This is a genomic window from Micromonospora sp. NPDC047557 (assembly GCF_043205095.1).
Lineage (GTDB): Bacteria > Actinomycetota > Actinomycetes > Mycobacteriales > Micromonosporaceae > Micromonospora.
The window spans coordinates 762-54,830 of the sequence record NZ_JBIDDK010000023.1; the positions used below are offsets into that span (position 1 = coordinate 762).

Sequence of the window (54,069 nt, forward strand, 5' to 3'; positions counted from 1 at the left end):
GGGCTGGCGTGGCCGACCAGGAGGGCGGGCTGGCGTGGCCGACCAGGAGGGCGGGCTGGCGTGGCCGACCAGGAGGGCGGGCTGGCGTGGCCGACCAGGAGGGCGGGCTGGCGTGGCCGACCAGGAGGGCGGGTTGGCGTGGTCGACCATGAGGGCGGGTTGGCGTGGTCGACCATGGGACGGGCTGGCGTCGTTGACCATGAGGGCGGGTTGGCGTCAGTTCTCCAGGCGAGAGCGGACCTTTTCGGCACAGGCCCCCAGAACGGTCTGCGCGTCGAGTCCGAGACTCTCGATGGCCACGAGCGCGGTGAACACCACGTCGGCCAGCTCGGCTGCCACGTCCTCGCGGGTGTGGGTGACACCCTTGCGCGGATTCTGCCCGAGCAGACCGATCCAGGCGGCTGATGCCTCCCCGGCCTCCTCGGTCAGCTTCAGGATGCGGCAGGTCAGTTCCGTCTGCCCGGTGCCGTTCGCCGCGTCCAGCCAGCTCCGCGCAGCCCGGGCCGCCGCCCAGATCGAGTCGTCCACGGCGACCAGTCAACCCGACCGCCCCGGCCGGCCACGCACCCGGCCCGCACGGTCGAGGCGCGCACCGCACGGGCGGTCCGGGCAGGCCGCACCGACCGTCTGACTGGTCGGTCAGCTCGGCCATTGACTCCGGTCGACGGCAGTCCTAGGTTCAGGGCGCTACCGGCCGGTAGGCAACCGTCCCGCCTGGTCGCCCCCGCGGGCGACATCCGTCCGATGGGGAGCATCGATGCTGTCCGTACCCGTTCGTAGGTTGCGCCGCCTGGTCGCCGCCACCGCGACACTGACCCTGGCCGTCGGGCTGCTCGGCGCCGCACCCACCGCCGCCGCACCCAGCACCGCAGGCGCTTCCACCACCAGCCACGACCCCTCCGGCGACCAGCCGCTGCCCGGCTACACCTTCCAGAATCCGCCGCTGGCGCCGCTGGTGGTGGCCGGCAAGCCGACGACGGTGCGCCAGGGCGTGCACCGGCACGCCGCGTACATCATCGAGGTTCCCGCCGGGTGGAACGGCGACCTGGTGGTGTGGGCGCACGGCTACCGCGGCCAGGGCACGGTCCTCTCGCCGGAGCCGCCGGCCTTCGAGTTGCGCCAGCGGCTGCTGGCCCAGGGGTACGCGTGGGCGTCGTCGTCGTACGACCGCAACGGCTTCGACATCCGCTCCGGCGTGCTGAGCACGAGGGACCTGGCCGACCACTTCGGACGGACCGTGCGCAGGCCCCACCGCACGTACCTGGCGGGGGTGTCGATGGGCGGGTATGTCATCGGGCGCTCGCTGGAGCAGTACCCCGGCTACTACGACGGCGCGCTGCCCATGTGCGGAGTGCTCGGTGACCAGACGCTGCTGGACTTCTATCTCGACTACAACCTGGTCGCGCAGGCCCTCGCCGGCGTGCGGGCCTACCCGACGCCGGCCGACTACCTGAGCAACGCGGTGCCCCGCATCCAGGTGGCGCTCGGGCTGGCGGGGCTCACGCCGACCGGGCCGGACACCACCACCGACCGGGGCAAGCAGTTGCGGGCCATCACCGTGAACCGTACGGGCGGGCCACGGCCCGGCGCGGAGGCGGCCTTCGCGGTCTGGAAGGACTTCCTCTTCTCCATCGCGGTGACCAACGGCGGGGACTCCCCCGCCCAGCGGCCCAGCCAGATCTCCACCAACCTGCTGACCCGCTACAGCCCGAACAGCCCCGTCGACGTCAACTCGTCGGTGCAGCGGGTGGCGCCGGAGAACATCGTGCAGCGACTCCTGCCGACGCTTACCGAGGTGCCGAAGATCGCCGGGCGGCCGAGCGCGCCCGTGGTCAGCCTGCACGACCTGGGCGACATGTTCGTGCCGTTCAGCATGGAGCAGGCGTACGCCACCGACGTGGCGCGGCACGGTCGCGGCCGGCTGGTGGTGCAGCGGGCCATCCGGGCCGCGCAGCACTGCGAGTTCAGCCCGGCCGAGGCCGGCGCCGCCTGGGACGACCTGGTGTCCTGGGTACGCACCGGCAAGCGCCCGGCCGGCGACACGGTGACCGACCCGGCGGTGGTGGCCCGACCCGACTACGGCTGCCGGTTCAGCGACCGGGCCGCGTACGCCGCCGGGGTCGGCACCCGTCGCCTGTACGCGGCCTGCTGAGGTAGCGCCCGCAGAAGACACGACGACGCCGGCCGGCTCCCGAGAGGGGGAGCCGGCCGGCGTGTGCGTGCGTGTCGTGTCACCAGAGCTGCTGGACGACGTCCGCCGCCTGCTCCTCCCACTGCGCGTACGCGTACGGGAAGGCGGAGACCTGCACGGTCTGCGCGGCGGCGGTCAGCGGCAGGTCCTGCCAGCCGCCCACGTTCTTCAGGGCGCTGAAGAACGCCGTGGCGGCGTACTCCGGGTCGGTGATCTGCTCGGGCGTGCCCCAACCGGACGACGGGCGCTGCTGGAACAGGCCCTGCGAGTCGTGGTCGTTGTACGCGCCGAGGTGGCCGAGGTTGTAGAGCTTCGACTCCTGCAACGAGGTGGCGACGCCGATCACCGCGCCACGGTCGCCGACGCCGGTCTTCTTGGCGGCGTCCACGATCGCCCGGGCGTTGTCGAGCTGCGCGTCGTCGAGCGGGATGCGCGACTGGGCGCCCTCGATGCCGTGCGGGATCAACTCGTCGCGGCTCGGCTTGCCGGCCGGCGGCTTGCCGGTGGCGGAGCCGGTGGTCAGCCCGGACTCGACTGGCTGATCCTGGTGGGCCGCGGTGGCGGCCTTGCCGGACGTGGCGGCCTTGCCGGTGGCGAGGTCGATGGCGGCGACAGCGCCCTGGTGCGGCCCGGAGGTGACCGGGGCGGCGGCCGCGGTCGGCGCGAGCGCCAGACCACCGAGGGCAGCCACACCCACCACGCTCAGCGCGGTCTTGCGGTACGAGTCCTTAGCGATGGCGGGGAGCCATCGAGTGAAGTCGACCTTCACGATGGTTCCTTTCGATCGTGCGGAGCGCTCCGGGGTGAACGCTCCTCGGGAGGAAATGACCGCGGAAAGGGTTTGGGCTCCGGCGGTACGGGGGACACAACCGGGTTGACGTGTCGGTCATTCCGGAAATGCCCGAGCCGCAGCAGCCTGCGGTCCCGGTCACGCCGAGAATCGGATGACGGGCACGCCGGGCGGCGAAACGGGACGATTCACGCGCCCCGGGTCAGCCGGGGTGGGCCGTGCCGAACCGGACGAGAACGTGCCAGAGCTGCTTGAGGTGCTGCAGGGTGTCGGCGATCGGGCCCCGGTCCGCCCACTGCTCAGGTTCGGTGACCACCGACACGGCGCCTCGGCCGATCAGCTCCGCGTCCACAGGTGCGCCCGGTCGGGCGAACTCCCGGTGCAGGCGTGCCGCCAGCACCGGGATCGCGGGGCCCCGGAACTCGGCGTCGACCTGGTCGACGGCCAGCGCGAAGCCGGGGTGCCACCGCAGCGGGAAACCGTACCGCCGGGCGATGGATTCCAGCGTCGCCCCGGTCGGGGTGCCGGCGAAGGACGGGTCCACCACCAGTTCCTCGACGTCGTGCGCGAGGTCGAGAGGACCGTGGATCTGGGCCTCCACGTAGTCGTCGAGCGCGCGCCCGACCGTGGCCGGCGTGCTCGGCGCCTCCAGCAGCGTCCGGGCCAGGGTGGCGACGTCCATCCCGGCCCGTCCGAGGCACTCGCCGGTGCCGGCGACGCCGGCCAGCAGCCCGGCGAGCACCGCCTCGAAGGCGTCGGCCGTGCCCACCACGCCCGGACCGAGGTGGCTGTCGCCGAGGCAGAAGGTCGCCCGGCCCAGCACCGCCGGACGCAGCCGCAGGTGACAGGAGCCGAAGCGGGGACAGGCGCCGTCCGCGTGGTCGAGCAGGTTCATCCCGCCGTACGTGGGTCGGTCCGCCGGCGCCACCCCGGGCGCCTGGTACGCACCGCCGAACATCCGGTGCTCCCACCGGTCGCGGTCGCCACCGGGGTACGCGGTGAGCCCGCCGTTGGAGATGCCGGTGACGAACTGACTGCGGTACACCCCGTCCTCGGCCAGCGCGGACGCGACGGAACGCCCGTCGGCGCACCGGCGATCGGGGTGAAAGTTGACGGTGAGCCGGCCACGCTGGGCTGCCGCGGCGAGCAGCCGTTGCGGCCCCTGGCCGACGTCGGCGGCGGCGAGGTGCCGCTCGATCGCGGCGAGCGCCGCGGGACGCTCGACCATCGCCGACGATCGCACGTACGCGAGGGCAGCCGCCTGCGCCGGGGTGAGGGCGGCGCGGAGCCGTCGCTCAGACGTCGCCGTCATGTCCGGGGTCCACGGCGTGCTCCTGCGGTGCGCCCAGCTCCTCGAAGACGGTGATCTGCAGGTCCGCCGGGGCGTCCAGGCGGGAGTTCAGCGACTGCCAGGGCGTACGCGTCGGTGGCGCGATCTCGCTCGCGCCGGCGGCGACCAGCCGGGCCGTGGTCGCCCGCGTGTCGTCCACCTCGAAGGCCACCCGGATGCGCGGCGCGACCTGCCGGCCCACCTCGACCTCGTCGATCATGCGCTTCTGCGCCGGATTGGCGATCTCCAGGGTGGCCCGACCGGCGTCCAGGATCACCACCCGGGCGTCGCCGTCACCGGTGAACGCCGCCTCCTCGGGGAGGCCGAGAGCGTCCCGGTAGAACGCCACCGCGGCCTCGTGGTCGGCCGCCTCCACCACGAGGCGCAGCTGACGGACGACGGGTACGGGGTGCTGCTCGGCGGCCATGCGCCGGATCTTAACAACGCCCTAGGCTGACACCGTCCGGAAGGGAGCGACGATGGTCGAGATGCAGGGCGACGACGACACCTACCTGTTGCGTCCGGTCGGTCGGGTGGCCTCGCCGCTGACCGACGCGGCGAGCGCGCCCCGGCAGGGTGATGAGGGCGCGCCAACGGCGTGGCTGATCTTCGACCCGCAGGTCGAGCGGGCGCTGACCGACCTGTCGGCCGGCGCGGAGCTGCTGGTGCTGACCTGGTTGGACCGCGCCCGGCGCGACGTGCTGGCCGTGCACCCGCGCGGTGACGAGTCCCGCCCGCGCACCGGCGTGTTCAGCACCCGCTCCCCGCACCGACCCAACCCGATCGGCCTGCACCGGGTGCGGGTGCTGGCGGTGGACGGGCTGCGCGTCGAGGTGGCCGACCTGGAGGCCCTCGACGGCACCCCCGTCCTGGACGTCAAGCCGGTGCTCGGCGCCGCCAACGAACGCTGAGCCGCCGCGCCGGGCGCCAGCCGGGCCGCGAGCCCGCAACCCCGCCGCAGCGGCCGGCCGCCGTCAGTGCCCGCGCGCCAGCCACTCCGGCAGGTGCGGGGCCTCCGCGCCGATGGTGGTGTCGTCGCCGTGCCCGGTGTGCACGACCGTCTCCGCGGGCAGGGTCAGCAGCCGGGTGCGGATCGACTCGACGATGGTGTCGAAGTCGCTGAACGAGCGCCCGGTCGCGCCCGGCCCGCCGTGGAACAGGGTGTCGCCGGTGAACACCGCCCCCAGCTCCGGGGCGTAGAAGCTGCACGCGCCGGGACTGTGCCCGGGGGTGTGCAGCACCCACAGCGCGGTGCCGGCCACCTCGATGCTCTGCCCGTCCCGCAGCTCACCGTGCGGCGGCAGGTGGGGGTGGACCATGTCCCAGAGCACCCGGTCGTCGGCGTGCAGCAGTACCGGAGCGCCGGTGGCCTCGGCCAGTTCGGGCGCCACCCGTACGTGGTCGTCGTGCCCGTGGGTGGCCAGGATCGCCCGGACCCGACGGTCGCCCACCAGCGCGAGGATCGCGGCCACGTCGTGCGGCGCGTCGAGGATGACGCACTCGTCGTCGTCGCCGATCACCCAGACGTTGTTGTCCACCTCGAACGTCTGCCCGTCGAGCGAGAACGTGCCGGAGGTGACCGCGTGGTCGACCCGCACGGCCATCAGAACACCACCACCGAGCGGAGCACGTCGCCGTGGTGCATCCGGTCGAACGCGCTCTCGACCTGGTCCAGAGCGATCTCCTCGGTGACGAAGGCGTCCAGGTCGAGACGGCCCTGCAGGTACAGCTCCGTGAGCATGGGGAAGTCCCGGCTGGGCAGGCAGTCGCCGTACCAGCTGGACTTGAGGGCGCCGCCGCGCCCGAAGACGTCCAGCAGCGGCAGCTCGATCTGCATCTGCGGAGTCGGAACGCCGACCAGCACGACCGTGCCGGCCAGGTCCCGGGCGTAGAAGGCCTGCTTCCAGGTCTCCGGTCGCCCCACCGCGTCGATCACCACGTCGGCTCCGAAGCCGCCGGTGGCGGCACGGATGGCCTCGATCGGGTCGGTCTCGGAGGCGTTCACGGTGTGCGTCGCGCCGAACTGTCGGGCCCAGTCGAGCTTGCGGGTGTCGGTGTCCACCGCGACGATCGTGGTGGCGCCGGCGAGGGCCGCGCCGGCGACGGCCGCGTCCCCGACGCCTCCGCAGCCGATCACCGCTACCGAGTCGCCGCGAGTCACGTTGCCGGTGTTCATCGCCGCGCCGAGCCCGGCCATCACGCCGCATCCGAGCAGGCCCACCGCGGCCGGCCGCGCGGCCGGGTCCACCTTCGTGCACTGACCGGCGTGCACCAGCGTCTTCTCGGCGAACGCGCCGATGCCCAGCGCCGGGGTGAGTTCGGTGCCGTCGGTGAGCGTCATCCGCTGCGCGGCGTTGTGGGTGTTGAAGCAGTACCAGGGCCGACCCCGGCGGCAAGCCCGGCAGACGCCACAGACCGCCCGCCAGTTGAGCACCACGAAATCGCCCGGGGCGACGTCGGTGACGCCGTCGCCCACCTGCTCGACGACGCCCGCCGCCTCGTGCCCGAGCAGGAACGGGTAGTCGTCGTTGATACCACCCTCGCGGTAGTGCAGATCGGTGTGGCAGACCCCGCAGGACTGGATCCGGACGATCGCCTCACCGGGGCCGGGGTCGGGCACCACGATGGTGGTGACCTCGACCGGTGCGCCCTTGCTGCGGGAGATGACTCCCCGGACTTCCTGGCTCACTTCGCCTCCTGCTGGTGGTCTGCGGCGGGGCCGGACGCCGGGCAGGCGGGTGAACCGGGCTCGCCGGTGGGCCCCCTGGCGAACCTACCGCGATCACCACGGTCGGCCCAGTCGGACGGGCGGCGGGTTATCAGGGGTCACGCGGGGTACGCGGGCCACAATTCGGACCACGACCACCGGGAGCGATCATGAAATTCGCGCACCTGCCGCTGCGGGTCACCATCGGCGCGTACTTTCTCAACTCGGGTCTGGGCAAGCGGAACCTGGAGGGCGAGGCGGCGCAGGCCATGCATGGAATGGCGGTGGCGGCCATGCCGCAGCTCGGTCAGTTGGAGCCGCCGCGGTTCGCCAAGCTGCTGTCGTACTCCGAGATCGCTTTGGGGGCCGCGTTGCTCGCGCCGTTCGTCCCGGCGCCCCTGGTGGGTCTCGGCCTGACCGCGTTCGGCGCGGGCCTCGTGCAGCTGTACCTGAAGACGCCCGGGATGCGCGAGCCGGGCAGCGTACGGCCGACACAGCAGGGCGCGGGGCTGGCCAAGGACGTCTGGTTGGTCGGCGCCGGCCTGACCCTGGTGCTGGAGGGGTTGACCCACGGCCGTCGGCGCGGCTGACCTGGGCGGATCGTGTCGCCGTGACCCGTTATCGTGTGGGCGACCCGGCGGTCGGTCTGAGGAGCTGCGGTGACCCACAGTCGTTCGGTGCGGCCGTTCTACCGGCCGATGAGGCCCCGCCGCCGCGACGAGCCGCACCGCGCTGCCACCCCGCTGGAGCTCTTCTTCGACCTGTGTTTCGTGGTGGCCGTGGCGCAGGCGGCGACCAGCCTGCACCACGACGTCGCCGAGGACCACCTCGTCCACGCGTTGACCAGCTACCTGATGGTGTTCTTCGCGATCTGGTGGTCGTGGATGAACTTCACCTGGTTCGCCTCGGCGTACGACACCGACGACGACGTCTACCGGATCACCACGCTGGTGCAGATCACCGGGGCGTTGATCCTGGCGGCCGGGGTGCCGCGGGCCTTCGCCGACGGCGACTTCAGCATTATCACCTACGGGTACGTGGTGATGCGGCTGGCCGCCGTCACGCAGTGGATCCGGGCGGCAGCCGGCGATCCGGCGCACCGCGCGGCGGCACGCCGCTACGCGATCGGCGTGACCGTGGTGCAGCTCGGCTGGCTGCTGCGGCTGGCGCTGCCCGACGGCTGGGGCATCGCGACGTTCGTGCTGCTGGCGCTCGCCGATCTGCTGGTGCCGGCGGTGGCCGAGCGTCCCGGGATGACGCCGTGGCACCCCGGGCACATCGGCGAGCGGTACGGACTGTTCACGCTGATCGTGCTCGGCGAGGCGGTGCTGGCGATCTCGGTGGCGATCCAGACCGGGCTCGACGCGGGCGACCACGGTCTCTGGGCGCTCGCGGCGGCCGGCGCGCTCATCGTGTTCGCGCTCTGGTGGCTCTACTTCGATCGTCCGGTGGAGGCGCCGGACCGGTTGCCGTACTCGCTCGTCTGGGGTTACGGCCACTATCTGATCTTCGGGGCGATCGCCGCGGTCGGGGCCGGTCTGCCCGTGGCGGTGGACCACGAGCGGCATCTCGCGCACATCTCCGCCACGACCGCCGCGTACGCGGTGGCCGTGCCGGTAGCCGTCTACCTGCTGACCGTCTGGGTGTTGCTCGTTCGCCGCCAGCAGCACGGCGCGGTGGTCGTCGCCTATCCGGTCGTCGCACTGGTGGCGCTGCTCGTGCCCCTGGGTCCGGCCCCGGTGCAGGTGCTCGCGGTGTTGCTGGTCGCCCTCGTGACGCTGACGGTGCTGCTGCGCGGACGCGACGCCGGGGTGGCCGCGACGCGCACGGCCTGATCCCGATCTGGATCAGGCATCGACCACCCGGCCTGCCGGCGCGCGGGACGGCCCGGAAGTGGGCAGAATTGCGGCATGCTTCGCCGCCGATGGTTGCTGGCCGACCAACTCGGGCCACATTTCCTCGACGACCCTGATCAACCGGTCCTGCTGGTGGAGGTCCGGGAGCTGTTTCGCCGCCGGCCGATGCACCGGCAGAAGGCGCATCTGATCCTCTCCGCCGTGCGCCACCGGGCCGCCGAGTTGGGCGACCGGGCGCTGCTGCTGCGTACCGGCACGTTCCGCGAGGCCCTGGCCCAGGTCGCCGAACCGGTGGAGGTGTGCCAACCGCACTCGCGGGCGGCGCTGGAGTTCGCCCGCTCGGTGCCCGGGTTGACCGTGCTGCCGCCGCGCGGCTTCATCACCAGCCAGGCCGACTTCGCGGCGTGGGCGGACCGCACCCGCCGGGGCCCGCTGCGGATGGCCGACTTCTACCGGCAGGCCCGTCGCTGGCACGACGTGCTGAGCGGCCCGGGTCGGGGAACCGGCGGGTCCGGTGGCGCCCCGGCGCCGCGTCGGCCCCGGGGCGAGGCCCCGGCCGTGCCGGCGACGCCGCCGCCTCCACCTCCGATCGTCGAGGACGACATCGACGCGCAGGTCCGCCGCGATCTGGACCGGTGGGCGGCCGACGGGGTGCGGTTCGTCGGCCGCGACGGCCCCCGGCAGCACCCCGCCACGCACGCCGAGGCGCAGGCCCGGCTGGCGCACTTCCTGACGTACCGGCTGCCCGGGTTCGGCCGCTACGCCGACGTGATGAGCGCCGACGACCCGCTGTTCGCGCACTCGGCGCTCTCGTCGTCGTTCAACCTGGGGTTGCTGCACCCCGAGCCGGCCGTCCGCGCCGCCGAGCAGGCGTGGCGGTCCGGCGTCGCGCCGCGTACGGCGGTGGAGCCGTTCATCCGCGGGCTGCTCGGTTGGCGGGAGTTCCTCTGGCAGTTGTACTGGTACTACGAGCCACGGTTTCGGGGCGCGAACTGGCTGGCCGCGACCGAGCCGATGCCGCAGTGGTTCGCCGAGCTGGACGCCGACGCGGTCGAGGCGCGCTGTCTGGCCGACGTGCTCGCCGCTGTCCGGGACCGGGCGTGGACGCACCACAGCCCCCGGCTGCTGGTGCTCGGCAACTACGCGTTGCAGCGCGGCTGGCGTCCCGCCGAGGTGGCGGACTGGTTCCAGCGCTGCTTCGTCGACGGCACCGACTGGGTGATGAACGCGACGGTCATCGGCATGAGCCAGTACGCCGACCTGGCCAGGGTGGACACCCGCCCGTACGCGGTGGACGGCACCGACATCGACGAGATCAGCGACTACTGCGCCGGCTGCCGCTACACGCCCGAGCGGGCGCTCGGCGAGCTGGCCTGCCCGTACACCGGGGGTTTCGAGAGCTTCCTGCACCGCAACCGGGAGCGGCTGGTGGCCGACCCGCGGCTCGCCGCGGAACTGGCCCGCCGCGACGAGCCGGAACACCGCGAGGCGGTGCTGGCGCAGGAGGAGAAGCGAGGCAGCAGCCCTCCGTGATCAGGTGAGGTCCGCGACCGGCGGCGGGGCCGGCGCGGGGCGGGCGACGCCCCGGTTGAGGCCGACGACCAGCAGCCGGTTGTACGAGGCCGGCATGATCCGGGCCAGCAGGTCGGGCAGCTTCGCCGACCAGCCGATCAGCACCCGGCCCCGGCGCCGCTCGACGCCCCGCAGGATCACCTCGGCGGCCCGCTCCGGCGAGATGGTGAGCAGCTTCTCGAACTGGGCCCGGCCGGCGGTGTACTCCTCGATCGACACGCCGCTGCCGACCCGGGCGTTCTCGGTGATCCGGGTGCGGATCCCGCCGGGGTGCACCGAGGTCACGCCGATGCCGTCGTCGACGAGTTCGTGGCGCAGCGCCTCGGTGAGGCCGCGGACGGCGAACTTGCTCGCCGCGTACGCGGTCTGCCCAGCCGGCGCGATCAACCCGAACAGGCTGGAGACGTTGACCAGGTGCGCGCCCGGCTCGGCCTTGAGGGCGGGCAGCAGCGCGTGGGTCAGCTGCGCCACGGCCCGGAAGTTGATGTCGATCACCCAGCTGAACTCGTCGAACGTCACCTGGTCGAACCGGCCGCCGAGGCCGACGCCGGCGTTGTTCACCAGCAGCCGGACGCGTGGGTGCCGCTGGCCGATCTCGACCGCCACCCGGGCGGTGGCCGCCGCGTCGGCGAGGTCCACCCGATAGGTGTGCACCTGCCGGTCCGGGTGCGCCGCGTGGATGGCGGCGACGACGGCGTCCAGCCGCTCGGCGTCGCGGTCCAGCAGCACCAGGTCACTGCCCCGACCCGCCAGGCCGTGCGCCAACGCGGCGCCGATGCCACTGGCCGCGCCCGTCACCACTGCCGTCGCGCCGGCGAACTCAAACCTCCGCACGATCGGTGCTCCTTCCCTGACGGGTGCCGCGGGAGAACCGCACACCCTCGTCGGTGAGCCGGCCGTGCCGCATCAGCAGCACGTCGCGGGCGTAGTTCTGGTACAGCCGCCAGGGTGCCCGCGCGCCCTGCTTGGGCAGCGCATCGACGCTGCGCAGCACGTAGCCCGAGCGCAGGTCGATGAGCGGCACCCGCTGCGCGTCGGGCGGTGGGAGCGGGGTGACGACCTGCTGGCCGGTGCGGTCCAGGTGGCGCAACAGCCGGCAGACGTACCCGGCGACCAGGTCCGCCTTGAGGGTCCACGACGCGTTGGTGTAGCCGATGGTCAGCGCGAAGTTTGGCACGCCGGAGAGCATCATGCCCTTGTAGGCGACGGTCTCCGGCAGGTCGACGTCGACGCCGTCCACGCGCAGCGTCAGGCCACCGAGGGCGAGCAGGTTGAGCCCGGTCGCGGTCACCACGATGTCGGCGCTCAGCTCGTCGCCGGAGGCCAGCCGGACGCCGTGGGCGGTGAACGTGTCGATCGTGTCGGTCACCACGGACGCCCGCCCCTGCTGCACGGCCGTGAACAGGTCGCCGTCGGGCACCACGCAGAGCCGCTGGTCCCACGGGTCGTAGCGGGGCGAGAAGTGCCGGTCGACGTCGTACCCCACCGGCAGCTGGCGCTTCGCGCCGCGCCGGAGCAGCCGCTTGACCAGGCCGGGCGCCCGTCGGCTGAGCTGGAAGTTGACCGTGGACAGCAGCACGTTCTTCCACCGCACCACGGAATACGCGGCGTTCGCCGGCAGCCGGCGCCGCAACGCGCCGGCCAGCCGGTCGCGCGAGGGCAGGGCGATGACGTACGTGGGTGAGCGTTGCAGCATCGTCACGTGCGCGGCCCGCTGCGCCAGGGCCGGCACCAGCGTCACGGCGGTCGCGCCGCTGCCGATCACCACCACCCGCTGGCCGGTGTGGTCGAGGTCGTCGGGCCAGTGCTGCGGGTGCACCAGCCGCCCGGCGTACGCGTCCACGCCGGGCAGGGTGGGCGTGTAACCCTCGTCGTAGCGGTAGTAGCCGGTGCAGGCGAACAGGAACGAGCAGGTCAGGACCACGGTCTCGGCCGTGTCGACGCGCTGGGCGTGCACCGTCCAGCGGGCGGTGCCGCTGTCCCACTCGGCGCGCGTCACCCGGTGGGAGAAGCGGATGTGGCGCGGCACGTCGTACTCCCGGGCGGTCTCGCGCACGTACTCCCGAATGGCCGCGCCGTCGGCGATGGCCGTGGCGTCGGTCCACGGTCGGAACGAGTAGCCGAGGGTGAACATGTCCGAGTCGGACCGGATGCCGGGGTAACGGAACAGGTCCCAGGTGCCACCGATCGCCTCGCATGCCTCCAGCACCGCGTACGTCTTGTCGGGGCAGTCGCGGCGCAGATGGCAGGCGGCGCCGATGCCGGACAGGCCGGCGCCGATGATGAGCACGTCGACGTGGTCGGAGGGCATCGCGTTCCTCCCGTCCGGGGCGGTGGACGGACACTAACACCGCCCCGGACGCCTGGCACCTAGCGCGAGACCACCGCACCGCCGCCGAGCTGACCGTAGCGGTGGGCGGCCCGCTCGGCGTCGAGCCGGGCGAGCATCCGCGCGAAGTCGTCGGCGGAGAGCACCGGGCCGTTGTTCTTGCGCCAGCCGGGCGTGCGAGAACGCCGCTGCACCGCCGACTCGAACGCCCCGCCGGTGGTGCGTACCCAGCAGGCGTTCCGCACGGTCGGCTCGCCGAGGATCAGCGCGGGACGCGCCTCGAACCCGGTCACCTCCGACCACGAAAACGTCCGCGTGCGGAACACGTGCCGCAGCCGTACGCCCCGGTCGTTGACGTAGATCCCGGCCAGGTACATCCGGAGAACGAAGGTCAGGCACAGTCCGAGGAACAGCAACGCGCCGGTCAGACCGAGGGTCGCCGGTGCGTCGATCCTGCCCTCGGCGAGTCCGTGGCCGGCAGCGACCACCACGGCGACCGCCATCGACGACACGGCCAGCGCCATGAGTCCGGTGAACGCCTGCGTCGCGCCCCAGGGGCTGATCCGCCGCCATCTCCGCATGGCCCGCAGGCTAGTCGGTGGACGCTCGCGTGGATTCCATGATCCAGTTCGTCTCCCAGGTGCGTTCGCCGTCGACCGAGAACGCCTGCTCCCAGCGGGCCGTGGTCGCGGTGATCCCCGACCAGATGAACCGGCACCGGACCGGCCGTCCCTCGTGCTGGTCGTCGGCGTAGAAGCGGCCCACCCCGTCGACGAAACGCCCCACCATCGGCGGCTGCTCCAACTCCCCGCGACCGCTGTTCATCCAGTAGATCGACCACTGCTCGCTCACCGGGTCGAAGATCCTGATCGTGGCGCCGGAGAAACCCTTGGTCGGAAAGGTGATCTCGTCGAAGTTGCCGCCGCCGCTGAAGAAGCTGTGCGCGACCGACACCCCGGGAAACTCGTCCCACTCGTCGCAGCCGGTCAGCCGCTCGCGCAGCCGACGGTTGACCACGTTCCAGGTGCCCACATAAAAGTCGAAGTCGCCCATCAGCGGCCCACCGGCCCTTCCGCTCGCGTGTCATCCAGATAGCCGGTCAGGTCGGGAGCCTGGGGCACCAGCATGTGGCGGACCCAGGCCGCCCGCTCGTGCTCCAGCACCGCCAGCTCCCACACGCAGCCGACCTCGCGCCGACCCAGCTCGACGAAGTGCGTCGGGTCGTCGTCCGGGCAGTCCAGCACCGGCTGCCCGGCCACCGCGATGTGCACCTGCAGCGCGTTGTCCCACACCCAGGTGTACGCCAGCAGGTATGCACCGCTGTCCGCGCCCCGGTGCAGCACCACCCACCCCGCGGCCGGGGTGCCGTCGCTCACCGCGCGGGCCAGCAGCGCGGGCAGCAGGTCGTACGCGGCTTTCTCCACCTCCGGCTCGATCGGCCGCTCCGGCTGGTCGATGTGGTAGCGCTTGAGCTGCCAGCCGTCCACGGTGACTGGTCCCGGCGTTCGTAGATCCTTGTCGCGAAATGCCATGCCGGGACGGTAGGACGGCTCCCCTGACAGCTAGTGTCAGTGAAGTGCGGGCCAGTCGACTTCTCTCCGTCCTGCTGCTGCTCCAGTCGCATGGCCGGCTGACCGCCGCGCAGCTCGCCGAGCGGCTGTCGGTCTCCCCGCGCACCATCTACCGGGACGTGGAGTCGCTGCACGCCGCCGGCATCCCGCTCTACGGCGAGGCCGGGCACGCCGGCGGCTACCAGCTGGTCGACGGCTGGCGGACCCGGCTGACCGGCCTGACCGCCGAGGAGGCCGACCGGCTGTTCCTGGCCGGGCTACCCGGCCCCGCCGACGAGCTGGGCTACGGCGACGTGGTGGCCGCGCTGCAACTCAAGCTGCACGCCGCCCTGCCGGCGCCCCTGCGCGACCGGGCCACGCAGCTGCGGCAACGCTTCCACCTGGACACACCCGGTTGGTACGCCGACGGCGACGCCTCCCCCGAGCTGGCCCGCACGGCCGAGGCCGTCTGGCGGCAGCAGCGCATCGAGGTGCGCTACCGCGGCTGGCGCGGCGAGGTCACCCGGGTGCTGGAGCCGTACGGCCTGGTGCTCAAGGGCGGCCGGTGGTACGTGGTGGCCACGCGACCGGGCCGTGCCGAGCCGGCGACCTACCGGGTCAACCAGATCCTCGCGCTGACCCCGTTGGCGCAGGAGTTCGATCGACCGGCCGACTTCGACCTGCCGGCCTGGTGGCGGGAGCACGTGGTGCGGTTCCGGGCCCGGCTGCACCGCGACGAGGCCACCGTACGGCTGTCCCCCGCCGGCCGGGAGCGGCTGCGGGAGATCGGCAGCGATCCGGTGGTGTCCGCGGTGGACGCCAGCGCCGGGCCGCCCGACGCGCGCGGCTGGGTGACCGCCGTCCTGCCGATCGAGTCGCTCACCCACGCCCACGGTGACCTGCTGCGCCTCGGCGCCGACGTGGAGGTGCTCACCCCGCCCGCGCTCCGCGACCGCCTGGCCGCCACCGCCGCCGGCCTGGCCGCCCTCTACGCCCCCTCCGGCCCGCCGACCCGGTAGCCACCGCCGCTTCCACAGTGGAAGATCGGCGGGACATCGACTGTCGGCAGGATGTGCCACCCTGGGGCGGGCACCAGCGGTCACCGGAGGTGAGGGCCACGCTACGACTACGCGCACTGGTCGCCGTTCCCGGCACCGGGCCGGTGACGCTCGACGTCCCGTCCGGTGCGACTGTCGCCCTGGTCGCGCCACCGCGGGTCGGCACGGCCGTGGCCCGGGTGCTGGCCGGGCTCGCCGCTCCGGTCACCGGGCGGATCATGGTCGGTGACCGGGACGTCACGACGCTCGCGCCGCCGCGCCGGCAGATCGGCTACGTGCCCGCCGGCGGCGCGCTGCTGCCGCAGCTCACCGTGCGCCGCAACATCGAGTACGGCCAGCGCAAACGCGAGCGGGTGCACGAGGTGGCCGACGACTGGACGGCGAGCGTGGTGGACCGGCTGGAGCTGGCGCCGACACTGGATCTGCTGCCCCACCTGCTCTCCGACGCCCAGCGCTTCCGGGTGGCGCTGGCCCGGGCGGCGGTCTGCCTGCCCGAGGTGCTCGTGGTCGACCTGCCCGTCGACCCGTCCGGCGGCAGTCGCCTCGCCGACCTGCTGCCCCGACTGGCGCCTCCGAACGCGCCGGGGGTGGCCGTGCTCGTCTGCACCGCCGACCCGGCCACGCTCGCCGAGATCCCCCGCCGGCACGAGCTGGTCACCGAGCCTGACGAGGCGCTGCGGTGACGCCGGCCGGCCGGCTCACCCGGCGTACGCTGCTGCGCGCCGCCGCGGCCGGCGCGGCGGCGACCGCGGCCGGGTGTACCGGCGGCAGCCGCTCGGTGCAGGTGGCGGTGGTGTGGAGCGGCAGCGAGCTGGACCGCTTCCGGGAGGTCGTGGCCACCTATCCCCACCCGGTGCGAGTGGTCAGCGCCGGCAACGACATCGACGCGTTCCTGCGCGCCCGACACCTCGCGGGCACCTCGCCGGACGTAGCGATCCTGTCGCGCCCCGGCCTGGTGACGGAGTACGCCGCGCGGGATTGGCTGCGCCCGGTGCGCCCCTCGACCGAGTATGCGGTGCCCATCGGGCTCAGCGACCTGCTGATGACCGACGGGCAGCGCTACGGCGTCTGGGTGAAGGCCGCGCACAAGTCACTGGTCTGGCACCTGCCCTCGATGCTGCCCGAGCAGCCGACCAGCTGGGACGAGCTGGTCTCGCTGACCCGCCGCCTCGGCGCGCTCGCCCGGCGCGGCGCCGGCCCGGCGCCGCTGGCGATCGGCGCGGCGGACGGCTGGGTCCTCACCGACTGGTTCGAGAACGTGCTGGCCGACCTCGCACCGGCCGCCTACGACGCCCTCGCCGGGCCGGACGCGGACTGGCAGGGCCGGCCGGTGCGCGACACCCTGGACCGGCTCGCCGAGCTGTGGAGCATCGACGGCGCCTTCCCCGGCGGCGGCCGGCGCGCCCTGCTCACCCAGTACGAGGAGTCGGTGATCCAGGTGGTGCGCTCCCGACGGGCGGTGATGGTCTTCGAGGCCGACTTCACCGCCGAGGTGGTCGGCCGGTTCCGGCGCGGCCCGGAGGAGCCGGTCACCTTCCGGTTCCCGAGCGCCGGTACGGGCGGCGGCGCGCTGATCGTGGGCGGGGACGTGGCGGTGGTGTTCGCCGACGCCCGGGGCGGGGTGGAGCTGGTCGAGTGGCTGACCCGGGCCGACTCGTTCCAGCCCTGGCTGCGCGCCGGCGGCTACCTGTCGCCGAACACCACCATCGCGCTCACCGACTACGCCGACCCGGTCCGTCGCCAGCTGGCCCGCGAGATGCGCGGCCCCGACACCCTGCACTTCGACCTCTCCGACCAACTGCCCGGGGCGTTCACCGGCTCCGACGGGGTGGGCATCTGGCGGATCATGCAGGACTTCTTCGCCGACGTCACCGACGGTGTCTCCGCCGGTGAGGCGGTTCGCCGGGCCACCGGGCAGCTCGCGGCGGCGGCCCGCGACGCGGGCGGTGGCCGATGAGCCAGGTCAAGGTGCTCGGCGAGCTGGCGGTGCTGGACGACGTGGGCCCGCCCCGGCGCGGCCGGGCCTACCCGGCGGCCGGGGCGACCTCCGCGCTGCTGCTGCCGGCCGCGCTGCTGCTCGGCGCGCTGGTGCTGTGGCCGGTGCTGCGCACGCTGCACGCCAGCGTCACCACCGATGGTCGCTGGGTCGGCGCGGAGCACTTCCGCGCGGCGCTCGCCGCGCCCGGCACCGGCGCGGTGGTCGGCCGCACGGTGCTGTGGGCGGTGCTGGTGCCGGCGGTGGTGACGGCGCTGGGCTACCTGTTCGCCGTGGCGTCCCGCCGTTCCCAGGAGGGCGGGCTGGTCCGCCTGATCCTGCTGGTGCCGGTGGCGTTGCCGCTTGTCGTCACCGGGGTGACCTTCCGCCTCATGTACGACCCCGACCCGACCCGGGGCCTGGCCACCCTGCTCGCGGCACGGCTGACCGGCCGGTCGGACGACAACGCGCCGCAACTGCTCGGGCCGGGCCTGGTCACGGTGGCGCTGATGTCGGCGTTCGTCTGGGCGTGGGTGGGTCTGGCCGTGCTGGTCTTCCGGGCCGCACTGGACCGGCTGCCGCCGAGCCTCGCCGACGCGGTCCGCGCCTACGGCGGCGGCCGACGACACGTCCTGTGGGACGCGCAGTGGCGACCGCTGCTGCTGCGCACCGTCGCGGTGGTCTTCGCGCTGGTCGCGCTCGGCACCAGCCGGACCTTCGACCTGATCCTCGTCATGACGCCCGGGTCGGTCCGCGACGACGCGGCGGTGCTCGCGTTGCGGGTCTGGCAGACCTCGGGCGGCACCACCACCGGGCAGGGCGCCGCGCTCGGCGTCGTCTGGCTGGTGGCGGTGGTCGCCGGGATGCTGGTGGCGGCGTTCTTCGTCCGCCAGGCGTGGCCGCCACCCCGCGTCGAGGCGACACCCGGGCCCGCCCCGACGACGCCGCCGCGACGACTGTTCCGGCTTCTCGCCGCGGGCGGCGCGGTGGCCTGGCTGATCCCGCTCGTCGTGCTCGTGGCGACCTCCGCGCACGGGCAGGTGGACGCCGCCGCACGCGGCTGGTGGTCGGCCCCTCCCGGGAGGGGCTCCTACGCGGCGCTGCTCGGCGGTGGCGAGCTGTGGCGGGCGCTGGGCTTCACGCTGCTGCTGGCGACCGTCGTCACCGCCTCGGTGCTGGTCGTCGCGCTGCTGGCCGCGTACCCGCTGGCGTGGCTGACCGGTCCGGCCGCGCAGGCGACCGGGCTGCTGCTGATGGCCGCCACCGTCGTCCCGGTGCAGGTGATCGCCGGGCCGGTCAACGAGGTGCTCGGCGTGGTGCTCTCCTCCGGTACCGCCCGCGGGCTGGCCCTGGTGCACGTGGCGCTGGGGGTGCCGTTCGCGGTGCTGGTGCTGCGCAACGCGTTCGCCGACCTGCCTGCCGAGCAGGTGCGGGGCGCCCGGCTGGGCGGTCGGCGCTGGTGGGGCACCCTGCACCGGCTGGCCCGGCACAACCTGCCGGCCGTGATCGCCGTCTCCGTGCTGGAGTTCGTCCAGGTCTGGAACGACCTGGCCGTGGGCCTGCTGTTCAGCGGGCCGGAGGCCACCCCGCTCGGGCTGTTCCTGGCCGGGCAGAGCCGCGGCTTCGTGTCCAACAGCGGCGTCCTGGCCGCCGGTTCGGTGCTCGCCTCGGTGCTTCCGGTGGTGCTGATGGTGCTCGCCCGACGGCAGCTCGTCGCCGGGCTGGTCTCCGGGGGCGTCCGGTGACCGGCCCCACCGGTCCCGGCCGGACGCCACGCTGGCCGGTGCTCGTGACGATCGGCACGCTGCTCAGCGGCGTGTTCGGCAACCTGGCCAGCAACCTGCTGTCCGAGTTCGCGGCCAGTGTGCTCGGCCCGGCCAGCATCGTGGTGGCGGTCATCGGCGGCGTCGGTTTCGTGGTCTTCGAGCTGCGCCGACGACGTGCCGTCCGGGAGACCGGCCCGGAGCCCACCGACGTCGTCACCACACCGCTGACCGACGTGCCCACCCTGCCGTACACGGCCGGGTTCGCCGGCCGCGAGGAGCACGTCCGGGCGGTGCTCGACCTGCTCGCCCGCGAGCACGCGGTGGCGGTGCTGGGCCGGCGGGCGGTGGGCACGTCCGCCTGCGCCGTCCAGGCGGCGAACCTGTGCCGGGAGGACTTCCCGGACGGGCAGTACCATTTCGACCTGCGCCGCGGCGGTCGTCCCCGCTCCGCGCGGCAGGTGCTCACCGCGCTGGCGGGCGTCCTGGGCACCGCGCCACCGACGTCGGGCCGTCCGGACGCCCTCGCGGCCGCCGCCGCCGCGCTGCGCCGCAAGCTCGACGGTCGCAAGATCCTGCTGGTGCTGGACAACGTCGACCGTCCCGAGCAGGTCCGCGCGTTGCTGCCGCCGACCGCCCGCACCTGCCGGCTGCTGCTGGCCGGCGGCCCCGCGCTCAGCGGCCTGGGCGGCGTGGTGGAGCACTGGATCGCCGAGCCCGGTCCGGACGAGGCTGTCGAGCTGTTCGCGGCGGCAGGCGGGGCCGCGCCCGCCGCCCGGATCCGCCGCGCCGACCCGCGCACCGACCCGGCGGTACGCGAGATCGTCGACCTGTGCGGGCGGCAGCCCCGCACCGTACGGGCGCTCGGTTACCGCACCGCCCAGCACGGCTGGCGGCACTCCGACGTGCTGGACGCGCTGCGCCGTGCGGTGCGCACCCCGCCGCACCAGCGCGTCTCCTTCTCGCCGGCGGCCCAGCTCGTCACCGAACGGGACACCGCGTACCGGGCGCTGACCCGCGAGGCGCGTCGGCTGTACCGGCTGATGTCGCTGACCCCCGCCCCGGTGGACCGGCCGACCATCGCCGCGCTGGCCCGCCGCCACCCCGAGCGGGTGACCGCGCTTCTCGACGAGTTGGCCGCCGCCGCATTCGTGGTCGGCGCCAGCGGCGACAGGTACGAGGTCCGCCCGCTGCTCGCCGCGAACGCCCGGCTGCACCTGCGCGACGCCGAGCCGGCCCGCTCCCGGGTCGCCGCGCAGGCCCGGCTGACCCGCCACCTGGCCCGCCGGGCCGAACGACACGCGGCCAACCTGGCCGTGCTCGGCTCCCCGCCGGACCGGGAGTGGTCGCTGCCGCTCGACGACGACCCGTACGGCTGGTTCGACCTGCACCAGGAGCTGCTGCTGGCGGTGGTCCGGGTGCCGGCCGGAGCGGCCGAGACGCTGCCCCGTCGGGTCCGCCGGTGGTGGTTCCGGTTGGCCGTGGCGCTGTGCGGGTGGCTCGCGCACGTCGAGCGGCTCGACGAGTGGGAGCAGGTCTGCCGCACGGTCCTGGCCACCCCGACCGCCGACGACCGGCCGGAGATCGCCGGGTGGGCGCACAACGAGCTGGGGGTGCTGCGCCGACGCCGGCCCGACCCGCAGGGCGCCGCGGCGGCGCTCACCCTCGCGGTGGCCGAGCGCGGCCGGCGGGGCACCGCCCAGGCACGGATGAACCTCGGCCTGGCCCTGCTCGATCTCGGGCAACTCGACGACGCGGTGGAGCACCTGGAGCTGTCCCGCCGGCACCGCTCGTCGGCGGACCGCGCCGGGCATGCCCTCACCGACCTGGGCCTGGGTGCGGCGCAACTGGCCCGGGGCGAGCTGGACAGCGCGCACCACCACCTGGTGCGGGCGGCGAACACGTTCCGGTCGGTGGGTGACGCGCGCGGCTACGCCGCGGCGCTGACCAACCTGGTGCTGGTGCACGCGACCCTCGGCGAGCACCTGGACGCGGCGCAGGCGTGGCGGGCCGCCCTGCGCGAGTACGAGTCGGTAAACGACCCGACCAGCCGCGCCGCGGCGCTGCTCAACGCCGGCGCGACGCTGCTGACCAGCACGCCGGGGCAGGCGCGGGCGGCGTACGAGCTGCTGGCCGAGAGCCGGCGGCTGCGGGCGGAGACCCGGCCCACGGCGGGGCTGGGCCGCACCCTGCTGTACCTGGGCGACGCCGCCGCCGCGCTGGGCGACGGTGCCGAGGCGCGGCGGCTCTGGGCGGACGCGGCGACGGTGGCCGAGGAGGTCGACGACGACCGGGCGCTGGCCGCCGCGGACGACCGCCTGGAGCAGGACGCCGACCCGCCGTCGGCCGGCCCCTGAGCCGCTTGTTTCGCCGGGCCGGCGTGATGTCCATCGCTCGCGTTGGCCGGTGGCACGGGTCTGGGAGAGTGTGTGACCGTGGACGCTCTCTCGGTGCGGGGACTCAGCCGCAACTTCGGCAACCTGGTCGTGCTCGATGACGTGAGCTTCACGCTGGCGGCGGGTCGGATCGCGGTGCTGCTGGGCCCCAACGGCAGCGGCAAGACCACCCTGCTGCGGTGCGTGGTCGGCGCCGACCGTCCGGACGCCGGTGAGGTGCTGGTGCAGGGTCGCCGGGCCGACGAGACCGATCCGCAGGTGCGGGCGCTGGTCGCGGCCGCCCTGGACGACATCGACTTCTTCCCCGACCTGTCGGTGGTCGAGCACCTGGAGCTGGTCGCGTACGCCCACGGGGGCGACGCCGAGCCGGTCGAGGAGGTGCTCGCCGAGCTGGGCCTGGAGCCGGCCCGCGACCAGCTGCCGGTGACCCTGTCCAGTGGGCAGCGCCGCCGGTTGGCGCTGGCGTCGTGCTTCGTGCGCCCACGACGGGTGCTGATCCTGGACGAGCCCGAGCAGCGGTTGGACGTACGCGGCCGGCAGTGGCTGGCCGACCGGCTGCGCCGGGAACGGGACGCCGGCACCGCCGTGCTGCTGGCCTCGCACGACCCAGAGCTGATCGACGCGGTGGTCGACGAGCGGATCGAGATCGGTCGGTGAGCGCCCCGCCGGCCACGATCGCCGAGACACCCGCCGGGCTGCCCACGGCCCGGCAGGTGCGTACGCACCTGCGCCGGGCCCGTCGCCGCCACCACGAGCATTCCCTCGGCGACGTGCTGGGCGACGCGTACGTCATCGTGCTCTTCGTGGGCATGTACGGCTGGTTCGCGGTCAGCGCGAGCCGCGACGTGCTGGTCTCCCCCACCGTCGGCCGCGCCGATGAGGGGGTGCGCTGGTGGCTGGCGGTCGCCGCGCTGCTGGCCGGCGCGGGGCTCGCCTGGCGGGGTCTGCGTGCGCTCGGCCCGCTGCTGGTCACCCCGGCCACCCAGAGCTGGGTGACCAGCGCCCCGGTCGACCGGCGGGCCTGGCTGGCGCCGCGCCTCGGCGTCCTGCTGGCGGGCGCGGCGGCCGGCACGGCGCTGCTCGCGGTGGCCGTGGCCGTGCTGGGCGGCGTCACCCAGCTGGGTGCCGTGGGCTGGGCGGCGGCGGCCGGCGCCGGGTGGGGCGCGGCCGCGCTCGCCCTGAGCGTCGTCGCCCAGAGCAGCCGGGCGGGCCGCCGCTGGCCGACGGTGGTCGGGGCGGCGCCGATGGTGACGGCTGCCGTCGTCGCGGCAGTGGTGGTGATCGCCGGTCGCCTCGGCGACGAACTGCCCCGGCCGGCGGCGCTGCCGACCGGCGCGCTTGTCGCGGTCGGGGTGCCCCTCGCGGTCCTCGGCACGGTTCTCGCCGTACGCGCGCTGCCCCGGGTGGACCGGGCCACGCTGACGACCGGCGCGCAGTTCGCCAACGCCGCCGCGACGGCCACGATCCTGCTCGATCCGAGCATGCTTACCAGCCTGGTGGAGAGCCGGCGGTGGCGGCGCATCGGCCGGGTCCGCAGCCGCCGCTTCCGGCCCGGCCCGGCGTGGTGGGCGCTGCTGCAGGCCGACGTACGCCGACTGCGCCGCCACCCCAGCGCCCTGCTGATCTGGGCCGGGCTGATCGGCGTCCAGTACGCCGCCGCGCTCGCCCTGCCGGGGCTCGCCGGCGCCGCTCAGGTGGTGTTCGCCTACTTCGCCACCGACCGGCTCACCGGCGGGCTGCGCGCGGTCAGTCGGTCACCCGGGCTGCGCCGGGCGCTCGGTGGCAGCGACGCGGCGCTGCGCGGAATCCACGTGGTGGTGCCGGCGGTCGGCGCGAGCCTGTGGTGGCTGCTGACCCTGCCGAGTCTGCCGACGCTGGACGCCGGACCGGCCTGGCTCGCGCCGACGCTGGCGGTCGGGGTGGTGGCCGCCGCCTGGCGGGCCGGCACCCGCCCGCCGATCAACTACGGCGGCGCGACTGTCAACACGCCGTTCGGGATGGTCCCGGTCGACCTGCTGCGCCAGGGCTCACGCGGGCCGGCGCTGCTGGCCGTGCTCGTGCTCGTCCAGCTCTTTTTGGGCTGAGCGAGCCGGTCGACCGGTCGGCCGCAGCGCGGCGGCGATGGCGGCGACGCCCTCGTCGATCTCCGTCGCCGTCCGCGCCGCGTAGCCGAGGACCAGGCCGGGCCGGTGTGGCCGCTGGCAGTGCCAGGACAGGGGCTGTACCTTCACCCCGCGCGCCAGCGTCTCCGCCGCCACCTCCGTGTCCGCGAGGGCGTCGTCCAGGGTGATCGTCAGGTGCAGCCCGGCTGCGGCACCGTGCACCGTGGCGGTCGGCAGGTGACGGGCCAGGGCGGCGATCATCGCGTCCCGACGGCGGGTGTGCCGGCGGCGCAGCAGCCGCAGGTGCCGCTCCAGCGCGCCGGAGGCCATCAGCTCCGCCAGGACCAGTTGCGGCAGCACGGCGTTGCCCAGGTCGGCGTTACGTTTGGCGGCCACCACTGCCGCCCGCAGTCGGCGCGGCACGAGCAGCCAGCCGACCCGCAGCGCCGGAGCGAGCAGCTTGGACACGCTTCCGGCGTAACAGACCTGCTCGGGCAGCAGGCCCCGCAGCGCCGGCACCGGGGGCCGGTCGTAGCGGTGTTCGGCGTCGTAGTCGTCCTCGATGATCAGACCACCGGCCCGCGCCCAGTCGAGGAGGTGGCGGCGACGGTCACCGTCGAGCACCACGCCGGTCGGGAACTGGTGCGCGGGCGTGAGCAACACCGCGGGCAGACCGCTGGCGACCAGTTCGTCGACGCGCAGCCCGGCGTCGTCCACGCTGATCGGCGGGGTGACGACCTGCCAGTTGTTCAGGTGCTGCCGTACGCCGAGCGAGCCCGGCTCCTCGACCGCGATGCGATCGATGCCGGCCGGGCGGAGCGCCTGGGCGAGGAGCCCGACCGCCTGGGACACCCCGGCCACGATGATCACGTCGACCGGGTCGACGGTGATGCCCCGGTTGCGGGCCAGCCAGGCGGCGACGGCCCCGCGCAGCGCGGGCGCGCCGCACGGGTCGCCGTAACCGAGGTCCGCCGCGGCGAGACGGCGGAGCACGGCCCGTTCCGACCGCAGCCAGTCCGCGCGGGGAAAGGCGGTCAGGTCGGGTACGCCGGGGGTCAGGTCGATCGTCGCGGGGGCCGCGCGTACCGCGTCGAAGATGTCGCTGCCGGGCGTCGGTGGAAAGAGCGCGGCCGGTTCCGCTGGCGCGGCCGGGGCGGGCGGCGGCGCGGGCGGCGCCCCCGGGGCGCCGACGACCACGGTTCCGGCCCGGCCCCGGCCGGTGAGATGCCCCTCCTCGGTGAGCCGCTGGTACGCCTCGGTGACCACGCCCCGGGAGACGCCGAGGTCGGCGGCGAGCACCCGGGTGGCGGGGAGCCGAGCGCCGATCGGCACCCGCCCCTCGGCGATCGCCTGGCGCAGCCGGCCGGCGAGCCAGTCGGCACGCCCGCCGGGGGGCGCGTCGGCGACGGTGAGATGCAGAAAGTCCGACCCGGCCGTTATGGACCTCTCGGAGTCGTTCGGTTTGGCCCTGCTCACCGGACCATCTTGGCAGCAGAGTGGGCCGGAGACACCGCGCCCGACCCCACCGGAGGACGACCGTGAGCATCCCCTTTCTGATCACCGCCCTGATCGTGGTGATCACCCCGGGCACCGGGGTGTTCTTCACCGTCTCCGCCGGACTGTCCCGGGGCGCCCGGGCAGGCGTGCTGGCCGCGTTCGCCTGCACGCTGGGCGTGGTGCCGCACCTGCTGGCGGCGTTGACCGGGCTGGCGGCGCTGTTGCAGGCGAGCGCCACGGCGTTCGAGGCCGTCCGGTACCTGGGCGTCGGCTACCTGCTCTATCTGGGCTGGTCGACGATCCGCGACCGCAGCGCCTTCGCGGCGACGAGTGACCGCCCACCCCGCTCGGCGGCGCGGGTGATCGTCTCCGGTGTGCTGGTCAACCTGCTCAACCCGAAGCCGACGCTGTTCTTCGTCGCGTTCCTGCCGCAGTTCGTGGACACCACCGCCCCGGGCTCGGCCCGGGCGATGCTCGCCTGCGGCGTGGTGTTCATGCTGCTCACCTTCGTGGTGTTCAGCGGCTACGGCATCTTCGCCGCCCGCCTGCGGGACCGGGTGCTGACCCGCCCCCGCGTCACCGACTGGCTGCGCCGGTCCGTCGCCGGCACGTTCGTCGCGCTCGGCGTGACACTCGCCCTCACCGAACGATAGGAAGCCTGATGCAGTTCGAGCACTCGGCGCAGCTTCGCGCCGCACATCCCGACCTGGTCGCCGGCGTGGTGCACGCGACCGGGATCACCGCCACGGCCGACGTGGCGCAGCGTACGGCCGGCCACCTCGACCTCGCCCGAAAACGGTTGGCCGGCGGCGCCGAGAGCACCTTCGGGGAGATCCAGGCGTGGCGGCGGGCGTACGCGGCCATGGGATTACGACCCACCAAGTACCGGTGCGCGGCCGAAGCCCTGCTGCGCCGGCTACGTCTGGACGGCGAACTGCCCCGCGTGCACCCGCTGGTCGATCTCTGCAACGCCGTCTCGGCGGCCTACGCCATCCCCATCGCCGTTCTCGACCTGGACCGGGTCGACGGCGACCTGGTGGTCCGGCCGGCGCACGGCGACGAGACGTACCTCAGTTTCGCCGGCGACACCGAGCACCCCGACCCGGGCGAGGTCACCTTCGTCGACTCCGTCGGGCGGGCGCACGCCCGGCGGTGGACGAACCGGCAGAGCGCGTGGTCTGCCGTACGGGCGGGCACCTCGTCGGTGCTGATCGTCGCCGAGGCGCTGCACGAGGGTGCCGAGCCGGCCGTGACCCAGCTGGTCGACACCCTGGTGGCGGAGGTGACCGACGGGTGGTCCGTCCCGGCGACAGCCGCGGTGCTCACCGCCGCCGCGCCCCGCTTCCGCACCCCGGCGGCCACCACCCTCAGCCGTCCAGCCGGCGGACCATGTTCATGATGGACTCCACCTGCGCGCCGCCCTTGATCGGGAAGTTGGTCGCGCCCAGGTAGCCCCACCAGTCCCAGCAGCCGTTCGGGTTGCTCAGGGCGGTGCCCGCCTGCGGGTAGAGCACTACCAGGTTGTTGGTGTCCGCGTACTGGTTGAGGTTTGCCCGGTCGACGAACGCCGTGCCCACCGACCCGTACCCCTGGGCGCAGCCGTGCAGGGCGACCAGCAGCCGACACGACTGCCCGGCGGCGCAGGCCGACGGGACGTAGGCGAAGCCGTTGGCGTCCATGCTCAGCCCGTTGGCCCAGCCGTTGACCGCGAAGGTGTTCTGGTCGAAGCGCACGAGCGTGCCACCGAGAGCCGCGGTATTGGGCGCGTTCGCCCCGCCGAGCAGCTTGCGCAGCAGGGCGTTCTGCGGGTCGGTGCCGCAGTCGTTGAGGAACGGCGACGCGGTGGCCGTACACCCCGACGTGCCGTACGGGGTGACCCACGAGTGACCGGCGGCGGAGCCGCTGTCGTACTGCACGCTGGCCCCGAAGTGCTGGTAGTAGCGGACCAGGTCGTCGGTGACGGACTTCTTGACGGTGGTGTCGTTGGCGCCGTGGAACACGTACACCGGGTCGCCGGAGAGGTTGCCGACCGGGTCGACCCAGCCGTACGTCGCCCAGGTCCGGGTGTACGTCTGCAGGGCGGACACGTTCGTCGGGTACAGGTTGTCACCGCAGCCGTAGAGCGCCTGGGCAACGGTGTTCTGCGAGCAGTAGTACGGGCCCGCCGCGAAGACGGCCGCGCCCCGGATCCGGGACGAGTAGGCGACGTGCAGCTGGGTCGCCATGTAGCCACCGGAGGACACACCGGCGACGTACACCCCGGAGATGTTGTAGGTGCCCAACGACCCGGAGACTGGGGTCTTGGTGAACGGGGCCGCAGCCCGGGCGGGGGCCGCGATGGTCAGGATCAACAGGAGGACGGCGGTCAGGGCGGTGGCGGCTCTGCGCGGTGTGGTCATGGACGCTCTCCTCAGGAGCGCCGGCGGGGCGTCGGCGTTTGCCGAAGCTACCGTGACGCAGACCACACCCGATATGAGCCCGACCGACACGCCGACCGGCGTCGCTGTGTGCCCGCACCACCCACGACGGTCCCGGTGGCGCGCCTGCCGAGGTTCCCAGGTGGGCCCTGTCGACCTGCCCCGCAGGTGGGGCGTCGCAGCGCGGGGGCCGCGACCGTCATCCTCGTAACACCGCCGCGCGAACGGCGTCGGCGAACCGGCGGTTGCGGACCATCTGCCCGAGGGGCATCCCACTCTCACCACCTCCGGCGACGGTACGTCCGGCCCGGCGGGGGTACTGCGCAGCCATGCCCCAGCGATACGACAACTACCCGAGGATCGCCGTGGTCACCGGCGCGGACTCCGGCATCGGCAAGGCCAGCGCGGTCGCCCTGGCCGAGGCCGGCTTCGACATCGGCATCACCTGGTACGGCGACCCCGACGGCGCCGAGCGGACGGCGACCGAGGTCCGCTCCACCGGACGGCGGTGCGAAATCGCCGAGGCGGACTTCACCCGGCTGCCGGACGCGACCGCGGTGATCGACGAGCTGGCCGACCGGCTCGGCGGCATCGGGGTGCTGGTCAACAACGCCGGCATCGGCGGCTCGACCCCGTTCGTGGACACCGGCTGGGAGCAGTGGCGCGAGGTGCTCGCCGTGGACCTCGACGCGCCCTTCTTGTGCGCGCAACGGGCCGCGCGGCGGATGCGGGCCGCCGGCGCGGGCGGACGGATCATCAACATCACCAGCGTGCACGAGCACGCGCCCCGGGTGGGCTCGGCCGCGTACTGCGCCGCGAAGGGCGGCCTCGGGCTGCTGACCCGGGTGATGGCCCAGGAGTTGGCCGCCGAGGGGATCACCGTCAACGCCGTCGCTCCGGGCGAGATCGCCACGCCGATGACCGGTCAGGAGGACGTCGACCCGTTCACCCAGGAGCGGCCCGGCGTGCCGGTGGGACGGCCCGGCGACGCCCGGGAGGTGGCGGCCGTGGTCGCGCTGCTGGCCTCCCCCGCCGCCAGCTACGTCACCGGAGCGTCCTGGCCCGTCGACGGCGGCATGCTGCTGATGGGGCCGCAGGCCGCCGCGTTGACCACCGACGACTGGCGACGGGTCTGAGGGTCGTCAACCCAGTCGCCCGTTGGAGGTGCGGACGATGTACGCGAACTGCACGGCGAACGCCACCACGGCGACCAGCGCTCCGATGAGGATCGCGAGTCCACGACCGACACCGACGGTCCCGGTCACCAGGGCGACGCCGGCTCCGACCAGCAGCGCGTTGACCGCCCCCACCAGCGCGGCGGTGGTGAGCAGGAACTCCCAGCGGCCCGGCTGGGTGCCGACCAACGTCCAGGCCGTCCGCATGCTGCCCTCGTCGACCACCGCGTCGGCGAAGAAGTCGTGCTCGCTGGCGAACCGGTGTTGGTAGTACGCGCGGATGCGTTGGATCCGCCGCAGGTCCAGGGAGTTCTCCACGGTGGTCTCCACCAGCCGCAGAAAGGTCAACCCGCCGATGATCACCAGGGTCGGCAGCACCGCACCCAGGTAGGGCCGGACCACGGCGTCGTTGCCGGCCACGAAACCGAGCCCGATCACGGCGGCCGACAGCACCGACAGGAAGATCGTGGCGCGGCCCGTCGCCTCGGCGATCGTGCCGGAACGCGACGTCTGCAACGCGTAGTGCTCGGTGGTCAGGGCGGCGAGCAGGGCTTTCTCGCGTTCGTCGTCGTCCATCCACCCCCACCCTCCGCAGTCGCCCTGCCCCGTTACCGTCACGTTAGAAGCGGTCGAGACGGCTCGGTCGCCGAACGCGTCAGTCACGAACGGGACAGCGAGCGCCAAAGCCGGCACGTATCCTCCGCATCTCGATGATCGGCGGGGCCAGGACGGAAGGGGACCGGATGCCCGACTGGGCTGGTCGGGGCGACCGTGGGGGCCGACAACGACGTGCCTTCGGCGTCGGTGGGGCGCTGCTCGGGATCGCCCTCGTGCTGCTGCTGGCCGCCTGGCGCAGCAGCGGCTTCCTCAGCGACCTGCTGCTCAACATCGGCTCCAGCGTGGTCCTCGCGGCCATCTCGTACGTCATCTTCGACCCGCTGTTCGAGGAGGCCCGCAGGGCACGGGTGCAGGAGCACCTGAGCTTCGACCAGCACGCCTTCGTGACCCGGCTGCACCGCTCCGGACGCCGGGTGCGGATCCTCGACACCTGGACGATCCTGCTGGAGGACACGCGACGCGAGGAGGCGCTGCGGGGGGTGCGGGCGGCGCTCGCCAACGGCGCGCAGGTGCAGTTGCTCCTGCTCGACCCGGACTGCACGGCCGCGCAGCAGCGCTCGGAGGAGTTGGAGCGGCAGCGGGTGGACGTCCCGCGCCAGATCCGCACCAACCTGCGGCACCTGGCGCTGTTCCAGGAGTCGCTCGACGCCCGACTGCGGCACCGGTTGCAGGTTCGGCTCTACGACGCGTCCCCGTCGATCCAGCTCTACCAGTGGGACAGCCGGGCGCTGATCTCGTTCTTCCCGATCGGGAAGCTGTCGTTCAACGTTCCCCAGCTCGAGGTCGACATGGACAGCCCCTGGGGCGGGTTCGTGCACGCCCGTTTCGAGGAGCTGTGGGAGCACGAGCAGGCGACGGTCAACCTGGAGCGGTACTGGTCGGTCGCCGTCACGCTGCGCCACGACGACTCCGACGTGGTCGAGGTGCAGGTGCCCTACGTGAGTGTGGAGGGGCAGCACTACGTCGACTGCGGTGTGTTCAAGGTGACCGGGCCGCTGACCGTGCGGGCCGTGCTGCCACCGCGCGCGCCGGGCGGCGCCCCGAAGGTGTTCGCCCTGGCCGAGCCGGTCGACGGGGACCGCACGCCGGCCGCCACCGTGCGCAGGCACTTCGACCAGAAGTACGGCGGCGGCGACGGGCAGCGGGAGATCCGCCGGCTGGTGCCGCCACCGGACGGTTCGCGTACCCCCGCTCCCCGCTCCGCGACGGCCGGCGACGCGCACGGACGGTGACCCCCGACCCGCGGGGTCGGGATGCGGCGCGGGACAATGGGGTCGTCGCCTCGATGGCCAGGAGGACCGTTCCCCGTGTCGACCCATCCCGCGCCGCCGTCGCAGTCGGCGCAGCTGCGCGCCGACTGCGCGCGCTGTTTCGGGTTGTGCTGCGTGGTTCCCGCCTTCGCCGCGTCGGCCGACTTCGCCATCGACAAGCCGGCCGGACGGGCCTGCCCGAACCTGCGCCCGGACCACCGCTGCGGCATCCACACCGAGCTGCGGGAGCGGGGGTTCGCCGGGTGCACGGTCTTCGACTGCTTCGGGGCCGGGCAGCAGGTCGCCCAGGTCACCTTCGGTGGACGGAACTGGCGGGACGCCCCGGAGACGCTGCCCGCGATGGCCGAGGCGTTCACGGTGCTACGTCCGCTGCACGAACTGCTCTGGTATCTCGGCGAGGCGGTGTCGCTGCGCCCACCGGCCGCGCTGCGCGCCGAGCTGGAGCACGCCCGCGCCGAGATCGCCGCGCTCGCCGAGGGCGATCCGGTGCGGCTGCGCGCCGTGGACGTCGACGCGCACCGGGCCCGCGTCAACCCGCTCCTGTCGCAGGCCAGTGAGTCGGCCCGCTCCCCCGGCGGGATCGATCGGCGGGGCGCGCAACTCCTCGGGGCGGACCTGCGCCGGACGGACCTGCGCCGGGCCAACCTACGCGGCGCGCTGCTGGTCGGCGCCGACCTGCGCGGCGTCGACCTGGGTCTGGCCGACGTCACGGGCGCCGACCTGCGCGGGGCCGACCTGCGCGGCGCGGACCTACGAGCCACCCTGTTCCTGCACCAGGCTCAGCTGGACGCCGCCCGGGGTGACGTCCGCACCGGCCTGCCGGCGACGCTGACCCGGCCGGCACACTGGACGGCCCTGGCGCTCACACCGGTGCGCCGCCCCGCGCGGGCGGCCGCCCCGACCCGCCGGGGCCGCCGCCGCTGACGGCGGTGCGACGCGCCGCGCGGTACGCGGGCACCGGCAGCTCCGGCCGGCCCCACACCCGACCGGCCGCGGCCCGTACCCAGCAGGTCGACCGCGCCGTCCTCGGTAGATTCACCAGTCGTGAACCTGCCTCGGCGAGCGGCCCTGCTCATCGTGTTGATGACCGTGGCGCAACTACCGGTGGCCATGCGCCAGCTCCTCGTCGTGCTGCTCGGCCACGAGAACACGGGCAGCTTCGCCACCGCCGGAGCGGCCAGCGCCGGCTGCGGCGTCGGGCTGGCGCTCACCGCGCCGTTCGTCGGACGGCTGTTGGGCCGGATCGGTCACCGACCGGTGCTGCTGAGCACCGGCGTCGTCCACCTGGTGGCCCTGCTCGGGCTGGCGGTGACCACCAGAGCGGCGGCGTTCGTGGCATTGGCCACCGTGGCCGGGCTCAGCACACCGCCGGTGCTCGGCAGCGGACGCTCCCAGCTGGCCCGAATGGTCCCCTCCGCCGCCCTGAGCCGCGCGTACGCCATCAACGCGGTAGGGCAGGAGTTGCTGTACGTGGGCGGCCCGCTCGCGGTGACGCTGAGTCTGCTGGTCAGCGGGCCGGCGGGGGCGCTGCTGACCTTCGCCGTGATCGGCACCGCCGGACTGGTCGGCACCGCCCTCGTGGTGCCCCGTCATACCGTCGACGTCCGGGCTGCCGGACGCCGGCCCACGACCTCCGGCCGAGCGACCCGGCGCACCATGCTGAGCACCCACATCGGCTACATGGCCGCCATCGGTGGCATGTGGGTGCTGGTCCCCGCCTTCGCCACCACGGTCGGGCACCCGGACCAGGCCGGGTTGCTGGTCACCCTGTGGTCGGTGGGCAGCCTGGCCGGCGGCCTGCTGCTGGCCCGCCGGGGCCGACCCGGCACCCCCGGGGGCGCCTACCTGACGTTGGTCGGCACGCTGGCGCTCACCTCGCTGGCTCTGCTGCTGCCCCGGACCGTGCCGCAGATGGCCGTCGCGCTGGCGGTCTTCGGGCTCGCGCTGGCACCGTTTCTCGCCGTCACCGACGAACTCCTGGCCCGATCCACCCCGGCGTCCCACCTCGCCGAGGCGTACGGCTGGTTGCAGACGGCCGGGCAGATCGGTCTCGCCATCGGCTCCGCCACCGCCGGGGCGGTCACCGACCAGGTCGGCAACACCCCGGGCTTCCTGGTGGTGTCCGCGGCCCTGCTGCTCGCCTCGGCTGTCGCGTTCACCCGTCGGCGGTCCCTGCGCCTGCCGAGCGCCGCGCCGGAGCCGGCCCCGCCCACCCCGACGGCTGCTGCCGCCGCGCGAGGTTTCGCAGGTGACGACGCCGGGTAGCCACGGCCGACGCGGACCGGCATCGACGGGGGGCACGGCGTGGGCTACCGAAAGCGCGACGGTGAGCTGCCGGGCGACCCGCAGCACAGCGAGGACGAGGCCGGCCAGGTGCCGTTGGTGCAGGTCGAGGCGGACACCGAGGTCCCGCCGCCGGCCGATACCGACGTGCCACCGGACATCGTCACCGAGGACAACAGCTCGGGCATGACCGGCGGCTCCTCCGGCAGCAGCGGCGGCGGGTCAAGCATGCCGGGGCACCCCGACGCGAGCCGCCGAACCGAGCGGACGACCTAGGGCCTGTTTCATAAGAACTGGCCGGCCTGCGGCGGGCCCGGACGACGACCGGCGGCGTTGCGGTTTCGTCCGGATACAACACCGGTATCCGGACGAAACCGCGCCTTGCCGGATCGCCGCCCGGACTCCGCCTCGGCTCGACCGCCCTTATGAAACAGGCCCTAGCGGCTCGCCAGCGCCGCCCGCGCCTCGGTCATGCCCTTGTTGGCCAGACCGTCGGCGCGTTCGTTCTCCGGGTGACCGTTGTGCCCCTTCACCCACAGCCAGGTGACGTCGTGCCGCTCGCAGGCGGCCTCCAGCCGCTGCCACAGGTCGGCGTTCTTGACCGGCTGCTTCGCGGCCGTCCGCCAGCCGTTGCGCTTCCACGACGCCAGCCAGCTCGTGATGCCGTTGCGCACGTAGGTGCTGTCGGTGTGCAGCTCGACGGTGACCGGCCGGTTCAGGCTCTCCAGGGCCTGGATGGCCGCCATCAGCTCCATCCGGTTGTTGGTCGTCGGGGTGGCCTCGCCACCGCACAGCTCCCGCTCGTGGTCGCCGTAGCGCAGCAGGGCGCCCCAGCCGCCCGGCCCGGGGTTGCCGCTGCACGCCCCGTCGGTCCAGATCTGCACGCCCCTGCCGGCCGCCGCGTCCACCATGGCAGGCAACCTACCGGGCGGCGACCTCGCGCTGGCCCGTCGGGGGCCGCCACGCCGGGGCCGGAGGCACTAGGGTCTGCCGGATGGATCGACACGTCTCGTTCGACCGTCTGCACAACTTCCGCGACCTCGGTGGTCACCGCACCGACGACGGGCGTGAGGTCCGCTGGCGCCTGCTCTACCGCTCGGACTCGCTGGGCAAGCTGGCGGGCGCCGACCTGGACCGGTTCCACGCCCTCGGCATCGGCACGGTGATCGACCTGCGGTATCCGTGGGAGATCGCCGCACGGGGTCGAGCACCGCAGATCGACGGGCTGGCCTGGCACAACCTCAGCATCGAGCACCGCCCCTACGATCAGGCGACGATCGACCCGGCGGTCGACCCGTGGCGCTACCTCGCCGACCGGTACGCCGAGGTCGCCGAGGACGGCGTCGCCGAGCTGCGCCAGGCGTTGGAGGTGATCGCTGCCACCGACGCGCCGCTGGTCTTTCACTGCGCGTCCGGCAAGGACCGCACCGGCCTGCTGGCCGCGCTGCTGCTGGCCCTGCTCGGCGTCGACGAGGAGCAGATCGCCGCCGACTTCGCGCGCACCGAGCTGGCCACCGAGCGCCTCATCGCCGACTGGCGGGCCCTGAACCCCGACCGTGAGCTGCGCTGGCCCGGGTACGGACGCGCCCCCGAAGCGGTCATCCGGCACTTCCTGGCCGACCTGACCGCCGCGTACGGGTCGGTGGTCGGCTACGCCACCGACCGGCTCGGCGTGGACGAGTCGTTGACCGCTCGGCTGCGGGGGCGGCTGCTCACCGACTGAGGGCACCGCGTCGGTCGCGCCGGTGGCCGATAATCATGCGCGCGATCGCTGCCTGGTCTGTCAGAGTCGACGACCGTGGACGGGGACTGGGACGGCCTGCGGGCCGACGTACAGCAGACGATCGACGAGCTGATCGCCAGCGGCCGGGAATCCGGGGCGCAGGTCGCCGCCTACCTCGACGGCGAGCCGATCCTGACGGTGCAGGCCGGGATCGCCGACCGGGCCACCGGCCGGGCGCTGAGGGCGGACACCCCGATCTGGAGCGCGTCCACCGGCAAGGCGGTCACCTCGACCGTGGTGCACGTGCTGGCCGAGCGCGGCGAGTTGGACTACGACCTGCGGATCGCCGACGTGTGGCCGGAGTTCGCCCGGCACGGCAAGGAGCGGATCACCCTGCGGCACGCGCTCACCCACACCGCCGGCGTGCCCGCCCTGCCCGCCGACGTGACGCCGGAGGACTTCACCGACTGGGACCGGATGTGCGCCATCGTGGCCGACGCGGAGCCGATCGCCCCACCCGGCGAGGTGAAGGCCTACCACGCGTGGACCTTCGGGTGGCTCGTCGGTGAGGTGGTCCGCCGGGTGACCGGCCGGCGCGTCTCGGCGGTGGTCGCCGAGGACGTGGCCGGGCCACTCGGTGTGGCCGATGAGCTGTATCTCGGGGTTCCGCCGACCGAGCTGGGCCGGTTGGCCCGGGTCGAGGACCGCAACATGGCGGCGCTGTTCGACTACGCGAGCGCCAACCTGCCGAACTTCGACCGGGTCGCCCCGGCGGGCGTCCGACCGGGTGCGCAGGTCGGCAGCCGCGCCGACGTCCTGGCCGCCGACGTCCCGGCCACCGGCACCATGACCGCGCGGGCGGCGGCACGGATGCTCGCGGCGCTGATCGGCGAGGTGGACGGTGTCCGGCTGATCTCGCCGGCCCGGCTGCGGGAGGCGACGACGCTGGACGGGCCGCCCGGACCGGAGTGGGTGTTCGGGCAGGAGACGACCTGGGGCCTCGGGTACGCGGTGGACGACGACAGTTCGTTCGGCGCGGCCGGCAGCGGCGGCAGCCTCGCGTACGCGTACCCGCAGCTGGGGTTGACGATCGCGGCGACGAAGACGCTGCTCGGGGCCGGTGACGGTGACCCGATGGAGGACCTGCGCGTGCTGATCCGCGACCGGGTTACCGCCCGGCGCTGACCGGCCCGGGTCAGGTTTCCGAGTCGGCGACCGGCCGGAGCGGCCGGCCCACCACGGCCGCCGGGATGGCCGGCGCGGGCCGGGCGGGCCGCAGCCGGTCGCGCACGCGGTGCGCCGCGTCGCCGGCCGTGGCGGCGATCATCGGCAGCAGTCGGGTGGAGTTCATGATCGCGACCTCCTCGGCGGGGGTGGTGACGCCGTCGAGGAAGCGCAGGACCCGCTCGGGCGGGTTGCGGTCGAAGAGCCGGTCGAAGAACTCGGGACCGTCGACGCCGCCCCGGTCCAGCGCGCGCAGCGCCACCGCGTCCATCCAGCGGTGCCGGGCCGGGTACGCGGGCTGCGGCACCGGCGGCTGGCCGGCGGCGAGCGCGCGGGCCAGATGGTCGGCCTGGCGGTACATGGCGGAGAAGGTGAAGCCGGTGGAGGGGCGGGTCGCGCCCCCGGCCGTGCCGAGGCGGACGACGCGCGGTGAGGGTCGGGCCGTGAACGGCGCGTCGGTCATCGGGATCACCCCGTTCTCCACCTCGCGGACCCGCAGCCCCGCCGGGTCGAGCCCGAGCAGGTCGCGGTAGCCCGCAAGGGCCCTGTCGTACCCGGCGTCGGTGAGCAGGCCGGGTGAGAACTCGGTGTACTCGACCAGGGCGTACCGGTCGCTGACCGGCAACACGTAGCCGAAGGAGACGCCCCGGGCGGGCTGCGGGGTGCGGAAGTCCATGAGCACCGCCCGCCGCGGGTCGAACGCCGGGCGGTCGGACTCCAGCCACCAGCCGCGGAAGTGTTGCAACCAGGTCGTCCGCCCGGCTCGCGCCGGTGGGCGGGGGCGGGAGTCGAGCACCCAGCCGGCCCGTACGACACGCCCGTCGCCGGTGCGGACGACCACCCGGGTGCCGTCGTCGGTCACCGTCTCGGCCGGGGCGACGATCCGGATGGCGTCCAGCCGACGCTCGGCCTCGGCAGCCCGGTCGTAGACCGGGCCGGAGCGCAGCATGGCGTACCGCAGCGGGGTCAGGTCGAGGACGCGGCGCCGCGCGGGCGTCGCCACCTCGACCTGCCGCCAGCTCGCGCTCAGCAGCGGGTCGAGGTCGGCGCTCGGGTCGCCCCAGAACGCCCAGGTGCGGTCCTGGCCGCGCCGGCGCACCGGGTCGACGACGGCGATCCGCAGGTCGCGGACGCCGTGCCGGTCCAGCGCGGCGAGCAGCAGCGAGGCGGCGCCCCCGCCGCCGAGCAGCGCGAGATCGACGTCGAGCGGGGCGGAATCGGTCACCGCACCACGCTGCCACACCGCCCCGGCGGCCGCACACGCCGCTCCGGCGTCTCGGCCCCGCGCGAGGTTGACATGCAACCATTTGGTTGCCTAAATTGTCGGCAACCGAATGGTTGCATTTCAGGAGGGCGGCGGATGGACGAGGCGTTCCGGGCACTGGCCGATCCCGGCCGGCGACGGCTGCTCGACCGGCTCAACGCACGCAACGGCCAGACCCTGCGAGAGCTCTGCGACGGGTTGCCGACGACCCGGCAGGCGGTCAGCAAGCACCTGTCGGTGCTCGAGGCAGCCGGCCTGGTGACGACCGTCCGACGCGGCCGGGAAAAGGTGCACTACCTCAACGCCGCCCCGATCAACGCCATCGCCGACCGGTGGTTGAGCCGCTACGACCGACAGCGGGCGGCCGCGCTCGCCGACCTGAGCACAGCATTGGAGGAACAGCCCATGGCAAGCCCCACGTTCGTCTACACCACATACGTCACCACCACCCCGCAGCGGCTGTGGGCCGCGCTCACGGAGCCCGCGTTCACCCGCCGCTACTGGGGTGGGGTCGCGCTGGTGTCCGACTGGCAGGTCGGGTCGCCGGTGCTGTGGCAGGACGCGCCGGAGGGCGAGCCTCGCGATCTCGGCCAGCGGGTGCTGGTCGCCGAGCCGTACCGTCGCCTCTCCTACAGCTGGCACGGCTTCCAACCCGAGCACGCCGAGCACTTCGGCTGGTCCACCGAGGAGCTGGCCGCTCGGCTCGGCGAGCGCCGGTCGACGGTGACCTTCGAGATCGAGCCGCACGGGACCTCGGCCGTCCGGTTGACCGTCATCCACGACGACTTCTCCCCGGACAGCGAGATGCACCGGGCGATCAGCGGTCAACTCGACGGCAGCGGCGGCTGGCCGGAACTGCTGGCCAGCCTCAAGACCCTCCTGGAGACCGGCGAGCCGATGCCCGAACCTGTACCGGCCGAGCGGGCCGGCTGAGCGGGCCGGCTGAGCGGGCCGGCGGGCATTCGCGCCGTCGCCGGCCATACCTCGCCATCGGCCCAGCCGCGACAGCCCGACCCGAGCGGACATCGATCGGAGCACCGGCACCCCTGGAGGTCGTCCGGGTCTAAGCGCTGCTCTCCCCCGCCTTCGGGTGGACACGTGACGGCAACGAAGGTTTCTCATTTTCACCTGATCGGGGCCCCAACCGACCTAGTGTTGGGCACACCGGTGCTAGTCACGGAGTTGGCCACCCGAACGACGTCCCACGCAGTCAGCGGACGAAAAGTGAGGGAAGACGCGTATGAAGGTCTCAACAGCACTCTGCTCGGCGGCGCTCGGCGTGGGCCTCGGCACGCTCCTGCTGCCGGGCGCCGCACTGGCCGACACCGTCGTGTCACCGGCCACGACGCCGGTCGGAGGAACCGTCGTGCTCACCGCGACGACCTGCAACCCGAAGTCGGGTGACGTCATCTTCCGGGTCACCGGACCCAACCGCGACGAAAACGTCCGATCCACCACGGCCGCCGCCGGCGGCGGCCTCAGCGCCGAACTGTTCACCGCCGGGTTCACCCTCGGCACGTACACGGTGGCCGCGACCTGCGGCGACGGCAGCTCGGCGGGCAGCGCCACGTTCACCGTCACCCCGATCGGTGGCGCCCCGGCCGGCTCGGGCGGCGACAACCGCGACGGTCGCGACGCGGGCGCTCTCGCCGCCGGAGGCACGCTGCTCGGCACCGCCGCCGCGGGCGCGGTGCTCCTGTTCCGCCGGCGTCGTCCGGTGTCCACCGTCGCCTGACCGGCGACGCGCTCCATCCCTGAGGACGGGTGCCCGTGCCGGTGACACCGGCACGGGCACCCCGACGATCCAACGGAGGTCAGCACGTGTGGAGGCGACGGACCCTGCCGGCGGTGGTCGCCCTGCTCGGCGTGTCCGGGCTGGGGCTGATCACCGTCGGCCTCACCGCCGAGCCGGCGCGTCCCCCACGCCCGCCGGCCAACGCGCCGACACACACCCGGCCCGCGCCGGACCTGGCGCCGCTATCCCGCGCCGCGCCCGTCCGGGTCCAGATTCCCGCCATCGGTGTACGCGCGGAGATCGTCCCCGTCGGCGTGGACGCCGCCGGGGTGCTGGAAGTCCCCCCGCTGGACAAGCCGACCCTCGCCGGCTGGTACCGGCACGGTGTCAGCCCCGGAGAGACCGGCAACGCGGTCCTGGTGGGACACGTCGACTCCCCGGCCGGCCCGGCGGTCTTCTTCGACCTGGGTCGGCTGCGCGCCGGCCAGGAGATCCAGGTCACCCGCGCCGACGCGCGGGTCACCACGTTCACAGTGGACGGCGTCCACGCGTACCCCAAGGACCGCTTCCCCAGCGGCCTGGTCTACGGCCCGGCGGACGCCGCCGGACTGCGCCTGATCACCTGCGGCGGCCGGTTCGACGACGCGACCGGCAACTACGTGGACAACATCGTCGTCTTCGCCACCCGCACCGCCTGAGCCGACGGCCCGCTGTCGGGGGCGAGACGCCGCTGGGCAGAATGCGGTGGCACCATCCCCTGCGAGCACCGTGGCCGCAACGGTGCGCGGGAGGGGGCGCGTCGTGGATCAGCGAGCGGTACGGGACCGGGCCGGTCGTGGCGTACGTGCCCTGGCCCGGCGGCTGCTCGGCCGCCCGGGCGGTGAGGCTCCGACGCCCCGCCGGTCCAATCCGGACGCCGTGGTCGACTGCGCCGTCTATGTCAAGGGCCGACGGGAGCCGGGCCGGCCGCACTACGCCGACGCGTACGCCCGTGCCCGCCGGGGCCGCGACGCCTTCGTCTGGCTGGGGCTGCACGAGCCGGGCCCGGCGGTGCTCGCTGCGGTGGGGCGCACCTTCGGGCTCGACGAGCTGACCGTCGAGCAGGCGCTCGCCGACGGGCACCGACCGACCGTGCAGCGGCACGGGCCGGTCACCCTGCTGGTGCTGCGCACCGCCGGGTACGTGGAGCACGCCGAGCTGACCGACACCTCCGAGGTGATCGACACCGGCGATGTGATGGTGCTGCTCGGCGACCGGTTCGCGGTCACCGTGCGGCACGGCGCCGCCGGGGCGCTGCGGGACGTCCGCGCCGACATCGAACGCCGGCCCGCCCTGCTGGCCGCCGGTCCCTGGGCGGTGGCGTACGCGGTGTGCGCCCGGATGGTCGACACGTACCTGGAGGTGGCCGGGCACGTGGAGCGGGACCTGGAGCGCGTCGAGGAGGCGGTGTTCGCCCGGGACCGTTCGGCCGACATCCAGCACATCTACCAGCTCAAGCGGGAGGTGGTGGAGTTCAAGCGGGCCGTGCTGCCCCTGCAGACGCCCGTGCGGATGCTGCTCGACCCAGGTGCGGACGGGCCGCCGCGTGCCCTGCACCGCTGGTTCGTGGACGTGGACGGCCGGTTGGCCCGGGCGGTGGACCGGGTGGCCGCTTACGACGACCTGCTCACCTCGATCGTGCAGTCCCGGTTGGCGCAGCTCGCCGTCGAGCAGAACAACGACATGCGCAAGATCGCCGCGTGGGCGGCCATCGCGGCCACCCAGACCGGCATCGCCGGCGTCTACGGCATGAACTTCGACCACATGCCCGGGCTGGCGTGGCGCTACGGCTACGCCGGCGCTCTGGCGCTGATGGCGGCGGCGGCCCTCGCCCTGTACCGCCTGTTCCGCCGCTCCGGCTGGCTCTGAGCCGCGGCGGGTCAGCGGCGGCGGCTCAGGAAGGCGCGGATCCTCTCCCGGGGGCGGTCGGTCAGCTCCGGGCCGTGGGTGAACGCGGCGATGTCGTACTCCAACTCCCCGAGCACGTGGGAGGTCTGCCGGGTCATCCGGAAGTCGCTGCACAGCAACTTCGGTGACCAGCGGACGCCGAGCACGTTGAACAGCGCGTCCCCGGTGATCAGCAGTCGGGTCGGCTCGTGCAGCAGCGACACGTGACCGGGCGAGTGCCCGGGGGTGTGCACCACCCGCAGGCCGCCGCCGACGTCGAGCACGTCGCCGTCGGCGAGCGGCTGCGCCACCTGCACGGCGGGAAACCGGCCGCCGCCGACCCGGGTGAAGAACCGCCCGCCGGTCACCGCCGGGTCCGCGGGCGGGTTGTGGCCGGCCTCGGCGTACGGGATGTCGTCGGCGTGCGCGGCGACCGGTGCGCCGGTGCGGCGGGACATCTCGGCCGCGCCGCCCGCGTGGTCGGGGTGGGCGTGGGTGAGCACGATCCGGGTGACGTCGGCCGGCACCTTGCCCATCGCGGCCAACCCGCGCACGATCCGGGCCGGCGCTTTGGCCAGCCCGCAGTCGACGAGCGTGACACTGCCGTCGTCGTCGACGAAGGCGTACGAGTTGACGGCCGAGCGCCCCACGGTGGGGATCCGCCAGACGTTCGGGGCGAGCGATATCGCGGGGGAACGCGTCATGGCGCGAGTCTAGGAAGAATCACCAACCATCACTGCCCGTCGACCACCGGCCCGCCACCGTCCGGGCGGGGGCTAACCTCGCCCGGGTGATGTGGCAGCGGTACGTGGCGATCGGCGACAGCACCACCGAAGGGCTCGACGACCCGGACGGCGCCGGCGGCTACCGGGGCTGGGCCGACCGGTTCGCCCTGGCGGTGGCCCGGGCCCAGGGCGGCCTGGAGTACGCGAACCTGGCCATCCGTGGCCGGACCACCGCGCGAATCCGCGCCGAGCAGCTCCAGCCGGCCCTTGATCTCGCCCCCGATCTGGCCACCGTGGTCGCCGGCATGAACGACGTGCTGCGCCCCTCCTTCGACGCCGGCCAGGTCGCCGAGGACGTCGCGGCGATGCAGCGGGCGCTCGTCGGGCAGGGCGCCACCGTCCTGACCTTCACCATGCCGGACCCGGCGCCGGTGATGCCGCTGGCCCGGCCGCTGCGGGGCCGCATGCTGGCACTCAACGAGGCCCTGCGCGCGGCCACCGCGCAGACCGGGGCCACGCTGCTGGACCTGGGGGCGCATCCGGTCTCCTCCGATCCGCGGCTGTGGAGCGACGACCGGCTGCACGCCAACAGCGCCGGGCACGCGCGGATCGCCGCCGCGCTGGCGTACACCGCGGGTCTGCCCGGGTTCGACGACTCCTGGACGGCGCCGCTGCCGCCGGCGCCGCTGCGGCGCCGCGGCGAGGTGCTCGGCGCCGAGCTGGCCTGGGCCCGCCGGCACCTGCTGCCCTGGGTGGCCCGGCACCTGCGCGGCCGGTCGTCCGGGGACGACCGGGTCGCGAAACGGCCGGTGCCCCTGCCGGTGGCGCTGGACGGCTGACGGCCGGCCGCTCGGGGCGTCCGGCGGTGCGGCAGGATGGCGGGATGGGCAAGGGGACGGGTAGCCGGCGGGCGAACGCGACGAGCGGACGGGTCTGCCCGTGCGGCTCCGGCCAGGCGTACGCCGACTGCTGCTCCCCGGTCCACGGCGGTACCGCCCAGGCGCCGACGGCCGAGGCGCTGATGCGCTCCCGGTTCAGCGCCTTCGCCCTCGGCGACGCCGATTACCTGCTGCGCAGTTGGCACTCGTCGACCCGACCCGCTCGCCTGGAGCTGACCCCGGGGCAGCGGTGGACCCGGCTGGAGATCGTCGAGACCGAGCGCGGTGGCCTGCTCGACGCCACCGGAACGGTGACGTTCCACGCCCACTACCGCGAGGCGGGTCGGCCGGACACGCTGACCGAGCACAGCCGATTCGTCCGCGAGGACGGTCGGTGGGTCTACCTCGACGGCGACCAGCCCTGACGGCTGCGCCGACGGTCGACCGGGGCGTACGATGACGGCGGCGTAGTCCTGCGCCGCACCTCCCTCCCGGCGCTCACGCCGCCGGCCACGCGGAGGCAAAGGGGGCCTCGGAGCCCTCGGGACGTGGTGCCACATGCCCCACTCCGGCGGGGTCGGCGGGAGCGGGCGGTGGTGGCCGGCGGAGAGTCGCTCGGCGCGGGGATCACCAACGGGCCGATGTACATGCGCGGATTCCGCGACCTCGACGGCCACCAGTGGTCGTTCCTGCACCTCGCCGGCTGAGCGCGTCCCCGGCGGCGGCCGCTCCACCCACCGCCGGGGACTCCGCCGTCACACGCCTGACCGATCCGGCAGGTCGGCCGCCACGCGGTCATGTCTGTCGCCGGCGGGCCAGCAGCGCCAGCGCCACGACGAGGTACGCCCCGGCCGCCGCCGCGAACGCCACCGCGTTGCCGGCCGCCGTGGCGACGAGACCGTAACCGGCGTACGTCCCGATGATCAGCAGGTCGGTGGCCATTCCGGCCAGCGACGTGACGGTGGCCCGACTGGTGCCGGTGATCCGGGCCTGCAACCGCGCGTCGGCCAGCACGGTGGCCAGTTGCGCGGCGCCGAACGCCACCGCGAGCAGCACGAAACCCGCCGGGTGCCGGACCAGAGCGCCCCCGGCCAGCGCGAGGGCGACCAGGCCGAGCAGCACGGCGTAACCCCGGTGTCCCAGCCGCTCCCCCGCCGGGGCGAGCAGCCCGCCCACCGTCACGCCGGCCCACAGCAGCAGGAGCAGCAGTGGCACGGCCTGCGCGCCGACGCCGGTGTCCACGGCCAGCAGCGGCGTGTACTCGTCCAGCGCGCCCCAGTCGGCGGCCACCACCGCGACCAGCAGGACGGCCGCCCGCACGGGGGGTCGCGTGCGGACCTGCGTCACACCGGCCCGCAGCGTGTCCCACCAGGTCAGGTCGCCGTCGTCGTCCGGTGTTACCGACTCGGGCGCGTGGTCGCCGGGCACCGCGGCGACAGGCGGACCGGCGGACGGCGGGTCGTACGCCGGGGGCGACGGGTCGTGCGCGGGCGGCGACGGGTCGTGCGCGGGCGGTGCCGGTGACGCGCCGGGCGGCGGGCGGTGCTCGGGGAACCGGCCCGCGACGGCGGCGGCGAGCAGGCAGGCGAGCACGCTGGCCGCGCCGACCGCCGGGTACCCGCCGACGGCGAGCACCGGGCCGGCGAGCACCCCGGTGACCACCACGCCCAGCACGCCCGCCGTCCGGGCCCGACCGAGCACCCGGGCGTACCGGCCGACGGCGCCGAGCCGGTCCAGTTCGGTCCAGACCAGCGCCTCCAGGGCGCCGGACACCAGTGCCCCGCCGGCGCCCCACAACAGAAACCCGACCGCGAAGGCCGGGTACGACGGGAGCAGCACCCACAGCGCGTAGCCGGCGGCGGTCACCAGCGGGGCGAGGCGCAGCAGCAGCCGGCGCGACACCGCGTCGGCCCACGCGCCGGACGGCACCTCGAACAGGATGCCGGCGGCCGACCAGATGACGAACAGCGACGAGATCTGCCCCACCGACAGGCCGGTGTCGGCGAAGAGCACCACGTACAGCGGGTAGAGCAGGACGAGGTCACTGAGGAACGCGTACCCGTAGAGGGTCACCGACAGCCGGCGGACCGCCGGGTCGGGCACGCGCGAGGCGAGGTGGGTCATGGGGCCTTCCCGTGGGAGTGGAGACGGACACCGGACGTGCGGTGCCCGTGGCGGTCCACGGGTGCGGCCTACGGCGTTGGATCAATGTCGCCAGGTCATGTCGGCGATGGTAGACCGGCGTCAGGGTGCCGGCCAGCGCTTTCGGCGTGCCGGCGCGACTACAGCGGGGCGGGATCCGCGTGGACCCCGCCCCGCCGTCGCGCCGAGGTTCAACGCCGGTGGGGATCCACCGGCGGGATGACCGTCGTGGTCTCGCTGTCGTCGCTGGTGCGCTGGCCCGGAACCCCGCCGCTGATCACCTGGGTCGTGTCGGCGTCGCGGTGGGGCATCTGCGTGGTGTCCGGGTCGGTCGAACGGGCCACCACCTGCGTGGTGTCGTCGACGCTCTCGGGGGCCGGGGCCGGGACGGCGGGCGTCTCGCGGGCGACCACCTGGGTGGTGTGGTCGGTCGACGACCGCACCACCTGCGTCGCGTCCGCGTCGTCCGGACGGGTCACCACCTGCGTGGCCTCCGGATCGGACGGCCGGGTCGTCGCCGGGGTGGCGTCCGCGTCGGCGGGACGGGTCGTCACCTGCGTCGCGTCCGCCTCGGCGGGACGGGTCACCACCTGCGTGGCCTCCGGGTCGGACGGCGGGGTCGTCACCGGGGTGGCGTCCGCGTCGGCGCGGGCGGCCGTCGAGCGGGCCAGTTCGGCCTCGGCGTCGCGGCGACCGGCCCGGTAGGCGCGGGCGTGCGTGGCGATCAGCTGCGACTCCTGCTCGGCGCGGGTCAGCCACGCCTCCCAGCGACTCTGCATCGGACGGATGAGACCGCCACCGACCCCGACGACGAGGATGCCGCCTACAGTGGCCAGCACCGCGATCAGCACCGGGGTGGTGACCGCGGTGGCCACGCCGATCTGGTTCAGCGCCGCGATGACGCCCAGGCCGAGGATGAACACCGAGGCGATCCCGGCCAGCACCCGACCGTACGACAGCCCGCCGAGCGCGCCGCTGATGATGTCCTTGACGGCGTTGGCGATGGCGGCGGCGACCACGACGATGACGATCGCGACGAAGGCGCGGGGCAACCACGCGACCACGGCCGTGATCAGGTCGGAGATCGGGTTGGGCCCCCAGATGCCGAAGGCGAGTTGCAGGGTGAGCAGCAGCACCGCGTAGTAGACGAGCTTCGCGACGATGTCGCTGGCGTCGTACCGGGAGCGGTTCAGGGCCCGGCGGATGCCGCCGCGCTCGACGGCGCGGTCGAAGCCCACGCGTTCGAGAACCTTCTCCACGATCTTCAGTACGGCCTTGGCGATCAGCCAACCGGCCACCAGGATCGCCAGGAAGGCGACGGCCTTGGGCAGGAAGAGCATCACCGAGCGGAGGGCGTCGCCCACCGCGTCGCTGACGTTGTCACTCATAGGGTCGTTCCTCCATGCGGAGCAGCCGGAATGGTAGGCCACCGACCTACCCCCACCAGCGAACGGGGAAACGCCGCTCCCGCTTCGGAGGGTCTAGCGCGCGGACGAGTCTTGGCAATATTCTCCGGAGTACGTGCGGCCACTGGAGCTACTTTTCATCCCCCCGCCGTCGGCCGCAGGAGGAGATGTCATGCACGTCGACCATTCCGAAGTGGACCGCCGAACGCTGCTGCGTGCCGGTCTCGGCGCGGCCACGGTCGCCGTCGTCGGAAGCGAACTCGCCTTTTCGGGCGCGGCGCAGGCCGCTCCCGGCACCGACCTGGACTGGATCATCAGCTGCGACGAGTGGGCCGCCCGCCCGCCGAAGGACCCGCTGTCGGTCAGCGCCATCCCCACCAACAAGATCATCGTGCATCACATGGCGTTCCCGAACGTCACCGACTACTCCCGCGAGCAGGCGGTCAAGCTGGCCCACGACTGCCAGGACCTGCACATCGACGGCAACGGCTGGTCGGACACCGGCCAGCACTTCACGGTGAGCCGCGGCGGCTACGTGCTGGAGGGCCGCCGGGGCAGCCTGGAACGCCTCGAAGCGGGCGACCGCCAGATGATCTCGGCGCACTGCCCGGGCGAGAACGGCCGGGCCATCGGCATCGAGAACGAGGGCACCTACGTCACCGAGACCCCGCCGGAAGCGCTTACCGACTCGCTGGTCAAGCTCTGCGTAACCATCTGCCGGCAGTACGGGCTGCACGCTTTCGACATCTTCGGCCACTGGGACTTCCGCACCACCGACTGCCCGGGCGCGGCGTTCTACCGGCAGTTCCCGGCGCTGCGGCGGCGGGTCCACGCGGCCCTCGGCACCAAGCTGGGTGACGTGCCGGCCCGCCGCTGGCCGGATCTATGGCGGTTCGTCAACTCGCCGTCGGTCCGGGTGGTGCAGCACCTTCTGGCCTACCGGGGCTACGCCGTGACGGTCAGTGGCACGTTCGACGCCGCGACAGTGGCCGCCGTGCAGGACTGGCAGGCCCGCAACGGCATCGCCGTGGACGTGGACGCCACGCTCACCACGCCGACCTGGGAGACCCTGGCGCCCGAGCTGGACCAGCACGCCGCCGGCGCGCCGGTCACGGCCGTCCAGGAGATCCTCGCGAAAAAGGGGTACGCGGTCACCGTCACCGGGGCGTACGACCACGCCACCCGCGGGGCCGTGCAGGACCTGCAGGCGCTGCACGGGCTGCCCCGCAACGGCAAGCTCAGCACGAGCACGTGGTGCGCGATCGTCGGCGGCACGGTCCGCCAGTCGTTCACGCACCACTGACCCTCCGCCGGAGGCGGCGCGGGGTGATCCCGTGCCGCCTCCGCGGCGGGCGGACGCTGGTCCCCAGCACGCACCCGGGGGGCCTGAGCAGCGCAATGTCGGCGGCGTGCCGGTTTGGCCGAGGGCTCAGGCGGAAAGGTTGCCCGGCATGACATGGGCCCGTCGAGCCGTACCCGCCGTCGCCGCCGCCGTCGCGGCGCTCGCCGCGCGGGATCTGATCCAGCGCGACCACGCGCTGCTGCGCAACTTCCCGGTGCTCGGCCGCGCCCGCTACCTGCTGGAGGCCATCGGGCCGGAGCTTCGGCAGTACATCGTGGCCGGCAACGACGAGGAACGCCCGTTCACCCGCGACCAGCGTCGCTGGGTGTACGCGTCGGCGAAGCAGGAGAACAACTACTTCGGCTTCGGCACGGACAACGACATCGAGCACACGCCCGGCTACCCGATCATCAAGCACCGCACGTTCGGCCGGGCCGTGCCGCCGTCGTCCCCCACGGCCGGGCACGACGTACGGCTGCCGTGCGCGAAGGTGCTCGGCGCGGCGCGGGATCGGGCCCGGGCGTTCCGACCGGAATCGGTGGTCAACATCTCCGGGATGAGCTTCGGCTCGCTCTCGGGCAACGCCATCACCGCCCTGAACAAGGGGGCCGCACTCGCCGGGTGCCTGCAGAACACCGGCGAAGGCGGCCTGTCGCCGTACCACCGCAACGGTGGCGAGCTGGTCTTCCAGCTCGGCACGGCGTACTTCGGCTGCCGCGACGAGCACGGCCGGTTCAGTCTCGACCGGCTGAAGGACCTGGTCGCCGGCGCCCCCGTTCGGGCCTTGGAGATCAAGCTGAGCCAGGGCGCCAAACCGAGCCTCGGCGGGCTGCTGCCCGGGGCGAAGGTGTCCGCCGAGATCGCCGCCACCCGGGGCATCCCGGCCGGGCAGGACTGCGTGAGCCCGTCGCGGCACGCCGAGTTCTCCGACTGCGACAGCCTGCTCGACTGGGTGGAGCTACTGGCCGCCGAGACGGGCCTGCCCGTCGGCATCAAGTCGGCGGTCGGCGACCTCGGCTTCTGGCAGGAGCTGGCCAGCCTGATGCGGGACACCGGCCGGGGCGTCGACTTCGTCACGGTCGACGGCGGCGAGGGCGGCACCGGTGCCGCGCCGCTGATCTTCACCGACTCGGTGTCGCTCCCGTTCCAGCAGGGCTTCTCCCGGGTCTACAGGGTCTTCGCCGAACACGACCTGCACGAGCAGGTGGTGTTCGTCGGCAGCGGCAAGCTCGGCCTGCCGGACAACGCCATCGTGGCGTTCGCGCTCGGCTGCGACATGGTCAACGTGGGTCGGGAGGCGATGCTGTCGATCGGCTGCATCCAGGCGCAGAAGTGCCACACCGACACCTGCCCCACCGGCGTGGCGACGCAGAACGCGTGGCTGGCCCGGGGCCTCGACCCGACGCTCAAGTCCGTCCGGGCGGCCAACTACCTACGGACGCTGCGCCGGGACCTGACCAAGGTCGCCGAGGCCTGCGGCGTCGAACACCCCGGCCTGATCGGCACGGACGCCGTGGAGATCCTGGACGGCCGCACCGGCTCCACCCCACTGCACGAGGTGTACGGCTACCGACCCCACTGGGGCCTGCCCTCGCCGGCCGACCAGAAGGAGATCATCCGGCTGATGAGCCCGGAGTCACCCAGGGGCGGCAGCGCCCCTCCGTCGGCGACCGCCGTCGGCTGAGGGCGACGGCCGAGGGCGACGGCCGAGGGCGACGGAAGCAGACGCGGCCCTCCGCTCGGGGCGGCCATGACTCCGACGAGCGGTATACCTGTGAGTCATAAATATGACTCACAGGTATACCGCTCTGCCGCATCATGCCCACCGGTCGCGGTGACGGACAGCGTGGGCCGCGCGTCTCGCCTCCGGAACGCAACGGAGCCGCGCAGGCCGCACGCGTCGCCTCCGGAACACAGCGAAGCCGCGCAGGCCGCACGCGTCGCCTCCGGAACACAGCGAAGCCGTGCAGGCCGCACGCGTCGCCTCCGGAACACAGCGAAGCCGTGCAGGCCGCACGCGTCGCCTCCGGAACACAGCGAAGCCGCGCAGGCCGCACGCGTCGCCTCCGGAACGCAACGGAGCCGCGCAGGCCGCGCGCGTCGCCTCCGGAACGCAGCGGAGCGGGGTCGATGTCGCGTCGCCCGGCACGGCGGTCGCGGCCGGGCAGCATCCGGATCGACGGGTCGGGGCATTCGTCATCGGCGGTCGCCGACCGGTAAACGCGTGGAGCCGCTGCCGGCGACACCCGTATCGTGGCGCGGTGCTGATCAGACGCGAGACGCCCGCCGACGTCGACGCCATCCGCGCGGTGCACGCCGCCGCCTTCGCCAAGACCACGGACGACGGCCCGTCGGTCGAGGCGGCGCCAGTCGACACACCACAGGTCGAGGCACCACAGGTCGAGGCACCGCAAGTCGAGGTGATGCACGTCGAGGCGACGCCGGTCGAGGCGACGCTTGTCGACGCGCTCCGGGCCGACGAGGGCTGGCTGCCCGCGTACTCCCTGGTGGCGACCGATTCGGACGGCCTGGTGGTGGGGCACGTGGTGGCCACCCGCGCGCGGGTGGCCGGCCAGCCGGTCGCCCTCGGCCTGGGGCCGCTCGGCGTGCTGCCGGGGTGGCAGCGTCGCGGTGTCGGCACGGCGTTGATGCACGCGGTGCTCGGCGCGGCCGACGCCCGCGACGAACCCCTCGTGGTGCTGCTCGGGCATCCCGAGTACTACCCGCGCTTCGGGTTCCGGCCCGCCGTCGAGCTGGGCGTCACCCCGCCGCAGCCGTGGGGTCCGCGGTACTTCATGGCCCGGCCGCTGAACGCGTGGCGCGAGTCGATCCGGGGCGAGTTCCGCTACGCCCGCCCCTTCGACGACCTGTGAACCCACTGCGCATCCGCCGCCGGCGTGCCGCCGACCTCGACGGCTGCGTCGCGGCGCTCGCCGACGTCCACCGGGTGGACCGCTATCCACTGAACTGGCCGGCCGACCCGCACCGCTGGCTGCGCGAGCCGCACCCGGCGCGCGCCTGGGTGGCCGTCGACCCCGCTGGAACGATCGTCGGACACGTCGCGGTGCACCGCCTGGCCGACCCGGCGGACGAGCCGCGCGCCGATCCGACGGCCGAGGTGGCTCGCCTCTTCGTGGCGCCGGCCGCCCGCGGGCTGGAGCTGGGCAGCGCTCTGCTGGCCCGGGCACGGCACTGGGCGGACGCGCGCGAGGTACGTCTGGTGCTCGAGGTGGTCGCCGACGGCGCCGCGGCCGTCGCCCTGTACGAGCGCACCGGATGGCGGTACATGGGCAGCAGCACGGCATCGTGGACCGCCCCGGACGGCAGCCCGGTATCGCTGCGGCGTTACACCGTGCGCTCCGACGCCGACCCGGCCATCGCCGCGAGCCGGCGGGCGAGCAGGGCGGCGGCCTCGCGCAGCTCCGCGGGCTCCACCACCTCCACCTCGTAGCGCAGGCGGGCGATGTGCGCGGCGAGCCCGTCCAGGCTGTCGCCGCCGACGACAAGCACGCACCAGCCGTCGCGACCGGCCTCGACGCGTCCCACCTGCGGTGGGACCGCCTCGCGTACGCGCTCGGGCGGGGCGTGCACCCGCACCCGGGCGAGATACCGGTAGGGCGCGTCGGTCACCGACCGCTGCACGAAGGCGATCGGATCCGGATGGTCACGCGCCGGGAAGCGCCAGGTCGTCGCCACCGTGGCCCGCATCCGGTCCAGGCGGAACGTACGCCAGTCGTCGCGATCGACGTCCCAGGCCATCAGATACCAGCGACGGCCGGTGGTGACCATCCGGACCGGCTCGACCGTCCGCTCCTGCTCACCGCTGTCGCGGCCGGCGTAGTGGAACCGCACCCGCACCGCGTCACGACAGGCCCGGGCGAGGGTCACCAGCAGCTCCGCGTCGATCTCGACCACCGGGCCGATGAGCGTCTCCGTCCAGCCGTGCACCGCTCGCACCTCGGCGCGCAGCCGCGCCGGCATCACCTGGTCGAGTTTCGTGAGTGCCCGCAGGGCCGCCTCGCCCGCCCCGGCGACCGTGCCTCCCGACGCCAGTCGCAGGGAAACCGCCGTGGCGATCGCCTCCTCGTCGTCGAGGAGCAGCGGCGGCAGCCGGGTGCCCGCGCCGAGCCGGTAGCCGCCGCCAACGCCAACCGACGCCTGGACGGGATACCCGAGTGAGCGGAGCCGTTGCACGTCACGGCGTACACAGCGGTCGGTGACACCCAACTCGGCGGCGAGCTCGGTGGCCGTCCACGACGACCGCCGCTGCAACAGGGCCAGCATCCGCAGCACCCGCTCCGTCGTCGCCTCCACCGTCACCCGCCGATCGTTGCACGAATAGCGGAACGATCCTGTCCGCCAGGCACGAGAGGGTGGCGGCATGACCAGCCAGACCAGGAAAGAGGGAGCTGTCATGGCCCGCGAGGTCCAGATAACGTTCGACGCCGCCGACCCCGCCAGCCTGGCAGGGTTCTGGGCCGTGGCCCTCGACTACGAGGTGCAGGGGCCGCCCGGGGACTTCGACTCGTGGGACGCCGCGCTGGACGCGATGGGTGTGCCGCCGGAGCGCCGCAACGACGCGTCCGCGGTGGTCGACCCCAAGGGTGCGGGGCCGCGCCTGTTCTTCCAGCGCGTGCCGGAGGGCAAGCAGGCCAAGAATCGCGTCCACCTCGACGTGCGGGCCGCCCCCGGGCTCACGGGTGACAAGCGGATGGCGGCCCTGGAGGCGGAGGCCGAACGGCTCGTCGCCCGCGGTGCCACCCGCCTCGCACGGCACGAGCCCGCTCCCCCGCTCGACGCCGGTCACCTCGTGCTCGCCGACCCCGAGGGCAACGAGTTCTGCCTCGACTGATCGGGCGTTCGCCCAGCTCACTGCCGCGATGGTCGGGCGTCGTGCGAACATATGTACGTGTCGAGCGGCGCCCACATCCTGCACGCCGACCTGGACGCCTTCTACGCGTCGGTCGAGCAGCGCGACGACCCGCGCCTGCGGGGGCGACCGGTGATCGTCGGCGGTGGTGTGGTGCTCGCCGCCAGCTACGAGGCGAAGGCGCGGGGCGTCCGCAGCGCGATGGGTGGCCAGCAGGCGCGCAGGCTGTGCCCGGACGCGATCGTGGTGCCACCCCGGATGGCGGCGTACACGCAGGCCAGCCGGGCCGTGTTCGAGATCTTCCGGCAGACCACCCCGCTGGTCGAGGGGCTCTCCATCGACGAGGCGTTCCTCGACGTGGGCGGCCTGCGGCGGCTGGTCGGCGCACCGGCCGACATCGCCGAGCGGCTGCGCCGGGAGGTCCGCGACCGGGTCCACCTGCCGATCACGGTGGGCGTGGCCCGGACGAAGTTCCTGGCGAAGGTGGCCAGCGGGGTGGCGAAGCCGGACGGGCTGCTGGTCGTCGCCCCCGACGCCGAGGTGGCGTTCCTGCACCCGCTGCCGGTGGAGCGGCTGTGGGGCGTCGGCCCGGTCACCGCGGCGAAGCTGCGGGAGCGCCGGATCCGTACCGTCGGGGAGGTGGCCCGGCTCGGCGAGGCCGCGCTGGTGTCTCTGCTCGGGGCGGGCGCCGGTCGGCACCTGCACGCCCTGGCCCACAACCGCGACCCCCGGGCGGTGCAGGTGGGCCGCCGCCGGGGCTCGATGGGCGCGCAGCACGCGTTGGGACGTACCCCGCATGCCCCGGCGGAGCTGGACGCGATCCTGGCCGGCCTGGTCGACCGGGTCACCCGGCGGATGCGGGCGGCCGGGCGGTCCGGACGCACGGTGGTGCTGCGGCTGCGCTTCGGCGACTACACCCGGGCCACCCGCTCGCACACCGTCCGCAAGGCGACTGCCGACACCGCGCCGCTGCTGGGCGCCGCGCGGGCGTTGCTGAGGGCCGCGCTGCCGGAGATCGACCGGCGGGGCATCACCCTGGTCGGCGTCTCGGTGGGCAACCTCGACGACAACCCGGTGCAGCCGGAACTGCCGTTCCAGGCCGACACCGGGGCCGACCTGGACGCCGCGGTGGACGCGGTCCGCGACCGGTTCGGCTCCTCGGCGCTCACCCGGGCGGTGCTGCTGGGCCGGGACCCGGGCGTCGAGATGCCGCTGTTGCCGGACTGACGGCACGACGCTCTGCCCGCCCGGCTGTCGTCAGGACCGCGAGGTCGCGGTGTTGCTCAGATGACGGCCGACATAACCCATGCGGCCGGGGTCTCCGGGCGGGGCTGCCTCGCCCGCCGGTCGCATCGGCGCTGCCGCGCAGATCACAGCAGGTGGGGGTTTTGCCGGCGGTGCGAGTGGAGACGTTTCGGGGAATCAGCCTGACAGGGGGGACCACCATGTCCGACGACATGAGCAACCGTGCGAGCCGGCGTGCCGAGCGTCCGCGCGACGTGACCGATCCGCTGCTCTGGCAGCTCGCGCTCGACGTGCTTGCCGCACACGAGTCGGACGGGGACGGCGCGTGCCGCAACCTGCTCTGCGCCGGCCAACCCTGGCCGTGTGCGGCGCGCAGCACCGCTGAACAGTCGCTCCGGCTGGCCCGTCGGGCGGACGACACACCGCCCACAGCCGCCCCGCAGCGACCCGACGCCGCCGCGTCGACCGGCCGGTCCCCGGAGCGGGCTTCGGCTCCGCGGCAGACCCGTACCACCGGGTCGCTGTCGACGGCGACCGCCTCGGCGGCCTGACGCCCACCCGCCTGCCCGACATGACAGCGGGGGGGGGGGGGGGGGGGGGGGGGGGGGGCCCCCGGCGGGGGGGGGGGGGGGGGGGGGGCCGGGGGCGGGGGGGGCGGGGGGGGCCCCCCCCGCCCGCCGCCGCCGCCGCCGCCCCCCCCGCGCCGCGC

The 54,069-nt window shown here is 74.0% G+C and carries 54 protein-coding genes; 34 read left to right on the plus strand and 20 right to left on the minus strand.

Annotated features, from left to right (window positions below; all coding sequences use genetic code 11):
• Positions 1-216 precede the first annotated feature (216 nt).
• Complete coding sequence (locus tag ACGGAQ_RS31330; protein WP_393055467.1) at positions 217-528, minus strand: MazG-like family protein; 312 nt, start codon at positions 526-528, stop codon at positions 217-219.
• Between the two features lie 229 nt (positions 529-757).
• Here ACGGAQ_RS31330 and ACGGAQ_RS31335 point away from each other — a divergent pair, with 229 nt between their 5' ends.
• Positions 758-2,152, plus strand: a complete 1,395-nt coding sequence (locus ACGGAQ_RS31335; protein WP_393055470.1) for a hypothetical protein — start codon at positions 758-760, stop codon at positions 2,150-2,152.
• 79 nt (positions 2,153-2,231) lie between these two features.
• Here ACGGAQ_RS31335 and ACGGAQ_RS31340 read toward each other — a convergent pair whose 3' ends face one another.
• From ACGGAQ_RS31340 to ACGGAQ_RS31350, 3 genes are all read right to left on the minus strand, one after another.
• Positions 2,232-2,960, minus strand: coding sequence for a hypothetical protein (locus ACGGAQ_RS31340; RefSeq protein ID WP_393055473.1), 729 nt, complete (start codon positions 2,958-2,960; stop codon positions 2,232-2,234).
• A 223-nt stretch (positions 2,961-3,183) separates the two neighbouring features.
• Positions 3,184-4,293: a DUF3626 domain-containing protein gene (locus ACGGAQ_RS31345; protein WP_393055476.1), complete on the minus strand. Its 1,110-nt coding sequence runs from the start codon at positions 4,291-4,293 to the stop codon at positions 3,184-3,186.
• A complete protein-coding gene (locus ACGGAQ_RS31350; protein WP_393055479.1) occupies positions 4,277-4,738 on the minus strand; it encodes a VOC family protein in 462 nt (153 codons plus the stop codon). The genes ACGGAQ_RS31345 and ACGGAQ_RS31350 overlap by 17 nt, the downstream gene beginning before the upstream one ends.
• A 52-nt stretch (positions 4,739-4,790) precedes the next feature.
• Here ACGGAQ_RS31350 and tsaA point away from each other — a divergent pair, with 52 nt between their 5' ends.
• The gene (tsaA, locus tag ACGGAQ_RS31355) at positions 4,791-5,222 is read left to right on the plus strand and encodes a tRNA (N6-threonylcarbamoyladenosine(37)-N6)-methyltransferase TrmO (RefSeq protein WP_393055482.1); all 432 of its coding nucleotides are present in this window, start codon (positions 4,791-4,793) and stop codon (positions 5,220-5,222) included.
• A gap of 63 nt (positions 5,223-5,285) precedes the next feature.
• Here the strand turns inward: tsaA and ACGGAQ_RS31360 are convergent, their stop codons facing one another.
• Together ACGGAQ_RS31360 and ACGGAQ_RS31365 are read right to left on the minus strand one after the other, a co-directional pair.
• A complete protein-coding gene (locus tag ACGGAQ_RS31360; protein ID WP_393055485.1) occupies positions 5,286-5,915 on the minus strand; it encodes an MBL fold metallo-hydrolase in 630 nt (209 codons plus the stop codon).
• Positions 5,915-7,000, minus strand: a complete 1,086-nt coding sequence (locus tag ACGGAQ_RS31365; protein WP_393055488.1) for an S-(hydroxymethyl)mycothiol dehydrogenase — start codon at positions 6,998-7,000, stop codon at positions 5,915-5,917. Before ACGGAQ_RS31365 ends, ACGGAQ_RS31360 begins: the two co-directional genes overlap by 1 nt.
• Before the next feature lie 188 nt (positions 7,001-7,188).
• Here ACGGAQ_RS31365 and ACGGAQ_RS31370 point away from each other — a divergent pair, with 188 nt between their 5' ends.
• The 3 genes from ACGGAQ_RS31370 (at position 7,189) to ACGGAQ_RS31380 (ending at position 10,407) form a co-directional block, all read left to right on the plus strand.
• Complete coding sequence (locus tag ACGGAQ_RS31370; RefSeq protein WP_234589977.1) at positions 7,189-7,608, plus strand: hypothetical protein; 420 nt, start codon at positions 7,189-7,191, stop codon at positions 7,606-7,608.
• Positions 7,609-7,677: 69 nt separating this feature from the next.
• Positions 7,678-8,853: a low temperature requirement protein A gene (locus ACGGAQ_RS31375; RefSeq protein WP_393055491.1), complete on the plus strand. Its 1,176-nt coding sequence runs from the start codon at positions 7,678-7,680 to the stop codon at positions 8,851-8,853.
• 75 nt (positions 8,854-8,928) lie between these two features.
• A complete protein-coding gene (locus ACGGAQ_RS31380) occupies positions 8,929-10,407 on the plus strand; it encodes a cryptochrome/photolyase family protein (RefSeq protein WP_393055494.1) in 1,479 nt (492 codons plus the stop codon).
• Here ACGGAQ_RS31380 and ACGGAQ_RS31385 read toward each other — a convergent pair whose 3' ends face one another.
• From ACGGAQ_RS31385 to ACGGAQ_RS31405, 5 genes are read right to left on the minus strand one after another with little or no spacing between them, the layout of a single operon-like run.
• A complete protein-coding gene (locus ACGGAQ_RS31385) occupies positions 10,408-11,280 on the minus strand; it encodes an SDR family NAD(P)-dependent oxidoreductase (protein WP_393055497.1) in 873 nt (290 codons plus the stop codon). It lies immediately after the preceding gene.
• Positions 11,267-12,757 (minus strand): flavin-containing monooxygenase, encoded by a 1,491-nt coding sequence (locus ACGGAQ_RS31390; protein WP_393055500.1) that lies wholly within the window; start codon positions 12,755-12,757, stop codon positions 11,267-11,269. Before ACGGAQ_RS31390 ends, ACGGAQ_RS31385 begins: the two co-directional genes overlap by 14 nt.
• A gap of 59 nt (positions 12,758-12,816) precedes the next feature.
• Complete coding sequence (locus tag ACGGAQ_RS31395; protein WP_393055503.1) at positions 12,817-13,356, minus strand: PH domain-containing protein; 540 nt, start codon at positions 13,354-13,356, stop codon at positions 12,817-12,819.
• A 10-nt stretch (positions 13,357-13,366) separates the two neighbouring features.
• Positions 13,367-13,828, minus strand: coding sequence for a hypothetical protein (locus tag ACGGAQ_RS31400; protein ID WP_393055506.1), 462 nt, complete (start codon positions 13,826-13,828; stop codon positions 13,367-13,369).
• Positions 13,828-14,307, minus strand: coding sequence for a hypothetical protein (locus tag ACGGAQ_RS31405; protein WP_393055509.1), 480 nt, complete (start codon positions 14,305-14,307; stop codon positions 13,828-13,830). Before ACGGAQ_RS31405 ends, ACGGAQ_RS31400 begins: the two co-directional genes overlap by 1 nt.
• A 44-nt stretch (positions 14,308-14,351) precedes the next feature.
• Here ACGGAQ_RS31405 and ACGGAQ_RS31410 point away from each other — a divergent pair, with 44 nt between their 5' ends.
• From ACGGAQ_RS31410 to ACGGAQ_RS31440, 7 genes are all read left to right on the plus strand, one after another.
• Entirely contained in the window at positions 14,352-15,344 is a 993-nt protein-coding gene (locus tag ACGGAQ_RS31410; protein WP_393055512.1) for a helix-turn-helix transcriptional regulator, read from the plus strand.
• Between the two features lie 89 nt (positions 15,345-15,433).
• Entirely contained in the window at positions 15,434-16,066 is a 633-nt protein-coding gene (locus tag ACGGAQ_RS31415) for an ATP-binding cassette domain-containing protein (RefSeq protein ID WP_393055515.1), read from the plus strand.
• The gene (locus tag ACGGAQ_RS31420; protein WP_393055518.1) at positions 16,063-17,340 is read left to right on the plus strand and encodes an extracellular solute-binding protein; all 1,278 of its coding nucleotides are present in this window, start codon (positions 16,063-16,065) and stop codon (positions 17,338-17,340) included. Before ACGGAQ_RS31415 ends, ACGGAQ_RS31420 begins: the two co-directional genes overlap by 4 nt.
• On the plus strand, positions 17,337-19,103 hold the full coding sequence (locus ACGGAQ_RS31425) for a hypothetical protein (RefSeq protein ID WP_393055521.1): 1,767 nt from the start codon (positions 17,337-17,339) through the stop codon (positions 19,101-19,103). Before ACGGAQ_RS31420 ends, ACGGAQ_RS31425 begins: the two co-directional genes overlap by 4 nt.
• Positions 19,100-21,478: a tetratricopeptide repeat protein gene (locus ACGGAQ_RS31430; RefSeq protein WP_393055524.1), complete on the plus strand. Its 2,379-nt coding sequence runs from the start codon at positions 19,100-19,102 to the stop codon at positions 21,476-21,478. Before ACGGAQ_RS31425 ends, ACGGAQ_RS31430 begins: the two co-directional genes overlap by 4 nt.
• 72 nt (positions 21,479-21,550) lie before the next feature.
• A complete protein-coding gene (locus tag ACGGAQ_RS31435; RefSeq protein WP_355068297.1) occupies positions 21,551-22,174 on the plus strand; it encodes an ABC transporter ATP-binding protein in 624 nt (207 codons plus the stop codon).
• Entirely contained in the window at positions 22,171-23,601 is a 1,431-nt protein-coding gene (locus ACGGAQ_RS31440) for a DUF6297 family protein (RefSeq protein WP_393055527.1), read from the plus strand. The genes ACGGAQ_RS31435 and ACGGAQ_RS31440 overlap by 4 nt, the downstream gene beginning before the upstream one ends.
• Here ACGGAQ_RS31440 and ACGGAQ_RS31445 read toward each other — a convergent pair.
• The gene (locus ACGGAQ_RS31445; protein WP_393055530.1) at positions 23,545-25,095 is read right to left on the minus strand and encodes a PLP-dependent aminotransferase family protein; all 1,551 of its coding nucleotides are present in this window, start codon (positions 25,093-25,095) and stop codon (positions 23,545-23,547) included. The two genes, ACGGAQ_RS31440 and ACGGAQ_RS31445, sit on opposite strands and share 57 nt — an antisense overlap.
• Before the next feature lie 62 nt (positions 25,096-25,157).
• Here ACGGAQ_RS31445 and ACGGAQ_RS31450 point away from each other — a divergent pair, with 62 nt between their 5' ends.
• Together ACGGAQ_RS31450 and ACGGAQ_RS31455 are read left to right on the plus strand one after the other, a co-directional pair.
• Positions 25,158-25,769: a LysE family translocator gene (locus ACGGAQ_RS31450; RefSeq protein ID WP_354863030.1), complete on the plus strand. Its 612-nt coding sequence runs from the start codon at positions 25,158-25,160 to the stop codon at positions 25,767-25,769.
• Between the two features lie 8 nt (positions 25,770-25,777).
• Positions 25,778-26,515 carry a B3/4 domain-containing protein gene (locus tag ACGGAQ_RS31455; protein WP_393055533.1) on the plus strand — a complete coding sequence of 246 codons (738 nt, stop codon included), beginning with the start codon at positions 25,778-25,780 and terminating at the stop codon, positions 26,513-26,515.
• On the opposite strand, the gene ACGGAQ_RS31460 is transcribed toward ACGGAQ_RS31455, so the two are convergent.
• Positions 26,484-27,515: a poly(3-hydroxybutyrate) depolymerase gene (locus tag ACGGAQ_RS31460; protein ID WP_393055536.1), complete on the minus strand. Its 1,032-nt coding sequence runs from the start codon at positions 27,513-27,515 to the stop codon at positions 26,484-26,486. The genes ACGGAQ_RS31455 and ACGGAQ_RS31460 overlap by 32 nt on opposite strands.
• 347 nt (positions 27,516-27,862) lie before the next feature.
• Here ACGGAQ_RS31460 and ACGGAQ_RS31465 point away from each other — a divergent pair, with 347 nt between their 5' ends.
• The gene (locus ACGGAQ_RS31465; protein ID WP_393055539.1) at positions 27,863-28,669 is read left to right on the plus strand and encodes an SDR family oxidoreductase; all 807 of its coding nucleotides are present in this window, start codon (positions 27,863-27,865) and stop codon (positions 28,667-28,669) included.
• A 6-nt stretch (positions 28,670-28,675) separates the two neighbouring features.
• On the opposite strand, the gene ACGGAQ_RS31470 is transcribed toward ACGGAQ_RS31465, so the two are convergent.
• Complete coding sequence (locus ACGGAQ_RS31470) at positions 28,676-29,284, minus strand: hypothetical protein (RefSeq protein ID WP_393055542.1); 609 nt, start codon at positions 29,282-29,284, stop codon at positions 28,676-28,678.
• 167 nt (positions 29,285-29,451) lie between these two features.
• Between ACGGAQ_RS31470 and ACGGAQ_RS31475 the strand changes: the two genes are divergently transcribed.
• From ACGGAQ_RS31475 to ACGGAQ_RS31490, 4 genes are all read left to right on the plus strand, one after another.
• Entirely contained in the window at positions 29,452-30,558 is a 1,107-nt protein-coding gene (locus ACGGAQ_RS31475) for a DUF5919 domain-containing protein (RefSeq protein WP_393055545.1), read from the plus strand.
• Positions 30,559-30,633: 75 nt separating this feature from the next.
• The gene (locus ACGGAQ_RS31480) at positions 30,634-31,521 is read left to right on the plus strand and encodes a pentapeptide repeat-containing protein (RefSeq protein ID WP_393055548.1); all 888 of its coding nucleotides are present in this window, start codon (positions 30,634-30,636) and stop codon (positions 31,519-31,521) included.
• Positions 31,522-31,641: 120 nt separating this feature from the next.
• Positions 31,642-32,862: an MFS transporter gene (locus tag ACGGAQ_RS31485; protein WP_393055551.1), complete on the plus strand. Its 1,221-nt coding sequence runs from the start codon at positions 31,642-31,644 to the stop codon at positions 32,860-32,862.
• Between the two features lie 39 nt (positions 32,863-32,901).
• Positions 32,902-33,156, plus strand: a complete 255-nt coding sequence (locus tag ACGGAQ_RS31490) for a preprotein translocase YidC (RefSeq protein ID WP_393055554.1) — start codon at positions 32,902-32,904, stop codon at positions 33,154-33,156.
• 161 nt (positions 33,157-33,317) lie between these two features.
• On the opposite strand, the gene rnhA is transcribed toward ACGGAQ_RS31490, so the two are convergent.
• Complete coding sequence (rnhA, locus tag ACGGAQ_RS31495) at positions 33,318-33,791, minus strand: ribonuclease HI (RefSeq protein WP_393055557.1); 474 nt, start codon at positions 33,789-33,791, stop codon at positions 33,318-33,320.
• Positions 33,792-33,874: 83 nt separating this feature from the next.
• Between rnhA and ACGGAQ_RS31500 the strand changes: the two genes are divergently transcribed.
• Together ACGGAQ_RS31500 and ACGGAQ_RS31505 are read left to right on the plus strand one after the other, a co-directional pair.
• Positions 33,875-34,603, plus strand: a complete 729-nt coding sequence (locus ACGGAQ_RS31500; RefSeq protein WP_393055560.1) for a tyrosine-protein phosphatase — start codon at positions 33,875-33,877, stop codon at positions 34,601-34,603.
• Positions 34,604-34,678: 75 nt separating this feature from the next.
• Positions 34,679-35,788 carry a serine hydrolase domain-containing protein gene (locus ACGGAQ_RS31505; protein WP_393055563.1) on the plus strand — a complete coding sequence of 370 codons (1,110 nt, stop codon included), beginning with the start codon at positions 34,679-34,681 and terminating at the stop codon, positions 35,786-35,788.
• Between the two features lie 10 nt (positions 35,789-35,798).
• Here ACGGAQ_RS31505 and ACGGAQ_RS31510 read toward each other — a convergent pair whose 3' ends face one another.
• On the minus strand, positions 35,799-37,070 hold the full coding sequence (locus ACGGAQ_RS31510) for a lycopene cyclase family protein (RefSeq protein ID WP_393055606.1): 1,272 nt from the start codon (positions 37,068-37,070) through the stop codon (positions 35,799-35,801).
• A gap of 117 nt (positions 37,071-37,187) precedes the next feature.
• Here ACGGAQ_RS31510 and ACGGAQ_RS31515 point away from each other — a divergent pair, with 117 nt between their 5' ends.
• The 4 genes from ACGGAQ_RS31515 (at position 37,188) to ACGGAQ_RS31530 (ending at position 40,734) form a co-directional block, all read left to right on the plus strand.
• Positions 37,188-38,024 (plus strand): ArsR/SmtB family transcription factor, encoded by an 837-nt coding sequence (locus ACGGAQ_RS31515; protein ID WP_393055566.1) that lies wholly within the window; start codon positions 37,188-37,190, stop codon positions 38,022-38,024.
• A gap of 307 nt (positions 38,025-38,331) precedes the next feature.
• Positions 38,332-38,826: a hypothetical protein gene (locus tag ACGGAQ_RS31520; RefSeq protein WP_354861277.1), complete on the plus strand. Its 495-nt coding sequence runs from the start codon at positions 38,332-38,334 to the stop codon at positions 38,824-38,826.
• A gap of 86 nt (positions 38,827-38,912) precedes the next feature.
• Positions 38,913-39,524 (plus strand): class F sortase, encoded by a 612-nt coding sequence (locus ACGGAQ_RS31525; protein ID WP_393055569.1) that lies wholly within the window; start codon positions 38,913-38,915, stop codon positions 39,522-39,524.
• 103 nt (positions 39,525-39,627) lie between these two features.
• A complete protein-coding gene (locus tag ACGGAQ_RS31530) occupies positions 39,628-40,734 on the plus strand; it encodes a magnesium and cobalt transport protein CorA (RefSeq protein WP_393055572.1) in 1,107 nt (368 codons plus the stop codon).
• Positions 40,735-40,745: 11 nt separating this feature from the next.
• Here ACGGAQ_RS31530 and ACGGAQ_RS31535 read toward each other — a convergent pair whose 3' ends face one another.
• The gene (locus ACGGAQ_RS31535; RefSeq protein ID WP_393055575.1) at positions 40,746-41,456 is read right to left on the minus strand and encodes an MBL fold metallo-hydrolase; all 711 of its coding nucleotides are present in this window, start codon (positions 41,454-41,456) and stop codon (positions 40,746-40,748) included.
• An 89-nt stretch (positions 41,457-41,545) separates the two neighbouring features.
• Between ACGGAQ_RS31535 and ACGGAQ_RS31540 the strand changes: the two genes are divergently transcribed.
• Positions 41,546-42,316 (plus strand): SGNH/GDSL hydrolase family protein, encoded by a 771-nt coding sequence (locus ACGGAQ_RS31540; RefSeq protein ID WP_393055609.1) that lies wholly within the window; start codon positions 41,546-41,548, stop codon positions 42,314-42,316.
• Between the two features lie 44 nt (positions 42,317-42,360).
• A complete protein-coding gene (locus ACGGAQ_RS31545) occupies positions 42,361-42,780 on the plus strand; it encodes a YchJ family protein (protein ID WP_393055578.1) in 420 nt (139 codons plus the stop codon).
• A 370-nt stretch (positions 42,781-43,150) separates the two neighbouring features.
• On the opposite strand, the gene ACGGAQ_RS31550 is transcribed toward ACGGAQ_RS31545, so the two are convergent.
• Positions 43,151-44,479, minus strand: coding sequence for an MFS transporter (locus ACGGAQ_RS31550; RefSeq protein ID WP_393055581.1), 1,329 nt, complete (start codon positions 44,477-44,479; stop codon positions 43,151-43,153).
• A 209-nt stretch (positions 44,480-44,688) separates the two neighbouring features.
• The gene (locus ACGGAQ_RS31555; RefSeq protein WP_393055583.1) at positions 44,689-45,885 is read right to left on the minus strand and encodes a hypothetical protein; all 1,197 of its coding nucleotides are present in this window, start codon (positions 45,883-45,885) and stop codon (positions 44,689-44,691) included.
• Positions 45,886-46,075: 190 nt separating this feature from the next.
• On the opposite strand from ACGGAQ_RS31555, the gene ACGGAQ_RS31560 reads away from it, so the two are divergent.
• From ACGGAQ_RS31560 to ACGGAQ_RS31575, 4 genes are all read left to right on the plus strand, one after another.
• Positions 46,076-47,206 carry a peptidoglycan-binding protein gene (locus ACGGAQ_RS31560; RefSeq protein WP_393055586.1) on the plus strand — a complete coding sequence of 377 codons (1,131 nt, stop codon included), beginning with the start codon at positions 46,076-46,078 and terminating at the stop codon, positions 47,204-47,206.
• Positions 47,207-47,354: 148 nt separating this feature from the next.
• Positions 47,355-48,929, plus strand: coding sequence for an FMN-binding glutamate synthase family protein (locus tag ACGGAQ_RS31565; protein ID WP_393055589.1), 1,575 nt, complete (start codon positions 47,355-47,357; stop codon positions 48,927-48,929).
• Positions 48,930-49,506: 577 nt separating this feature from the next.
• The gene (locus ACGGAQ_RS31570) at positions 49,507-50,118 is read left to right on the plus strand and encodes a GNAT family N-acetyltransferase (protein WP_393055592.1); all 612 of its coding nucleotides are present in this window, start codon (positions 49,507-49,509) and stop codon (positions 50,116-50,118) included.
• A complete protein-coding gene (locus tag ACGGAQ_RS31575; RefSeq protein WP_393055594.1) occupies positions 50,115-50,696 on the plus strand; it encodes a GNAT family N-acetyltransferase in 582 nt (193 codons plus the stop codon). Before ACGGAQ_RS31570 ends, ACGGAQ_RS31575 begins: the two co-directional genes overlap by 4 nt.
• Here the strand turns inward: ACGGAQ_RS31575 and ACGGAQ_RS31580 are convergent.
• The gene (locus ACGGAQ_RS31580; protein ID WP_393055612.1) at positions 50,591-51,565 is read right to left on the minus strand and encodes a helix-turn-helix transcriptional regulator; all 975 of its coding nucleotides are present in this window, start codon (positions 51,563-51,565) and stop codon (positions 50,591-50,593) included. The two genes, ACGGAQ_RS31575 and ACGGAQ_RS31580, sit on opposite strands and share 106 nt — an antisense overlap.
• Before the next feature lie 94 nt (positions 51,566-51,659).
• Between ACGGAQ_RS31580 and ACGGAQ_RS31585 the strand changes: the two genes are divergently transcribed.
• From ACGGAQ_RS31585 to ACGGAQ_RS31595, 3 genes are all read left to right on the plus strand, one after another.
• The gene (locus tag ACGGAQ_RS31585) at positions 51,660-52,097 is read left to right on the plus strand and encodes a VOC family protein (protein ID WP_393055597.1); all 438 of its coding nucleotides are present in this window, start codon (positions 51,660-51,662) and stop codon (positions 52,095-52,097) included.
• Positions 52,098-52,154: 57 nt separating this feature from the next.
• The gene (gene dinB / locus ACGGAQ_RS31590) at positions 52,155-53,342 is read left to right on the plus strand and encodes a DNA polymerase IV (RefSeq protein ID WP_393055600.1); all 1,188 of its coding nucleotides are present in this window, start codon (positions 52,155-52,157) and stop codon (positions 53,340-53,342) included.
• Positions 53,343-53,572: 230 nt separating this feature from the next.
• The gene (locus ACGGAQ_RS31595) at positions 53,573-53,911 is read left to right on the plus strand and encodes a hypothetical protein (protein ID WP_393055603.1); all 339 of its coding nucleotides are present in this window, start codon (positions 53,573-53,575) and stop codon (positions 53,909-53,911) included.
• The last annotated feature ends 158 nt before the right edge of the window (positions 53,912-54,069 follow it).

Coding starts and splice junctions, on each gene's coding strand:
- ACGGAQ_RS31455 (WP_393055533.1), top strand. CDS start 25,778: ATGCAGTTCGAGCACTCGGCGCAGCTTCGCGCCGCACATCCCGACCTG.
- ACGGAQ_RS31350 (WP_393055479.1), bottom strand. CDS start 4,738: ATGGCCGCCGAGCAGCACCCCGTACCCGTCGTCCGTCAGCTGCGCCTC.
- ACGGAQ_RS31545 (WP_393055578.1), top strand. CDS start 42,361: ATGGGCAAGGGGACGGGTAGCCGGCGGGCGAACGCGACGAGCGGACGG.
- ACGGAQ_RS31370 (WP_234589977.1), top strand. CDS start 7,189: ATGAAATTCGCGCACCTGCCGCTGCGGGTCACCATCGGCGCGTACTTT.
- ACGGAQ_RS31465 (WP_393055539.1), top strand. CDS start 27,863: ATGCCCCAGCGATACGACAACTACCCGAGGATCGCCGTGGTCACCGGC.
- ACGGAQ_RS31335 (WP_393055470.1), top strand. CDS start 758: ATGCTGTCCGTACCCGTTCGTAGGTTGCGCCGCCTGGTCGCCGCCACC.
- ACGGAQ_RS31460 (WP_393055536.1), bottom strand. CDS start 27,515: ATGACCACACCGCGCAGAGCCGCCACCGCCCTGACCGCCGTCCTCCTG.
- ACGGAQ_RS31560 (WP_393055586.1), top strand. CDS start 46,076: ATGCACGTCGACCATTCCGAAGTGGACCGCCGAACGCTGCTGCGTGCC.
- ACGGAQ_RS31535 (WP_393055575.1), bottom strand. CDS start 41,456: ATGACGCGTTCCCCCGCGATATCGCTCGCCCCGAACGTCTGGCGGATC.
- ACGGAQ_RS31555 (WP_393055583.1), bottom strand. CDS start 45,885: ATGAGTGACAACGTCAGCGACGCGGTGGGCGACGCCCTCCGCTCGGTG.
- ACGGAQ_RS31380 (WP_393055494.1), top strand. CDS start 8,929: ATGCTTCGCCGCCGATGGTTGCTGGCCGACCAACTCGGGCCACATTTC.
- tsaA (WP_393055482.1), top strand. CDS start 4,791: ATGGTCGAGATGCAGGGCGACGACGACACCTACCTGTTGCGTCCGGTC.
- rnhA (WP_393055557.1), bottom strand. CDS start 33,791: ATGGTGGACGCGGCGGCCGGCAGGGGCGTGCAGATCTGGACCGACGGG.
- ACGGAQ_RS31540 (WP_393055609.1), top strand. CDS start 41,546: ATGTGGCAGCGGTACGTGGCGATCGGCGACAGCACCACCGAAGGGCTC.
- ACGGAQ_RS31595 (WP_393055603.1), top strand. CDS start 53,573: ATGAGCAACCGTGCGAGCCGGCGTGCCGAGCGTCCGCGCGACGTGACC.
- ACGGAQ_RS31345 (WP_393055476.1), bottom strand. CDS start 4,293: ATGACGGCGACGTCTGAGCGACGGCTCCGCGCCGCCCTCACCCCGGCG.
- ACGGAQ_RS31360 (WP_393055485.1), bottom strand. CDS start 5,915: ATGGCCGTGCGGGTCGACCACGCGGTCACCTCCGGCACGTTCTCGCTC.
- ACGGAQ_RS31565 (WP_393055589.1), top strand. CDS start 47,355: ATGACATGGGCCCGTCGAGCCGTACCCGCCGTCGCCGCCGCCGTCGCG.
- ACGGAQ_RS31550 (WP_393055581.1), bottom strand. CDS start 44,479: ATGACCCACCTCGCCTCGCGCGTGCCCGACCCGGCGGTCCGCCGGCTG.
- ACGGAQ_RS31515 (WP_393055566.1), top strand. CDS start 37,188: ATGGACGAGGCGTTCCGGGCACTGGCCGATCCCGGCCGGCGACGGCTG.
- ACGGAQ_RS31520 (WP_354861277.1), top strand. CDS start 38,332: ATGAAGGTCTCAACAGCACTCTGCTCGGCGGCGCTCGGCGTGGGCCTC.
- ACGGAQ_RS31405 (WP_393055509.1), bottom strand. CDS start 14,307: ATGGCATTTCGCGACAAGGATCTACGAACGCCGGGACCAGTCACCGTG.
- ACGGAQ_RS31395 (WP_393055503.1), bottom strand. CDS start 13,356: ATGCGGAGATGGCGGCGGATCAGCCCCTGGGGCGCGACGCAGGCGTTC.
- ACGGAQ_RS31475 (WP_393055545.1), top strand. CDS start 29,452: ATGCCCGACTGGGCTGGTCGGGGCGACCGTGGGGGCCGACAACGACGT.
- ACGGAQ_RS31470 (WP_393055542.1), bottom strand. CDS start 29,284: ATGGACGACGACGAACGCGAGAAAGCCCTGCTCGCCGCCCTGACCACC.
- ACGGAQ_RS31500 (WP_393055560.1), top strand. CDS start 33,875: ATGGATCGACACGTCTCGTTCGACCGTCTGCACAACTTCCGCGACCTC.
- ACGGAQ_RS31390 (WP_393055500.1), bottom strand. CDS start 12,757: ATGCCCTCCGACCACGTCGACGTGCTCATCATCGGCGCCGGCCTGTCC.
- ACGGAQ_RS31425 (WP_393055521.1), top strand. CDS start 17,337: ATGAGCCAGGTCAAGGTGCTCGGCGAGCTGGCGGTGCTGGACGACGTG.
- ACGGAQ_RS31400 (WP_393055506.1), bottom strand. CDS start 13,828: ATGGGCGACTTCGACTTTTATGTGGGCACCTGGAACGTGGTCAACCGT.
- ACGGAQ_RS31585 (WP_393055597.1), top strand. CDS start 51,660: ATGGCCCGCGAGGTCCAGATAACGTTCGACGCCGCCGACCCCGCCAGC.